The organism is Kosakonia sp. YIM B13571 (genome assembly GCF_042788095.1).
GTDB lineage: Bacteria > Pseudomonadota > Gammaproteobacteria > Enterobacterales > Enterobacteriaceae > Kosakonia > Kosakonia quasisacchari.
The window spans coordinates 1-57,671 of sequence record NZ_JBHZPL010000009.1; the positions used below are offsets into that span (position 1 = coordinate 1).

Here is a 57,671-nt window from a genome sequence, read left to right on the forward strand (position 1 = left end):
CTGGTGTAAGCTCCCGGGGATGCGCTCAGTTGCCGCCTTGCTGCAACGCGAAATGCTTTGGTAAGGATTACCTTCGCCTTTCACGCCGCAGCGGCGTTGGCTGCCTTCACTTACCCCGGTCACTTACTGGTGTAAGCTCCCGGGGATGCGCTCAGTTGCCGCCTTGCTGCAACGCAAAATGCTTTGGTAAGGATTACCTTCGCTTTCACGCCGCAGCGGCGTTGGCTGCCTTCACTTACCCCGGTCACTTACTGGTGTAAGCTCCCGGAGATGCGCTCAGTTGCCGCCTTGCTGCAACGCGAAATGCTTTGGTAAGAGTTACCTTCGCCTTGCACGCCGCAGCGGCGTTGGCTGCCTTCACTTACCCCGGTCACTGACTTGTATAAGCTCCCGGAGATGCGTTCAGTTGCCGCCTTGCTGCAACGCAAAATGCTTTGGTAATACAAACCCGCGCATGCGCGGGTAGTGTGTTTATAAATAAAGGGTTAGCGGGCATGCTGTCAACGCCGGGATTATGCGGATTTTTCATGCTGCTTTCGCTGTCAGTAAAATGACTTATGTTGTGCTCAAATTCGGCGAATTTTGGTCGTTATCCGCCCGCGTGTACGGCGAGACGGCAGAAAAACCATCACAATTTTCCACGGCAGGCGCTACAATCGACGGCAGTCTCAATTCTCAAATCAGAAGAGTATTGCTATGAAAAACATCAATCCAACGCAGACATCTGCCTGGCAGGCATTACAAAAACACTACGCTGACATGAAGGACGTCACCATCGCGGATCTGTTCGCGAAAGAGGGCGACCGCTTTAGCAAATTCTCCGCAACGTTTGACGACCTGATGCTGGTGGATTTCTCCAAAAACCGCATCACGCAAGAGACGCTGGACAAGCTGCTGGCGCTGGCCAAAGAGACCGATCTGGCGGGTGCGATCAAATCCATGTTCTCCGGTGAGAAAATCAACCGCACCGAAGATCGCGCCGTGCTGCATGTTGCGCTGCGTAACCGTAGCAATACCCCGATTGTGGTGGATGGCAAAGATGTGATGCCGGAAGTCAACGCGGTGCTGGAGAAGATGAAAGCCTTCTCTGAAGCGATCATTTCAGGTAGCTGGAAAGGGTACACCGGCAAACCGATCACCGACGTGGTGAACATCGGTATCGGCGGTTCCGACCTCGGCCCGTTCATGGTGACCGAAGCGCTGCGCCCGTATAAAAACCACCTGAACATGCATTTCGTCTCTAACGTCGATGGTACGCACATCGCCGAAGTGCTGAAAAAAGTGAATCCGGAAACCACGTTGTTCCTCGTGGCGTCCAAAACCTTCACCACCCAGGAAACCATGACCAACGCCCACAGCGCGCGCGACTGGTTCCTGAAAACCGCTGGTGACAACAAACACGTGGCGAAACACTTCGCGGCGCTCTCCACCAACGCGAAAGCGGTTGGCGAGTTCGGCATCGACACCGCTAACATGTTTGAATTCTGGGATTGGGTTGGTGGCCGCTACTCTCTGTGGTCGGCGATTGGCCTGTCTATCATCCTCTCCGTGGGTTACGACAACTTCGTTGAGCTGCTCTCCGGCGCGCACGCGATGGACAAGCACTTCTCCACCACTGAGCTTGATAAAAACCTGCCGGTGCTGCTGGCGTTGATCGGCATCTGGTACAACAACTTCTTTGGCGCTGAAACCGAAGCGATTCTGCCGTACGACCAGTACATGCACCGTTTCGCCGCTTACTTCCAGCAAGGCAACATGGAATCCAACGGTAAATACGTTGACCGTAACGGCAACGCGGTGGATTACCAGACGGGTCCAATCATTTGGGGTGAGCCGGGCACTAATGGTCAGCATGCGTTCTATCAGCTGATTCACCAGGGCACCAAAATGGTTCCGTGTGATTTCATCGCGCCGGCTATCACCCATAACGCGCTTTCCGATCACCACCAGAAACTGCTGTCGAACTTCTTTGCCCAGACCGAAGCGTTGGCGTTCGGTAAATCCCGCGACGTGGTCGAGCAGGAATATCGCGATCAGGGTAAAGACCCGGCAACGCTTAACCACGTTGTGCCGTTCAAAGTGTTTGAAGGTAACCGCCCGACTAACTCTATTTTACTGCGCGAAATCACCCCGTTTAGCCTGGGCGCGCTGATTGCGCTGTACGAGCACAAAATCTTCACCCAGGGCGCAATCCTTAACATCTTCACTTTTGACCAGTGGGGCGTAGAGCTGGGTAAACAGCTGGCGAACCGCATTCTGCCGGAACTGGGCGATGACAAATCCATCTCCAGCCACGACAGCTCAACCAATGGGCTGATCAACCGCTATAAATCCTGGCGCGGTTAAGTCCCATAAGCGTCGCTTCGGCGGCGCTTTTTTTTACCGATTATATTTATTCCTGCATGGTTATATTGCGAGTGGATTTCGCCGGATATATATAAGCAATTCCGATATCGATATTTTAAAGCTAAATTATGGGGATTATTCCTGGTTCGCTGTTTCTATATCTATCATCAGGTTTATCTGAAAAATACTCCAGACGGATAAGCGGTTGCTATAAATTTTAGGACTAGCCTTATTGTGTCAATATTTTGTCATTATTTAATCCTTTGAAACATATCACATTTTTTAGTTTGAACTTCTTTTTTTAAATGCCTGATACCAATTTTCCGAAAACGTTCCCCGCTATTTCCCGATGCGTAAACCCTCTGCTTTAGTTGTGTATACTCGATATCGCCTGAATTCTTTCTGGCAAATCTCCATTCATTCAATGAAGGGAAATTGATATGAAAAAAGTCCTGTATGGCATTTTTGCCATATCCGCGCTTGCGGCGACTTCTGCTTTTGCGGCACCGGTGCAAATCGGTGAAGCGGCAGGGTCGGCAGCGACCTCTGTTTCTGCGGGTAGCTCCGCAGCAACGAGTGTTAGCACCGTAGGGTCCGCGGTGGGTGTCGCGCTGGCGGCAACCGGTGGCGGTGATGGCTCCAACACGGGAACCACGACCACCACGACCACAAGTACCCAGTAATAGCGGGTACATTAACTATAACCACACTTCGGTGTGGTTATTCCGCCCCTTTCGGAGAAGAGTCGTGAAGCGACCTGGTATCATTTTGATTTGCCTGCTCCTTCAGGCATGTTCAGGCCACATCAAAGGCCTCGGGAATTCACTCTGGGAAAGCGTATTCGGCGTGCCGGGCGTTCAGCTAACGGACGAAGAGATGCTCAATATGCCCTATGCCAGCCAGTACATGCAGCTCAACAACGGCCCACAACTGTTTGTGGTGCTCGCTTTCGCCGAAAACGGGCAGCAGAAATGGGTGACGCAGGATCAGGCCACCATCGTGACGCAAAACTACCGCATCGTGAAAACGCACCTCCCGGGAGACAACCTGCTGGATGTTAATAACCTGGCGGCAGATCCGCTGGCGAAACCGAACCAGATTGTAGATGGCGCCACCTGGACACGCTTAATGGGCTGGACAGAACACAAGCAGGTGCGCTACGCCACCGCCCATTCCGTCTTCCACTGGAACGGCACCGACACGGTGAAATTGGCGAGTGACGAAACCGCAGTACGCATTCTCGATGAAGAGGTCACCACCGATCAGAAACGCTGGCGCAACCGCTATTGGGTGGATGAACAAGGGGTTATCCGGCAATCGGAACAGTATCTTGGCGCGGACTGGTTCCCGGTGAAAACCACCCTCATTAAGGCGGCGAAATAATGAAAGAACGCGCTCTTCTTTTGCTGTTAGCGAGCCTCGCTTCACCGCTGGCTTTCGCCGTTGGCACTGTCGATGTCTACACCGAGGGCGATAGCAAACCGAAAATCTTAACCAACGCCGGACATCTGGTGGATTTGGTCGGGCAGCCCCGTCTGGCGAACAGCTGGTGGCCTGGTGCTGTGGTCAGCGAACGTCAGGCGACGGTTGCCGAGCAGGCACGCCATCAGGCGCTTCTGGCGCGGCTTGGCGCGCTTGCTGCTGATGAGAGCGGCAACAGCGCTGCGGCGATCAACGCGCTGCGTCAACAGTTGCAGGCGATGAAGATCACAGGCCGACAAATCGTTGAGCTGGACCCGGATTACCTGCGTACACACCGCCTCGCCAACCGGCCTTTAGAAGGGCAATACACCTTATGGGTTGGCTCACAGCCGACCACCATCACCGTAGTTGGGCTTATCAGCAGCCCGGGCAAAAAAGTGTTCACGCCAGGACGCGATGTGGTGAGCTACCTAGATGAGATGAGCCTGTTGAGCGGCGCGGAACGCAGCTATGCCTGGGTGATTTACCCCAACGGCACAACGCAAAAGGTACCGGTGGGCTACTGGAACCGACGCCACGTCGAGCCGATGCCCGGCAGCGTGATTTTTGTTGGTTTCGCACCGGGTTTGTGGAGCAACGAGTATGACGAGCTGAATGCCGACATTCTTCAGTCCCTGACGCATCGGATACCGGAATAATAATGAAAAAATCGTTTGTCATTAGCCTGTTGGCGCTGGGGATTAGCGCCGCCTGTCACGCAGAATCGTACCCGGAACCGATCGGCCCATCGCAGTCGGACTTCGGCGGCGTCGGCCTGCTGCAAACGCCCACCGCGCGAATGTCGCGTGAGGGTGAACTGAGTTTCAACTACCGCGATAACAATCAGTACCGCTACTACTCCGGTTCGGTGCAGCTTTTCCCATGGCTGGAAACGACGCTGCGCTACACCGATGTGCGGACGCGGAAATACAGTTCGGTAGAAGCCTTCTCTGGCAATCAGTCCTACAAAGATAAAGCCTTCGATTTGAAACTGCGCCTGTGGCAAGAAGGTTATTGGCTGCCGGAAGTTTCCGTGGGTGCGCGCGATATCGGCGGTACCGGGCTGTTTGACGGCGAATATCTGGTGGCGAACAAAGCCTGGGGGCCGTTCGATTTCTCACTGGGTATCGGTTGGGGCTACCTTGGTACCAGTGGCAACATCAAAAACCCGCTCTGCTCCTACGACGTGAAATACTGTACGCGCGACACACGCTACAAAGCCGCAGGCTCTACAGATACCAGCCAGATGTTCCGTGGGCCGACCGCGCTGTTTGGCGGGGTGGAGTACCAAACGCCGTGGAACCCGCTGCGCCTGAAACTTGAGTATGAAGGGAACAACTATCAGCAGGACTTCGCCGGTAAACTGCCGCAGCGCAGCAAGGTCAACGTCGGCGCGATTTACCGCGTCACCGACTGGGCGGACATCAACCTGAGCTACGAGCGCGGGAATACCTGGATGTTCGGCTTTACCCTGCGTAACAACTTCAACGACTTGCGCCCGTCGTATAACGACAACGCGCGGCCAAAATATCAGCCACAGCCGCAAGATGCGATCCTCCAGCATTCGGTGGTGGCGAATCAGTTGACCTTACTGAAATACAACGCCGGGCTTACCGATCCGCAAATTCAGGTGAAAGGTGACACGCTGTATGTCACCGGCGAGCAGGTGAAATACCGTAATACCCAGGAAGGGGTTGAGCGCGCGAACCGTATTGTGATGAATGACTTGCCGGATGGCATTCGCACTATCCGCGTGACGGAAAACCGTCTCAATATGCCGGTGGTCACCACCGAGACGGATGTTGCCAGCCTGAAGCGTCACCTCGAAGGTGAACCGCTGGGGCAGGACACAGAACTGGTGCAGAAACGTGAAACGCCCATCGTGCCGGACAAACCGGAGCAGGGCTGGTATATCGATAAGTCGTCGTTCGATTTCCACATCGATCCGGTGCTTAACCAGTCGCTCGGCGGGCCGGAAGGTTTCTATATGTACCAGATTGGCGTGATGGCAACTGCCGACTGGTGGCTAACGGATCACCTGCTGACCACCGGTAGCCTGTTTGGCAACCTGGCTAACAATTACGACAAATTTAACTACACCAACCCGCCGAAAGACTCCGCCTTGCCGCGTGTGCGTACCCGCGTGCGTGAATATGTGCAAAACGACATTTACGTCAACAACATGCAGGCGAACTACTTCCAGTACCTGGGCAATAACTTCTATGGCCAGGTATATGCCGGGTATCTGGAAACGATGTACGGCGGTGCCGGTGCCGAGCTGTTGTGGCGGCCGGTTGATAGCCACTGGGCGTTTGGTATTAACGGCAACTATGTCAAACAGCGTGACTGGCGCAGTGCGCAGGACATGATGAAATTCACCGATTACAGCGTGAAAACGGGTCATTTCACCGCTTACTGGACGCCGTGGTTCGCCGACAACGTGCTGGTGAAAGCTAGCTTCGGTCAATATCTGGCGGGCGATAAAGGTGTCACGGTGGACGTGTCTAAGCACTTTGACAGCGGGATTGTGGTCGGCGCGTATGCCACCAAAACTAACGTTTCGGCAGCGCAGTACGGGGAAGGGGACTTCACCAAAGGGGTCTACATTTCGGTTCCGCTGGATCTGTTCAGCACCGGCCCGACGCGCAGCCGCGCAGGTATTGGCTGGACGCCGCTGACGCGTGATGGTGGTCAGATGCTGGGACGTAAGTTCGAGCTTTACAACATGACCAACGATAAGACGGTCAACTTCCAGTAAGCCTTTTCTCTCCCCGTTCGGGGAGAGAACTGCCGCAAGGTCTGTCTTTCTCCATCATCAACCACACTTCTCTCCCTGTATGGGAAGATAAAAGTGCATTCACAACCGGCGCAGCAGCCGCGCCGGATTTCCCGCATACACCCCTTTCTCGCTGATCGATTTGGTCACCACGCTCCCCGCGCCTATCACACAGCCATCGGCAATGGTCACTGCCAGAATCGTAGCGCCGCTACCAATCGACACGTCATTGCCAATGACGATGCGCCCCCAGTTATGACTGTCGGGGTCCGGTTTGCCGCTGCGAAACATATCGTTGGCAAACATGACGCCGTGGCCGATAAAGCAGCGTTCGCCGATGGTGACATATTCGCAAATAAAGCTGTGCGACTGGATTTTCGAACCTTTACCGACCTGCGTATGCCCCTGAATTTCCACAAACGGGCCGACAAACACATCATCCGCCAGCGTGCAGTTGTACAAATTGGCGGGTTCATAAATCACCACGTTTTCGCCGCAGACCACATTGCGTACGGCGGCCTGGCGCAAAGAGGCGAGTGTCATCATCCCTCCTTAAAGCGGTTTGCCCAGAATATGCAGCGTACTTTGCTGCGATGCGGTACAGAATTGGGTGTCTTTGAGATGCGTGAATCCCTGGCGGAGATAAAAGCGCTTCGCGTTTGGGTTGGCGTCCAGCACTTCCAGCCAGATAAACGTCTCACCACTCTGTTGCACGAGGCGTTCTATTTCTGCCAGCAGTTGCTCGCCGTAGCCTTTACGCGTTTCGCCCGGTAGCAGATAGAGTTTATGCAGCAGCGTACCCGACGGGCCATGCTCGTCGACCGCGCTGTGCCAGGTGACTTTGGCGAAACCGACAGGCGCGACATCCAGCGCGATAAACCAGCCGTCTGCTTCGCCCTGCAGGCTTTGCTGTATGGCCGATGAAGCGTACTGCTGGCGGAGAAACGCCTCCAGTTCGGCCGGTTCACGCCACAGATGGGCAAAATGATGGCGATAACTGGCGTAGCCCATTTCACTCAATAGCGCGGCGTCCGTAATTTCTGCCTTACGTATTGTAAGCATGATCTTTTTCGTCTCCTGCGTGGACATGTCCGGGCAACATGTCATCACGCGGTGTCACAAAATATAAGTAAATAATGTAGATCCAGATCACATTTCTGCGATATACCAAGTGTTGTTCACAAAGAATGAGGTGCCGTTATGACATCGCTAACTCGTCCACGCGTTGAGTTTATTTCGACCATATTGCAGACCGTGCTGAACCTTGGTCTGTTGAGCCTTGGTCTGATCCTGATTGTCTTTCTGGGCAAAGAAACGCTGCATCTGGCTGATGTGCTGTTCGCGCCGGTGCAAACCAGCAAATATGAGCTGGTGGAAGGACTGGTGGTTTACTTTCTCTATTTCGAATTTATCGCCCTGATTGTGAAGTACTTTCAGTCCGGGTTTCACTTCCCGCTGCGCTATTTTATTTACATCGGCATTACCGCGATTGTGCGGTTGATCATCGTCGATCACCAGTCGCCGATGGATGTGTTGATCTACTCGGCGGCGATCCTGTTGCTGGTTATCACGCTGTGGTTGTGTAACTCGCAACGGCTGAGGCGCGAATAAAAAAAGGGCGATCCGAGGATCGCCAACGACTTCACAAGTTACTCGTCATTCTTCAGTCTGCAGGGGCGTTGGCTACGTTCGTCCACCCCAGTCACTTACTTATGTAAGCTCCTGGGGATTCGCTCACTTGCCGCCTTCCTGCAACCTGAATTATTTAGAGTTTCGGGTGATACAAGTTGAGGGTGCAGTGGCAACGCCGGTCATCTTTCAGGTGATCGCTGCGTTGGCTTCCTTTACTCACCCCGGTCACTGACTTCAGTCAGCTCCCGGGGATTCATGCAGTTGCCGCCGTGCTCTCACCCGAAATATTTAGGGCGTAATAACAACAATGAAAATTAACCTTTCACACCGCCTGCGGTCAGGCCGTTAACCAGCCAACGCTGCGCAAGCAGGAAAACAACCGTAATGGGGATCGCGGACAGCACCGCCGCCGCGGCAAAATCGCCCCACAGGTAGTTTTGTGGGTTGAGATATTGCTGCATCCCGACCGCCAGCGTGTAGCTGTTGACATCGCGCAGCAGCAGCGAGGCAACCGGCACTTCGGTAATGGCGGCGATAAACGACAGAATAAACACCACCGCCAGAATTGGCACCGACAGCGGCAGCAACACTAAACGGAACGCCTGCCACGGTGTTGCGCCATCCAGCGAAGCGGCTTCTTCCAGCGAACCATCGATCGTTTCGAAATAACCCTTGATCGTCCAGACATGCAGTGCGATCCCGCCCATATAAGCGAAGATCACCCCGCCGTGGGTATTCAGGCCGATAAACGGCACGTACTGGCCGAGCCTGTCGAACAACGCGTACAGTGCCACCAGCGACAGCACCGCCGGGAACATCTGGAAAATCAGCATCCCTTTCAGCAATGTCGCTTTGCCGCGAAAGCGCATGCGGGCAAAGGCGTACGCAGAAGTAGTGGAGAGCGCCACAATGCCGACGGCGGTGATCACGGCGATTTTCACCGAGTTCCACAGCCACAACAGCACCGGGAACGGCGGCGGCGTGACGCGACCATCGGCGTGTTCGACGCTAAAGCCCAGCGCAAGACGCCAGTGCTCCCACGAAATATTTTCCGGAATCAAGCTGCCGGTGGCGAAGTTGCCTTCACGCAGCGAAATGGCAACCACCATCAGCAGCGGGAACATAATGGCGGCAATAAACACCAGCAATAACAAATGGGTGGTAAACAGCCTTAGCTTTTGCGATTTCGCCTGCACCATAGCCATAATTTTCGTCCTCCTTAATCGAATTTCATGCGTGTGGCTTTCAGGTTGACGATTGCCAACGCACCCACCAGCAGGAAAATCAGCGTGGCGATAGCGGCAGCGAGCCCAAAGTCCTGACCACCGCCGCCTTCAAAGGCGATGCGATAGGTGTAGCTCACCAGCAAGTCGGTGTAACCGGCCGGCGTGGTGGTGCCGATGCGATCCGGGCCGCCGTTGGTCAGCAGTTGGATCAGCACGAAGTTGTTAAAGTTGAACGCGAAGCTGGCAATCATCAGCGGCGTCAGCGGCTTGATCAGCAGCGGGAAAGTGATACGGAAAAAGTTTTGCAGCGGCCCTGCACCGTCCATGGCCGAGGCTTCATACAGATCGTCAGGGATCGCTTTCAACAGCCCCATGCACAAGATCATCATGTACGGATAACCGAGCCAGGTGTTGACGATCACGATCATCGAGCGAGCAGTTGCGGGATCGCTAAACCACGCCGGTTTAATGCCGAACAGCGCGCTCAGCATCATATTGATCTCACCGAAGCTCTGGTTGAACAGCCCTTTGAAGATCAAAATCGAGATAAACGACGGTACGGCATACGGCAGAATTAACAGCACGCGATAAATCGCTTTGCCTTTCAGCGACTCCCATTGCACCACGCAGGCCAGCACCATACCTACAGCCACGGTCAGTACCACGGTCAGTACCGAGAACACCACCGTCCAGATAAAGATCTCAATAAACGGTTTTTGAATGCCTTCATCGGTAAAGACGCGGGTGAAGTTATCCCAGCCAATGGTCACGGTATAACCGGGGCTGAGCTTTTCGCTGCCCCAACTGCCATCAGCGTTGATTGCCTGGAAGTAGCCAATGTCGTTGTTCGCCCGGTATTTCACGCCGCTCTGGTTGTTGAGCAGTGTGCCGTCCTGTTCAAGCTGATACAGCGGGCGCGTACCGGAGAACTGGCGCAGCGAACTCATCGCCACTTTGCTCTCATCCGGCAGGAGGGCGGTCAGTTGGTTCAGCGCCTGACGGTTTTGCGTGATGATACGCAGATTGGCGCGCTCGCCAGCGGGCAGGGCGTCAGCCTCTTTTAACGTCAGTTGTTGCTCGCCGCCGGGTTTGAACGCATCGGAAACGTAATTTTTACCGCTGTCGCCATCGGTCAGCGCCAGTCGCCACTCATCACCCGCCGGGTAAAGCCCAAAGTTATAGGCTTTACCTGCCTGGTAGGAACGATCGAGCAGTACCTGCTGGGCGCGCTCCTGAGTGAGTTGGTTAGTGCTGCTGTAGTTAGTGAACGCGATGGCGATGGTGCAAATCAGTGGGAACAGGACAAACAGCCCCATGCCCGCCACACCGGGGTAAACATAGCGCCAGGCATAGGCTTTACGATTGGCGAAAATATAGAGGCCCGCCGAGCTAAGGACGAGCGTGGTAATGGCGAAAAGGTATTCCCCCTGGGCATACATCATAACGACAAGGTAAGCCACCAACAGTCCAACAACGGTGATGGCCGCCCATGCAAGCTGCGGGCTTTGCCACCAGTGGCGTTTTCTTCTTACATCCATGGGGATTTCCTCTCTACTCGACACCCTTCGCGCTGCCGCTTTGCTGGCTAGGTTTGTGCGCGCGGTTGCTTACTTTTGTAAGCTGCCCTGAATACACAACGTTGCCGCTGCGATAGCGCGCGAATGATGCCGCGTATACAACATGTCCAATTCGCCTTATCCCCGAACGGGGATAAGGCATTCACATTTTTACTTGGTAATACGGCCCTGGGCGTCTTTCAGGGCGGCGTCGACGGTCTGACGATCGCTCACGGCGTTGATAACTGCGGTGCGCGTGGCGTACCAGAAGGCGGCCATTTGCGGGATGTTCGGCATGATTTCACCGGTTTTCGCGTTATCCATCGTGGCGGCGATGCGCGGGTCTTTCGCTAACTGATCCTGATAGGATTTCAGCGCGACCGCACCCAGCGGTTTGTCCTTGTTAACGTCTGCCAGACCTTGATCGGTCAGCAGGTAGTTTTCGAGAAACTCTTTCGCCAGCTCTTTGTTCGGGCTGGCAGCGTTGATGCCTGCACTCAGCACGCCAACGAACGGTTTAGAAGGCTTGCCTTTAAAGGTTGGCAGCAGCGCGACGCCATAGTTGATTTTGCTTTTATCAATGTTGGCCCACGCCCACGGACCATTGATGGTCAGCGCAGTTTCACCTTTGTTGAACGCCGCTTCCGCAATCGAGTAATCGGTGTCGGCATTCATGTGTTTGTCTTTAATCAGCTTGACGAGGAAGCCAAGGCCCGCTTTCGCGCCTGCGTTGTCGACACCGACGTCTTTCACGTCGTATTTGCCGTTTTCAAACTTAAAGGCGTAACCACCGTCTGCCGCAATCAATGGCCAGGTGAAGTACGGTTCTTGCAGGTTGAACATCAACGCGCTCTTACCTTTCGCTTTCAGCTGTTTATCCAGCGCCGGGATCTCTTCCCAGGTTTTTGGCGGGTTCGGCACGAGGTCTTTGTTGTAAATCAGCGATAAGGATTCGACGGCAATCGGGTAGGCAATCAGCTTGCCGTTGTAACGCACCGCGTCCCAGGTAAAGGGGAACAGCTTGTCCTGGAAGGCTTTATCCGGGGTGACTTCCGCCAGCAGACCGGATTGCGCATAACCGCCAAAGCGGTCATGTGCCCAGAAAATAATGTCCGGGCCGTCGCCGGTTGCAGCAACCTGCGGGAATTTCTCTTCCAGTTTATCCGGGTGTTCTACGGTAACTTTAATGCCGGTGTCTTTCTCAAATTTCTTACCCACTTCGGCAAGGCCGTTATAGCCTTTGTCGCCGTTGATCCAAATGACCAGCTTACCTTCTTCGATTTTGGCGAGGGCAGAGGCGGAAAACATCATCGTTGCCACTGCGGACAAAGCGAGGATGCGTGCGCCTGTTTTGATTTTCATATATCCCGTCCTTTAGGTGATGTGCTCGTGGATACGCTCAAGGTCGTTCGACGGGATTAGTCTCCTTTTTTGACAAGCGCTTCTCATCCTCCTTGACCCTACGCCCCTGGGGTGATTTGTGTGATCTCGGTTACAGAGATTTGCATTATGTGTGTTAGCGCACATAAAAAAGCGCCGATTTTTGCAGAGCGCATCACGAAAATGCCCGCCGCCCGCTCATCCAGGGGGCAGAGCCACTGTTCTCATCCTCCCGCCTCCTCCCCCACAAAAAACCAGGGGGGTGGAGGATTCGCCCGCTGAATCGATGCTCCATAGTCAGCCCACGTTGAATGTTTCTGTTGGTGACAGGTTGTAACGAAGGGAGAAGGGCATGGCGAGCGTACAGCTGCGTAATGTAACGAAAGCCTGGGGCGATGTGGTGGTGTCGAAAGACATCAGTCTCGACATCCACGAAGGAGAATTCGTGGTGTTTGTCGGCCCGTCAGGCTGTGGTAAATCGACGCTGCTGCGCATGATTGCCGGGCTGGAAACCATCACCAGCGGGGATTTGCTGATTGGCGATACCCGCATGAATGAGGTTCCTCCCGCCGAACGCGGCGTTGGCATGGTGTTTCAGTCCTACGCGCTCTATCCGCATTTGTCGGTTGCGGAAAATATGTCTTTCGGCCTGAAGTTAGCGGGCGCGAAAAAAGAGATGATCAAATCGCGCGTCACGCAGGTGGCGGAAGTGCTGCAACTGGCGCATTTGCTGGATCGCAAACCGAAAGCGCTCTCTGGCGGTCAGCGTCAGCGCGTGGCAATTGGTCGTACCCTGGTGGCTGAACCCCGCGTTTTCTTGCTTGATGAACCTCTCTCCAACCTTGATGCCGCCCTGCGTGTGCAGATGCGTATTGAAATCTCCCGTCTGCACAAACGTCTTGGCCGCACGATGATTTACGTCACCCACGATCAGGTGGAAGCGATGACGCTGGCCGACAAAATCGTGGTGCTCGATGCCGGGCGCGTGGCGCAAGTGGGTAAACCGCTGGAGCTGTATCACTACCCGGCAGACCGTTTTGTCGCCGGTTTTATCGGCTCGCCGAAGATGAACTTCCTGCCGGTAAAAGTGACCGCCACCGCCATTGAACAGGTGCAGGTTGAGCTACCTAACCGCCAGCGCGTGTGGCTGCCGGTGGACAGCGCCAATGTGCAGGTCGGCGCGAATATGTCTTTGGGCATCCGCCCGGAACATCTGCTGCCCAGCGATATCGCCGATGTCACGCTGGAGGGCGAAGTTCAGGTCGTCGAACAGCTTGGTCACGAAACACAAATTCATATCCAGATCCCTGCAATACGCCAGAACCTGGTCTACCGCCAGACTGACGTGGTGCTGGTAGAAGAGGGTGCCACATTCGCCATCGGCTTACCGCCGGAGCGTTGCCATCTGTTCCGTGAAGATGGCACCGCCTGCCGCCGGTTACATAAAGAGCCGGGCGTTTAAGCGTACCCCACAAAGCGTTTACACAAAGCCATTCGCATTATGTCGAGGCGGCAACGTAATGACTCTCCGGCAGCGTACAAAAGTACCTGACCGGGATTCATGACGGCAGCCAATAAAGAGATAGCGCAAAGGGGGATGTGTAAAAAAAAGAAAAGCAAAGCAAGCTCAGGAGATAGAACGATGATTACTCTGCGCAAACTTCCACTGGCTCTCGCCATCGCGGCAGGCGTACTGTCTGCACAGGCGGGTGCTGTTGATTTCAAAGGTTACGCCCGTTCGGGGATTGGCTGGACCGGCAGCGGCGGCGAGCAGCAATGCTTCCAGGCCACCGGTGCGGATGCTAAATACCGTCTTGGTAACGAGTGCGAAACCTATGCGGAGATTAAATTAGGCCAGGAGGTCTGGAAAGAGGCGGATAAAAGCTTCTATTTTGACTCTAACATCGCCTATAAAACCGCACAGCTGAACGACTGGGAAAACGACAACGTACCAGCGGTTCGCGAATTTAACGTAGTGGGTAAAAACCTGATCGACTCCCTGCCAGGCGCCAACATCTGGGCCGGTAAGCGTTTCTATCAGCGCCATGACGTACATATGATCGACTTCTACTACTGGGATATTTCCGGCCCGGGTGCAGGTATTGAAAATATTGATGTTGGCATCGGTAAACTCTCTCTGGCCGCAACGCGTTCTTCTGAGCTGGGTGGTTCTTCTGCCTTTGGCGATCGCGACTCGACCACCGGTCTGCGCACTTACAACCATGCCGTGCCGAATGATGTCTTCGATGTGCGTTTAGCACAGTTGGCTACCAACCCGAACGGTGTGCTGGAACTGGGCGTTGACTACGGTCACACCAACATTCCTGACGACTATTACCTGGAGCCGGGCGCATCGAAAGATGGCTGGATGTTCACCGCTGAACATACCCAGAGCATGATGAAGGGTTACAACAAGTTCGTGGTGCAGTACGCCACCGACGCGATGATCTCGCAGGGTAAAGGCCAGGCTCGCGGCGGCGCTGTGGATAACGACGGTCACCTGATCCGCGTACTGGATCACGGTGCTATCAACCTCGCTGAGAAGTGGGACCTGATGTATGTCGGTATGTACCAGGATACCGATCGCGATAACAAACGCGGCAACACCTGGTACACCGTGGGCGTACGTCCGATGTACAAATGGACGCCGATCATGAGCACGTTGATGGAAGTAGGCTACGACAACGTCAAATCCCAGCAAACGGGCGATCGCAACAGTCAGTACAAAATCACCCTGGCGCAACAGTGGCAGGCGGGCGACAGCATCTGGTCTCGTCCGGCAATCCGCGTTTTCGCTACCTACGCCAAGTGGGATGAGAAATGGGGTTACGTGAAAACGGACGCCGATGGCAACACCTCTTCCCTGGCTGCGAGCAATGGCGCGACTACACCGTTTGGCTTTGGCACCAATAGTCGTGGTAACGACGATGAGTGGACCTTCGGTGCCCAGATGGAAATCTGGTGGTAATGCTTAAACACCCGCTGTAATGACCAAATGAGGGGCGCAAGCCCCTCAATCTTAGGTGACGCGCGCTATTGCCTGGCCAACGCTCACCGCGCAATCAAGGTGATCATAATGAAAATGAAAAAAAGTCTCGTCGCACTCTGCTTATCCGCAGGGCTGCTGGCTGCGGCTCCCACTATGAGCCTGGCGGCAATTAATATCGTGCCGCAGGATGTCTCTGCAGCACCGTCCATTCCTGCTTCAACGCTTCAACAACTGCACTGGACGCCGGTTTCACCTTCGCAAACGCTGACCAGCGATGTCTCTGCCGCCGGGCAGACGCTGAACGCGGGCGATATTACCGGCCCGGTGATGGCGTACAGCGTTCCGGCGAACATCGGCGAATTGAACATTACACTGACCAGCAAAGTGAACAATGAGAGCGTTTATGCGCCGAACGTGCTGGTACTTGATCAGAATTTCACACCTGCAGCCTTTTTCCCGTCCAGCTTCTTTGCGTACCAGGAGCCGGGCGTGATGTCGGATAACCGTTTAGAAGGGACGATGAAACTGACCCCGGCGTTGGGTCAGCAGAAACTTTATCTGCTGGTATTTACCACGCAAAAAGATCTGCAAAAAACCACGCAGATGGTGGATCCGGCAAAAGCCTATGCCAAAGGTAACGGCAACGCCGTACCGGATATTCCCGATCCGATTGCCCGTCATGGCGTGGCAGGTTCACTGGCGCTGAAAGCCAGCACCTCATCCTCTTCCAGCATTTTAGTCGGCCCGCTGTTTGGTTCTTCTGGCCCGGCTTCCGTTACCGTAGGCAATACCGCCGCACCGGCTTACAACACGCAACCGGCTCCGGCTGCCGCGCCAGTTTCGGCTCCTGCGCCAGCGCCGGTAGCGAAGAGCGAGCCGATGCTGAACGATACAGAGAGCTACTTTAACCAGGCCATCAAACAAGCCGCAAGCAAGGGCGATATTGATAAGGCGCTGAAATTATTGAATGAAGCAGAACGCCTCGGGTCGAAATCCGCCCGTGCCACTTTTATCAGCAGTGTAAAAGGCAAGGGGTAATCTCTCCCCACAATGCTGATATTTGCAGCAACTGGTGCGTCGCCTGACGCACCTTTTTTTCCGGCGCAGATGCGCGCTGTTGCGCATCTGTTGCGCTGATGAAAACTGAAAGAAGTTTCCCCGCCCCGTGCGCCGGTTCTGCGATACAATAACGCTACGTTATGTACCGGAGAGTCAGGCATGTCACACCCTGCGCTTACGCAACTGCGAGCGCTGCGCTATTTAGACGCAATTCCCGCGCTTGAACCGCAACTGCTCGAGTGGCTGTTGCTGGAAGATTCAATGACCAAACGTTTTGAGCAGCAAGGCAAGACGGTCAGCGTTACGCTGATTCGGGAAGGCTTTGTGACGGTGGATGAGATCGCCGAAGAACGCGACAGTCTGCCGAAGGAGGACCGTTACTGGTTGCGGGAAATTATTCTCTGCGCCGACGGGGAGCCCTGGCTCGCCGGACGCACTGTGGTGCCGGAATCTACGCTGAGCGGCCCGGAACTGGCGCTGCAAACCCTGGGTAAAACGCCGCTTGGGCGATATCTCTTTACCTCATCTACGCTTACGCGTGACTTTATTGAAATTGGTCGTCATGAGCAGCTTTGGGGACGCCGTTCCCGCCTGCGTCTGAGCGGGAAACCGCTGATGCTGACCGAACTGTTTTTGCCTGCATCGCCGCTGTACTAAGAGGAAAAAGAAAATGGAGTGGAGTCTCACGCAGAATAAGCTGTTGGCCTTTCACAGGCTTATGCGTACGGACAAACCAATTGGTGCTTTACTGTTGCTGTGGCCAACGTTGTGGGCGCTGTGGGTGGCAACCCCAGGCGTGCCGCCGCTGTGGATTTTGCTGGTTTTTGTCGCGGGCGTCTGGCTGATGCGCGCCGCCGGTTGCGTGGTCAATGACTATGCGGATCGTAAATTTGATGGTCATGTTAAACGCACGGCGAATCGCCCTTTGCCAAGCGGCGCGGTAACGGAAAATGAAGCGCGCGTGCTGTTTGTGGTGCTGGTGCTGCTGGCCTTCGCGCTGGTGCTGACGCTGAATGTGATGACTATTTTGCTCTCCGTCGCGGCGCTGGCGCTGGCGTGGGTTTACCCGTTTATGAAGCGCTATACACACCTGCCACAGGTGGTGCTCGGCGCGGCATTCGGCTGGTCGATTCCAATGGCCTTCGCGGCCGTGAGTGAAACTGTACCGCTGAGCTGCTGGATCATGTTCCTCGCCAATATCTTGTGGGCGGTGGCGTATGACACGCAGTACGCGATGGTTGACCGGGACGACGATGTGAAGATTGGCATTAAGTCGACGGCGATTTTGTTCGGTCGCTTCGACAAGCTGATTATCGGAATTTTGCAGGTGGTCGTGCTGGCGCTGATGGCGTCTGTTGGCTGGCTAAATGGCCTGGGTTGGACGTACTACGGGACGGTGCTCATCGCTGGCGCGCTGTTTGTTTATCAGCAAAAGCTGATTGCGGGTCGTGACCGGGATGCCTGTTTTAAAGCGTTCATGAATAATAACTATGTGGGGCTGGTGCTGTTTTTAGGGCTTGCGTTGAGTTACCTGCATTTGCCTTGAATTTTTTCCCCTCTCCGTGAAGAGAGGGGAAAAGTTACCATCACACTTCTGCTTGCGTCGCGCTCTCAATCGTCAGACGTACATCCGACGTTATCAAGTCCGCCAGCATCTGGTACACGTTTAAGGTACGTGCCGGATCCGCATCACCAGTATCACTGATATAGCCTTCATCGCGCAGCGTCAGCACCAGCGTACTGAACACCGCCTTATCGAAGAACTCCGGCGCGTTGATGCCATGCAGCACCGACAGGCGTTGCGCCAGCGTGCGGCTCTCTTTTTCCAGCGTGCTGCGGTTCATCGCCGGGTTGGCGCTCAGCAGCCAGAAGGTAATGGCGTAACGCTGTAAGGTTTCGCGCGCGCCTGCCGCCAGCAGTTGCAACGTGCGGGAGTGCGTCGGATTGATGCTCAGACGATCGTCTTTCACCGTCAACAAGCCCTGGCGCAACAGCTCTTGCGTCAGGTTCTCCAGCACTGGCGCCAGCTCCGCTTTTTCCCAACGCAGGAACAACTCGGCTTTCAGCATTGGGTAGAGTAACTCGACGTGGCGCAGGATCTCGCTACGTGAAATGGCACGGTGCTGGGTGACAATCGCTGCCAGCAGCGACGGCAGCATCAGCATATGTGCAATATTGTTGCGGTAGTACGTCATCAACACCGCCTGCTCACGCGGCAGAATGATGATATCGCCGATGGTGTCTTTCTCGACTTCGAACTTGTTCATCTGCAGCGCGTGGTCGATAAGCTCGCTGGCGCTGGCCGAAGGCGTGGTCGAATCCGGGGAATAAGGCACGTTGCGCATCAGCTCGAGATAACAGCTTAACTGCTCGGTCAGTTGCTCGCGCGTCAGTGAACGCTGGCGGGAAGCCAACAGCGCGGTACAACACAGGTTCATGGCGTTAGCCGCACCGGCGTTGTTGATACGCACCATCAGGTCAGCGGCAATGGTGTTCACCGTTGGTGTTAACCACGCCGGACGGATGGATTCAATGGGATCAATGGCTTCGCGCCACTCCGGAACATGATGATTTAGGTAGTTCATCAGCGGGATCGGTTCGCCGAAGTTCACATAGCCCTGACCGAGGTTACGCAGCTTGCTTAAGCCCCGTACCATCTGCAACAGGCTCTCTTTCTCTTTCGTCGCGCCACGCAGCTCTTTGGCGTAAGTACCTACTTCCATCACGTGTTCATAACCGATGTAAATCGGCACCAGCGTGATTGGACGCGTGCCGCCGCGCAGCATCGCCTGGATGGTCATCGACAACGTACCGGTTTTCGGATCCAGCAAACGCCCGGTGCGCGAACGTCCACCCTCAACGAAGTACTCCACCGAATAACCACGGCTGAACAACTCGCCCAAGTATTCGCGGAACACGGTGGAATAAAGCTTGTTGCCTTTAAATGTCCGGCGAATAAAGAAAGCACCCAGGCGGCGGAAAATCGGCCCGGCAGGCCAGAAATTCAAGTTGATACCGGCGGCGATATGCGGCGGCACCAGCCCCTGGTGATAGAGCACATAGGAGAGCAGCAGGTAGTCCATATGGCTGCGATGGCAGGGCACATAGACAATTTCGTGACCGTCATGTGCAAGCTGGCGTACGCGCTCAGCGTTATGCACATTAATGCCCTGATAGAGACGGTTCCAGGTAAAACCCAGAATACGGTCAGTCAGGCGGATCATCTCGTAGGAGAAGTTCGCGGCGATCTCTTCCATCAGCGCGATGGCGTTTTGCTGCGCCTTATCATGGGAGATTTTTTTGCTGCGCGCTTCATCTTCAACGGCGCGGGCAATCGCCTTGGACGAGAGCAATTTGTTAAACAAATCCTGACGGGCCGGCAGGCGTGGACCTACTGCGGCCAGACGCTGGCGGGCAAAGTGCATACGCGCCACGCGCGCCAATTTCTGCGCGATAATTTTATCGGTACCGTGTTCGGTCGCCATACGACGCAGCGAAACCGGCGGTGAAAAACGCACAAAGCTGTCGCGGCCAAGCCAGGAAACAGCAAAGAATTTCTGGATGCCGTTCAGCATACGCAGCGGCGGGTTAATTTCGCCTTTTTCACGCCCCGGTGAACGACCAAACATCACCGATACCGGCACCATTTGCACATCCAAATCAGGATGGCTGCGGTGTAAATCCAGGTAGTCGTGGAACAGCTTGATCGACTCTTCTTTTGGCGCGTAATAAGTGAACACGCGCGGGCCGCCGTGGATAAACACGAAACGCGGCAGCAAAGCGCCGTCGATTTCCAGCGGTTCCATGGGATCGGGCAGCTCATGTGCCAGACACTGCGCGCGTAGAGTCAGTAAATCTGCCTTTGAGTTATAAGGCAGCACGTACATGATGGGACGTGACGTATCGAGACCCAGCTCCTGTGCAGGTTCTGCGGGGATCGATTTACTTTTTACCAGTACGCTTAATGGTAAATTCAGTAACTTGTAGTAAATTCGTGGCCAGCCGGACATAAAGGATGTAAAGCCTCTGGTTAATAGTGCCATTGCGCCGCAAGAATATCAGAAAGCACACATAATTTCTGTTGTACCGCTGCGCGCTTGCTGAGACATTGACGCCAATTTAATAAAAAGGTTCTTTTAAATGGCTAATAATACCACCGGTTTCACCCGGATCATTAAAGCCGCTGGATATTCCTGGAAAGGCGTTCGCGCCGCCTGGATCAATGAAGCGGCATTTCGTCAGGAAGCCGTTGCGGTTACCCTGGCAATTATAATCGCTTGCTGGCTCGATATTGACACAATGACGCGCGTACTGCTGATTGGTTCTGTGACGCTGGTGATGATTGTCGAAATTCTGAACAGCGCCATCGAGGCCGTGGTCGATCGTATTGGCTCTGAATTCCATGAACTTTCCGGGCGAGCAAAGGATATGGGCTCAGCGGCGGTGCTGATGTCTATCCTGTTGGCGATGTTTACCTGGATCGCATTACTCTGGTCGCATTTTCGATAACGCTTCCAGAATTCAATAACGTTCTGGTTTTTTGCTTAAATTTGGTTCCAAAATCGCCTTTAGCTGTATATACTCACAGCATAACTGTATATACACCCAGGGGGCGGGATGAAAGCATTAACGGCCAGGCAGCAAGAGGTGTTCGATCTTATTCGCGATCGCATCACTCAAACCGGTATGCCACCAACGCGTGCGGAAATCGCACAGCAATTGGGGTTCCGTTCCCCAAATGCGGCGGAAGAACACCTCAAAGCGCTGGCGCGCAAAGGGGTTATCGAAATCGTATCTGGCGCATCGCGTGGTCTTCGCCTGCTGCTTGAAGAAGAAGAGGACGATATCGGCTTACCGCTGATTGGTCGCGTCGCGGCGGGTGAGCCTCTGCTGGCGCAGCAGCATATCGAAGGCCATTACCAGGTCGATCCGAGCCTCTTTAAACCCCATGCGGATTTCCTGCTGCGCGTGAGCGGCATGTCGATGCGTGACATTGGCATTATGGACGGCGATCTGCTGGCGGTGCACAAAACGCAAGATGTGCGTAACGGCCAGGTCGTTGTTGCGCGTATTGAAGACGAAGTCACGGTCAAACGTTTGAAAAAGCAGGGCAACACCGTTGAACTGCTGCCGGAAAACAGTGAGTTTTCCCCGATCGTCGTCGATCTGCGCGATCAAAACTTTACCATCGAAGGGCTTGCGGTCGGTGTCATTCGTAATGGCGCGTGGTTGTAACGCACATTCGCTCTGCTGCGGAGCTGATTCAGGTTCCGCAGCGATCTCCTCTTTTCCCTCAATAACATTCACATTCATACCATGCCACTGCTAACCACATCCGACAAAGCGCTCTGGCGGCTTGCACTGCCGATGATCTTCTCGAATATCACTGTCCCGTTGCTGGGGCTAGTGGATACGGCGGTAGTGGGGCATCTGGACAGCCCGGTTTACCTGGGCGGTGTGGCGATTGGCGCAACGGCAACCAGTTTCCTCTTTATGTTGCTGCTCTTTTTGCGCATGAGCACCACCGGGCTAACAGCTCAGGCGTTCGGCGCGAAGAATGCGCCCGCGCTGGCGCGTGCGTTAGTCCAGCCTTTGCTGCTGGCGCTGGGCGCTGGTGTACTGATTGCTGTGTTGCGCACGCCGATTATCGGCGTGGCGCTGCATATCACCGGCGGTAGCGAGGCGGTGCTGGAACAGGCGCAGCGGTTCCTGGATATTCGCTGGTTGAGCGCACCCGCTTCGCTGGGCAACCTGGTATTGCTCGGTTGGTTGCTCGGCGTGCAGTATGCGCGCGCACCGGTGATCTTGCTGGTGGTGGGGAACCTGCTCAACATCGTGCTCGATCTGTGGTTGGTCATGGGGCTGCATATGAATGTGCAAGGTGCAGCGCTTGCCACGGTGATAGCGGAATACGTCACTTTCGTCATTGGCTTGTGGATGGTGCGACACGTACTGGTGATGCGCGGTATTCCATTGCTGACGTTGAAAAATGCATGGCGCGGCGGCGTACGGCGTTTGCTGGCGCTGAACCGCGATATCATGTTGCGTTCGTTGCTGCTGCAACTCTGCTTTGGTTCGATAACGGTGTTTGGTGCCCGCCTCGGTGATGAGACGGTGGCAGCAAACGCGGTGCTGATGATGTTTTTAACCTTTACCGCTTATGCGCTGGATGGTTTCGCGTATGCGGTTGAAGCCCACTCCGGGCAGGCTTACGGCGCCAGAGACGGCCGTCAATTGATGCATATCTGGCGGGCTGCTTGCCGGCAGGCCGGTCTGGTGGCGCTGTTCTTTGCCGTTGTGTATGCGCTGGCGGGTCAGCAAATTATCGCGTTGTTAACGTCGCTACCCGCCCTGCAACAGCTTGCCGGGCATTATCTAATTTGGCAGGTTATGTTACCGCTAGTGGGGGTGTGGTGTTATCTGCTGGACGGTATGTTTGTCGGTGCGACGCGCGCGGCCGAAATGCGTAACAGTATGGCAGTGGCGGCGGCGGGGTTTGCCGTTACGCTACTCACCGTGCCTGTTTTGGGTAATCACGGTTTGTGGTTGTCGCTTGCTGTGTTTCTTGCTCTGCGTGGGCTGACGCTGACGCTAGTATGGCGTCGCCACTGGCGTGACAACAGTTGGTTTGCTGCGAGTGATCCTTCCTGATAGCACTTTATCCCTGCTTTAGCGCTCTGCTTTTCTTGTCTCGTTTACGCTGCTTTTATCTTATTAGATGGTTAAAGATTCCGAATAAAATCCATAATGCCGAATCCCTGACTACAATAATCAATACGTTCAGCACGGCGAGAACGTCTATTTTTAACCGAACGATAAGGAGTCCATGATGAATAAAGACGAAGTCGGCGGTAACTGGAAGCAGTTTAAAGGCACTGTGAAAGAGAAATGGGGCAAACTCACCGATGACGATATGACGATCATTGAAGGTAAACGTGATCAGTTGGTGGGTAAAATCCAGGAACGTTACGGTTACGCGAAAGATCAGGCGGAAAAAGAAGTGACGGACTGGGAAACGCGTAATGATTACCGTTGGTAGCCAGCACATCCCCTCATATATGTTAACTCTCTGAAGGCTACCCTGCCCGAAGGTACAAGGATGTACCACCCCCCTTCAAATTTCACATTCATCAGCACGAACGGCCTCCACTCGGCATACAAGCTTCCACACTTTACGCTCTAGGCCACATCTCTCTATCGCGTTTTATCAACGGTTGACCGACGCAGGTTCCCCCGACATTTGCTCGCTTGCCGCCTTTAGAATGCGAAATTTTTCGCGAAATGTTGTGTGTAATGAATAGCCAATAAAAGAGGTGATAAGTTAGCGCGGTTTTTTCTTTACCTGGACGCTATGGTCATGCTGGCAGTGATCGTGATGTCGGCAGGCTTCCACTTCCACGCAGGCCGCACATAAGCCATGTGCTTCAATCACATTATGCCGCAGGGCAAAACCCATTTTCGCCGCCAGCGCATGCATAATATCTTCTACCCCTTCGGCCTGTTCTTCTTTCACTGAACCACAGCGATCACAAATAAACATCGCAGAAGTGTGCGTCGGCTGGTCAAAAAGGTGGCACAGCACATAGCTGTTAGTGGACTCAACCTTGTGGACAAAGCCTTGCTCCAGCAGGAAATCAAGCGCGCGATAAACCGTCGGCGGTTTTGCTTGCGGCTCGCTTTCACGCAGCAGATCGAGCAGATCATAAGCACTTATCGCGCTTTGTTGCAGGCTTAGTAATCGCAACACTTCAAGGCGCTGGGGAGTCAGGCGCACATTGCGCTGCGCGCACAGCTTTTCAGCCTGCACTAACATCTCTTGCGAAGTGGTCTTATCCATTGGCGCTCTCTGGTCGATGAGAATAGAAACCCACACTTTACCATGTCCTGCCGGAAACGCCGAGATCGCCGCCCGTAAACTCCTTTCCACACTTTCCTTCCCGAAATGAATATCCTCTTCTATAAATATTGAGAGTTTCCTCAATAACTATAGTGTTCGTATATATCCTGTACGTTCACCTGATTTAGCTTCTTTTTTGGTCGTTGTTCGCAGCAATAGTGAATTCCTGTTTGTTTTAAAATAAACAGGCTTAAAAAACTCATCTGGCTACGAGACACATATTGTGAATAAAAAATGTAAACTTTCAGCGGTCGCTATCGCTGTCTCCTTCTTTGCGGCAAATCAAGCCGGGGCAGCCAATACCTGGGCAGAAGCACGTAACGATGCAATGGGAGGAACGGGTGTTGCATCGGCAAATTATGGTAGTGGAGCACTCATAAACCCGGCGCTGCTGGCGAAAGCCAAGCCGGAAGATAACGTCACAGTTATCCTGCCGAGCATTCAGGCGCAAATTACCGACAAAGATAACCTTCGCGATGAAATTGATAACATCAATGACAAAATTGATGGTTACAAGAACGTGGTCGATAACCTGACCGCCGCGCAGATCATTGCCAACCCGATTGGCACAGTAAATCAGTTCCAGAGTGCGGCAAAAGACCTGGCTGACGAACTGGTGTTTCTGAAAGGCAAAACCGCGCAGGCTAAAGCTGCCGCTGGCCTTGCGGTCAGTATTCCGAACGATGTGCTCTCGCTGGCTTTTGTCACCAAAGCGTATGCGCACGCCCGCGTAAGCTCGAATATTGATCAGCAAGATATCGATTACCTGCGCAGCATCCAGAACAGTACCACGGTGGCTGCCGGTGAAGCGCTGGGAGCGGTGCTCTCGCCAAACGGTAGCGAAGAGATCACCAAAAACCTCAACTCCACCGCAGCGGGCCGTGCGGCAATCGTCTCCGACTTTGGTATCGCTATGGCGCGCCAGTTTGAAGTCGCTGGCGTGCCTCTATCCCTTGGTGTGACGCCGAAACTGCAAAAAACGTGGGTCTACAACTACACTGCCTCTATTTATGACTACAAAAGCAGTGACTTGAGAGACAGCCGTTATCGTACTGATGACACTGGCTTTAACATCGATGTTGGTGCTGCGGCGGACTTTGGTGAAAACATCACTGTTGGCTTAACCGGCACCAACCTTATCTCCCGTGATATCGATACTCAGGATATTCGTATTCGCAATGGTAGAACCGGTGACGTCACCAATTACAAAGACACCTACCAGATTAGCCCGGTGGTGACCGCTGGTGCGGCCTGGCACAACGATCTGGTGACATTAAGCGCCGACGGGGATTTAACTGAAACCAAAGGCTTTAAGAGCGAGAAAAACTCCCAATATGTGGGCGTTGGTGCGGAAGTTCGCCCGCTTAGCTGGCTGGCGGTACGTGCCGGTTACCGCGCGGATGTGAAAGGCGATGATAAAAACGTCTTCACGGGCGGTGTCGGTTTTGCACCGTTTAACCGCGTCCATGTCGATTTGATGGGGCTGGTCGGTGAAGATGAAACCTGGGGTGCTGGCGCGCAGTTGAGCGTCACCTTCTAAGGTTTAGCCGGAGGCGCTGCGCCTCCGGTTTTCCCTGTGCTATAGTAGCGCCCCTTTTTCATTCGATGCTTAAATATTCGCCATGCTGCCACACAATCAGTCCGCTACTTTTCCTGCCCATCGTTTCTCCATTGCGCCGATGCTCGACTGGACGGACAGACATTGCCGCTACTTCTTGCGCCTGCTGTCGCGCCAGACGTTGCTCTACACCGAAATGGTCACCACCGGTGCCATCATTCATGGTAAGGGCGATTACCTGGCGTACAGCGACGAGGAACATCCGGTAGCGTTGCAGCTCGGCGGTAGCGATCCAGCGCAGCTTGCCCATTGTGCGAAGCTGGCTGAAGCGCGTGGTTATGATGAAATTAACCTCAATGTCGGGTGCCCGTCCGATCGTGTGCAGAATGGTCGTTTCGGCGCGTGCCTGATGGGCGAAGCGCAACTGGTGGCAGACTGCATCAAAGCGATGCGTGATGTGGTGTCGATTCCAGTCACTGTCAAAACGCGTATTGGCATTGACGATCAGGACAGCTACGAATTTCTCTGCGACTTTATTGGCACCGTGGCCGGAAAAGGCGAGTGCGAAAGCTTTATCATCCATGCGCGCAAAGCGTGGCTTTCGGGGTTAAGCCCGAAAGAGAACCGGGAAATCCCGCCGCTGGACTACCCGCGCGTTTATCAGTTGAAGCGTGATTTTCCGCATCTGACAATGGCGATTAACGGCGGTATCAAATCGCTGGAAGAAGCCAAAGCGCATCTGCAACATATGGATGGCGTGATGGTCGGTCGCGAAGCGTATCAGAACCCTGGTATTTTGGCGTCTGTCGACCGCGAGATCTTTGGTGCAGACGTAGCAGATGCCGATCCGGTCGCCGTGGTGCGCGCCATGTATCCCTACATCGAGCGCGAGCTGAGTCAGGGCGCGTATCTCGGGCATATTACTCGCCATATGCTGGGGCTGTTTCAGGGCATTCCCGGCGCGCGCCAGTGGCGTCGTTATCTGAGTGAAAATGCGCATAAAGCCGGTGCGGATATCGCGGTAGTGGAACACGCGCTCAACCTGGTGGCGTCAAAGCGTTAAAATTTCACCAAAAGGTAGTCAAATTCACTAAGCTCCGCCCTCTGTCACGGAGCTTTTTTATTGATAAATAAGTCAATTTTTCCTGGCATGGTTCTTGTAGGCATGGTTCTTGTAATAGCAACGAGAGTTACCTCTTTGGGAGATCCATCATGCTGGAATTACTGTTTATCGTGGGCTTTTTTATCATGTTGCTGGTGACCGGCGTTTCGCTGCTGGGCATTATCGCTGCGCTGCTGGTGGCAACGGCTGTTATGTTTCTCGGCGGCCTTTTCGCGTTGATGATCAAGCTATTGCCATGGCTGCTGCTGGCTGTCGCCGTTGTCTGGGTTATCCGTGCCGTGAAAGCACCGAAGGTCCCACGTTATCAACGCAATAACCGTTGGCGTTACTAAAGTATTGCGTGGTTCGTCACATACCGAAGACTTTTCCCGGAACATTGCTTAGAACCGAATAGGATTTACTTATTAAATCTGTCACTATCGCGACGTTAACGAATTCATCGTGCTGTACCCTACAATGCAGCCGAACAAAAAAAGAAAGGGCTTCCCACGGGAAGCCCTAATTCTTTCAGGTATTTAGCTTAAGGGATCAACAGGCTTGAGCCCTGCGTCGCCCGGCTTTCCAGCGCTTCATGCGCCTGTTGCGCATCTTTCAGCGCGAACTTCTGGCTGTCGGCCACATCCACTTTGATAACCCCGCTGGCAATCAGCGAAAACAGCTCATTACTGGCTTCCTGCAGCTCTTCCCGGTTGGTGACATAGCCATTGAGGGAAGGGCGCGTGGCGTAGAGCGAGCCTTTCTGGTTAAGAATACCCAGATTAACGCCTGTCACCGGGCCGGAAGAGTTGCCAAAGCTTACCATCAGCCCGCGACGGCGCAGGCAATCAAGCGAGGTTTCCCAGGTGTCTTTCCCCACTGAGTCGTATACCACCGCGACCTTTTTGCCGCCGGTTAACTCTTTGACACGTTCCACCACATTCTCTTCGCTGTAGTTGATCACCTGCCAGGCGCCGGCCTGTAATGCGCGCTGCGCTTTTTGCGCGGAACCCACGGTACCAATCAGCTTCGCACCGAGCGCTTTTGCCCACTGGCAGGCAATCAGCCCGACGCCACCGGCGGCAGCGTGGAACAGGAACATTTCATCGGGCTTGATTTCATACGTTTTGCGCAGCAGATAAAACACCGTCAACCCTTTCAGGAATGACGCCGCGGCTTGTTCAAAGGAGATAGCGTTCGGCAGCACTGCGACTTTATCCGCTAAAACGTTATGCACCGAGCTGTACGCACCCAGCCCCGATTGTGCATACACCACGCGATCGCCCACTTTTACCTGCGTAACGCCGCTGCCCACTTTGCTTACCACGCCAGCCGCTTCGGTGCCCAGCCCACTGGGTAACGCTGGCGGTGGATATAACCCGCTACGGATATAGGTATCGATATAGTTGATACCAATGGCTTTATTTTCTACCTGCACTTCGTTTTCCGCTGGCGCTGCGGGGGTGAACTCAACCGCTTTAAGCACCTCAGGCCCACCATGCTTTTGAAATTCTATTCTCGTCGCCATGCTTCCTCCTGATGTGATAATCTCTCAACCCATTCATAACCCGGATAGCTCCATTCACTATGGCAGGAAATAAACCCTTCAACAAACAGACTGAACCCCGCGATGTGCAGCTCGAGGGGATGAAAGTGCCTCCGCATTCTATTGAAGCGGAGCAGTCGGTGTTGGGCGGTTTAATGCTGGATAACGAGCGTTGGGATGATGTCGCCGAACGCGTCGTGGCGGATGATTTTTATACGCGCCCGCACCGCCATATTTTTACCGAGATGCACCGCTTGCAGGAGATGGGCAAACCCATCGATCTGATAACGCTCGCGGAATCGCTGGAGCTACAGGGGCAACTGGACATCGTTGGCGGCTTCGCTTACCTGGCGGAGCTTTCCAAAAATACGCCAAGTGCGGCGAACATCAGTGCTTATGCCGATATCGTGCGCGAACGTGCGGTAGTGCGCGAAATGATTTCGGTGGCGAATGAAATCGCCAACGCCGGTTTCGATCCGCAGGGGCGTAGCAGTGAAGATCTGCTCGACCTTGCCGAATCCCGCGTTTTCAAAATTGCCGAAAGCCGTGCGAATAAAGACGAAGGTCCGAAAAACATCGCCGATGTGCTTGAAGCGACCGTTTCGCGCATTGAGCAGCTTTTCCAGCAGCCACACGACGGTGTAACCGGTGTTAACACGGGCTATGACGATCTCAATAAGAAGACGGCAGGTTTACAGCCGTCGGATTTGATCATTGTTGCGGCGCGTCCGTCGATGGGTAAAACGACATTTGCGATGAACCTCGTCGAAAACGCGGCAATGTTGCAGGATAAACCGGTATTAATCTTCAGTCTTGAGATGCCCTCCGAACAGATCATGATGCGTTCACTGGCCTCCCTTTCGCGTGTCGATCAGACGCGTATTCGTACCGGCCAACTGGACGACGAAGATTGGGCGCGCATCTCCGGCACCATGGGCATCCTGCTGGAAAAACGCAATATCTATATTGATGACTCTTCCGGCCTGACGCCGACGGAAGTCCGCTCCCGTGCGCGGCGTATCGCCCGCGAGCATGGTGGCATTGGGCTTATCATGATCGACTACCTGCAACTGATGCGTGTGCCGTCGTTGTCGGATAACCGTACGCTGGAAATCGCTGAAATCTCCCGCTCGCTAAAAGCGCTGGCGAAAGAGTTACAAGTGCCGGTGGTGGCGCTGTCGCAGCTTAACCGCTCACTGGAACAGCGCGCCGACAAACGCCCGGTAAACTCCGACTTGCGTGAATCCGGCTCCATCGAGCAGGACGCCGACTTGATCATGTTTATTTATCGTGACGAGGTTTATCACGAAAACAGTGACTTAAAAGGCATTGCAGAAATCATTATTGGTAAGCAGCGTAACGGGCCGATCGGTACCGTGCGTCTGACATTTAACGGGCAGTGGTCGCGCTTTGATAATTATGCTGGGCCACAATACGACGACGAATAAATCCTCTTCATCCTTCGCATTGCTGGGGCGTTGACTGCGCTCGTTCATCCCGGTTGCCTGGTTTACAAAACCGCCGGAATTCACGGGCTTGTCGTGTTCCTGCAGGCGAGTGACGTTGACGATTGCTTGATAGGGTAATGTAAATGCAAGCGGCAACCGTAGTAGTTAACCGCCGCGCTCTGCGACACAATCTGCAACGCCTGCGTGAACTGGCTCCCGCCAGCCGCGTGGTTGCGGTCGTGAAAGCGAACGCCTATGGACACGGTCTTCTCGAGACCGCGCGAACGCTCCCCGATGCCGATGCTTTCGGCGTCTCCCGTCTTGAAGAAGCCCTGCAATTGCGCGCGGGCGGCATCACGCAACCGATTTTGCTGCTGGAAGGTTTCTTCGCCGCCAGCGACTTACCGTTGGTCGCTGAACACCAGCTTCATACCGTTATTCACAGTGTTGAACAGCTGGAAGCGCTGGAAAGGGCGACGCTGACAGTGCCGGTAACTGTGTGGATGAAGCTCGATACCGGTATGCACCGACTTGGCGTACATCCGCACGAAGCCGAGGCGTTTTATGCGCGTTTGTCACAGTGCAAAAATGTGCGCCAGCCGGTCAACGTTGCCAGCCATTTTGCCCGCGCTGACGAGCCGGAATGCGGCGCAACAGAGCGCCAGCTCGATATTTTCACCTCGTTTACCAACGGCAAACCCGGCCTGCGTTCCATAGCCGCTTCCGGCGGTACGTTGCTGTGGCCGCAATCGCACTTCGACTGGGTTCGCCCTGGCATTATTTTGTACGGTGTTTCGCCGCTCGAGAGTAAGCCCTGGGGCAAGGATTTCGGTTTTCAGCCCGTAATGACCCTGACTTCGCAACTGATTGCGGTACGCGAACATAATGCGGGCGATGCGGTGGGCTATGGCGGCACATGGGAAAGTACGCGTGACACACGTTTAGGCGTAGTGGCCATGGGTTACGGCGATGGCTATCCGCGCGCTGCGCCTTCGGGTACGCCAGTGCTGATCAACGGTCGTGAAGTGCCGATTGTCGGGCGTGTGGCGATGGATATGATTTGCGTTGATCTCGGTCCGGATGCGCAAGACAAAGCTGGTGATGAAGTGGTGCTGTGGGGTGAAGGTTTGCCCGTTGAACGCATTGCTGAAGCAACAAAAGTGAGTGCTTACGAACTTATCACGCGCCTGACTTCGCGGGCGACATTAAAATACATCGACTAAAAGGATTGCGCCTTGTCGCCAATGGAAATCGCCGCCTGCCTGGCCTATGCCCTCTCGGTATGGCTTGCCGCGCGCAATAACATGCACACCTGGTGGACGGGGATTATCGGCTGTGTGCTGTATGGCTGGGTGTTCTACTCCGTACAGCTCTACGCTGATGTCACTTTGCAACTGTTCTTTATTGCCAGCAGTGTTGCCGGGTGGATCAACTGGCTGAAAGGCAACCACGGTAGCGAGTTGGCGGTGCGCAAAACACCGCTTAACCATTTGTTGCTGATGTTAGCGGGCGCGCTGGTTGTCGCCGGGTGTTACGCCTGGCTGTTGCATCGGTTTACCAATGCGTGGTCGCCGTGGCTGGACTCCGCCATTATGGTTTTCAGCGTGCTCGCGCAATTTATGCTGATGGGGCGCAGGCTCGAGAGCTGGTATTTCTGGTTGCTGGTCAACACCATTGCTGTGCCGCTGTACGCCGCGCGCGATCTCTGGCTCACCGCAGGGTTGTATCTTGTCTTCTGGTGTAATGCCTGGCACGGTCTGTATCAGTGGCGCAAAGCGATGGCCGCGCGATGAATCGCTTTGCCAGCGGGCTGATTGTCGGAAAATTTGCGCCGCTGCACTGCGGCCACGAACGCTTGATCAACGCCGCGCTGGATCAGTGTGAGCGTCTCTGGATCGTCAGTTATTCCCAGCCGGAATTACCCGGCTGCGAGCCTGAAAAGCGCGAGCGCTGGCTGCGTGCGCGTTTCCCACAATGCGACATTCTGGTGTTAACACCGCAGCGCCTTGCTGACGCCGGGTTGCGCGCGCCGCCGCATAACGACGCCGACGGCGATCTGCATCGTCACTATATGGCCGATATTTGTTTGCAGATTCTGCACTGCCAGCCGCAGGCGGTGTTTACCGCTGAGGATTACGGCGACGGCTTTGCCCGTGTGCTCACTGAGCGCTTTTCCAGCCCCGTTACACATGTGCGTTTGCAGCGTGAGCAAGGAGATCAAGCGCCTTCTGGTACGCTGATTCGCAGCGATGTTCACCGCTGGCGGCAGATGTTAGCGCCTGTTGTTTACCGGGATTTCGTACAGCGTATTTGCCTGCTGGGCGGTGAATCGACTGGCAAAAGCACGCTGAGCATCGCACTGGCACAGGCGCTGGAGACGGCGTATGTCGCGGAATATGGCCGCGAGCGCTGGGACGAAAAGGGCGGTGAACTGGTTTATGACGATATGCTGCCGATTGCACAAACGCAGGTGCAGCGCGAAGATGCCGCCGACGCCCGGCAGTGGCTGGTGTGCGACACCTCGCCGCTAACAACGCTGTTTTATACGCTGTCGATGTTTGGCCACGCGCCGGATGCGCTCTATGCGCTGGCACAGCGGCACTATCACCTTGTGGTGCTGTGCGAGGACGATTTTCCATTTGTGCAGGATGGCACCCGCCAGGATGAAACCTTCCGCCAGCGCCAGCAGGCCTGGTACAACGAACAGCTGATGCAACGCGGCATTCCCTTTCTGCGTGTACGCGGTTCGGTAAGCGAGCGCGTGGCGCAAATTCTTGCCGCGCTGCACGGCTAAAGCGCTTATTTTTTAACACCGCTGTTACTGCTCTCGATCTTCCTCTGCTTCCGGTTTATTGTGGTGGTTCTTGCCTACTGTAAACCTGGAGAGTACACGCGTGTTTCAGAAAGTTGACGCCTACGCCGGCGACCCGATTCTGTCGTTAATGGAGCGCTTTAAAGAGGATCCTCGCAGCGACAAGGTCAATCTCAGCATCGGGCTGTATTACAACGAAGACGGCATTATCCCGCGTCTGCAGGCGGTTGCTGAAGCCGAAGCGCGCCTAAATGCGCAGCCTCACGGTGCATCGGTCTATCTGCCGATGGAAGGGCTAAACAGCTATCGCGACGCGATCGCTCCGCTGCTGTTCGGTGCAGAACATCCGGTACTGGCGCAAAAACGTGTTGCTACCATCCAGACATTAGGCGGCTCCGGTGCGCTGAAAGTCGGCGCAGATTTTCTGAAACGTTACTTTCCAGATTCCGGCGTGTGGGTCAGTGATCCAACCTGGGAAAACCATGTTGCGATATTTGAAGGTGCCGGGTTTGTAGTGAGTACTTACCCCTGGTACGACAGCGCCACGAATGGCGTGCGTTTTGATGCATTTCTGGAAAAACTGAACACCCTGGCCGCACAGAGCATTGTGCTGCTGCATCCCTGCTGCCATAACCCAACGGGTGCGGATCTGACGCACGCGCAATGGGACCAGGTGGTTGAGGTGTTGAAAGCGCGCAATCTGATCCCGTTCCTCGACATCGCCTATCAGGGCTTTGGTGCCGGAATGGAAGATGATGCTTATGCCATCCGCGCTGTTGCCCGCGCCGGGCTGCCTGCGCTGGTCAGCAACTCATTTTCGAAAATTTTCTCGCTGTATGGCGAGCGCGTTGGCGGGCTTTCCGTGGTGTGTGACGACGCAGACGCCGCTAGCCGCGTACTGGGGCAGCTCAAAGCCACCGTGCGCCGTAACTACTCCAGCCCGCCAAATTTTGGCGCACAACTGGTCGCGACAGTGCTCGGCGACGCAGGCCTGAAAGCCTCCTGGCTGGCAGAAGTGGAAGCCATGCGTACGCGCATTCTGGCGATGCGCCAGGAACTGGTCACCGTGCTGAAAGAGGCAGTACCAGGCGGGAATTTCGATTACCTGCTTAAACAGCGCGGTATGTTCAGTTATACCGGCCTGAGCGCAGCACAGGTCGATCGTCTGCGTGAAGAGTTTGGCGTTTACCTCATCGCCAGCGGTCGGATGTGCGTTGCTGGTCTTAACAGTCGCAACGTGCAGCGTGTGGCGCAAGCATTCGCCGCCGTAATGTAAGCGCCCACTTACTTTTCTTCATCCCCTGCGTTCTGGCAGGGGATTATTTATGCCTCAACATTCGCTTATTCTCTGAATAATCTGCAAAAAATCCTTTTTTTCATCGGCTTCACAGGGTATGGTCTGGTAACATTTTGACCATTCGCACCATTTATAAAATATAACGAACTGATAATTTAGGGATAAATATGCGAAAGTTCATCCGCGCGCTCGGCGCGGTCTGCCTGTGGATAACGTTCAGCAGCACGGTTTACGCTTCGGCACCCACACCGGTATCTGAAGGCACCAATGTTGCCAAACTCGCCGAACAGGCACCTGTTCACTGGGTTTCTGTGGCGCAAATCGAAAATTCTCTGATTGAACGTCCGCCAATGTCGGTCGGGTTTGATATTGACGACACGGTGCTATTTTCCAGCCCTGGTTTCTGGCGCGGTAAAAAAACCTGGTCGCCGGACAGCGAAGCCTATCTCCAAAACCCGGCGTTTTGGGAAAAGATGAACAACGGCTGGGACGAATTCAGCATTCCGAAAGAAGTGGCCCGCCATCTAATTGCGATGCATGTAAAGCGCGGTGACAACATCTTTTTCATCACTGGACGTAGCCCGACAAAAACAGAAACGGTGAGTAAAACGCTCCAGGACGATTTTCTTATTCCTGCGGCCAATATGAACCCGGTGATTTTCGCCGGTGATAAGCCCGGCCAGAACAGCAAAACCCAGTGGCTGAAAGCAAATAAAATCCGCATTTTCTATGGCGATTCAGATAGCGATATTACCGCAGCGCGTGAAAGCGAAGCCCGGCCAATCCGCGTGCTACGTGCCTCAAATTCAACTTATCGCCCTTTACCGCAAGCGGGTGCGCTGGGTGAGGAAGTGATTGTGAATTCCGAGTATTAGCCCCGGCTTTCCTGTTTTGGCAACATGCTGCCACACTGACAAGAGTTCATTTTGCTGACAGGAGATAGGCATGTGGTATCAACAAACTCTTACGCTTGGCGCGAAGTCGCGCGGGTTTCATCTGGTGACGGACGAGGTACTTGGGCAACTTCGCGATATCTCCCGCATTAACGTTGGCTTGCTGCACTTGTTGCTGCAACATACCTCAGCTTCGCTCACCCTGAACGAAAATTGCGATCCCACCGTGCGCCACGATATGGAGCAGCATTTTCTAAAAGCCGTGCCGGACAACGCGCCGTATGAGCACGATTACGAAGGACCGGATGATATGCCGTCGCACATTAAATCCTCCCTGTTAGGCGTTTCTCTGCTGTTACCCGTGCAAAACGGGCGCGTGGTGCTTGGTACATGGCAGGGAATATGGCTTGGCGAACACCGCATTCACGGCGGCTCGCGCAAAATCATCGCCACGCTGCAGGGAGAGTAGCCGCTCCATCAAACCTCCATATACCCCGGTTATAAGCCTGCATAAAGACGTGTGGGTGCGTCTAATAACACGGGGTAGTTATGGTTTTACGGAATGTCTTCGCGTGGCTGTACGGTTGGGAACCGTGCGATTTCGCCACCTACAAAATGGTCTGGCAACAATTTGGCGGTTCTGTCTGTACACATCCGGATGTGTTGCAATTTTTAAGTGCTGAAACGGGGGCGAAGCTGGCTTTTTACGCTATTCGTCGCAAGCAGGTATACGTTGGCGCGTGTTACGCGGTGAAGGGTTCATTATCGCTACAGGACCGACGTTATCCCTTTGTTTTTGATGACATCATGCTGCCGCTGCAAACGAAAAAAGTGAGCTATTTACCGGCTGTTACCAAGCGGTTGTCTCCGCATCATCATGCTGATTTTATGAATGTTTTATTCAGCCGCTACTTAAAGAACAAGATCTGCTATGTCAAAGAGAGCCTCTCGAAAGCGTCGCAGAAAAAACGCAACGGCGAAATGAAAAAGTTTCTTGCCTGTGGCGGTGAAGTTCGGTGGGTTGATGATTTTTCAGAGAGTGAACTGGCCGACATTTATATCGACGTGTTCAAGCTGCGCTGGCAGGGTAAAATTTACTGTTTTGCGCGTGATGACTTAATCAGAACATTTGCCGCATTGCGACATTTACTCTTCGGCGCTGTGTTGTTTATTCATGGTCGCCCCTGCGCGTTTGATATTATTTTTATGGCCGAGTGTGATGGCTATTTTTATTTTGATGATATCAATGGCGGATATTCGCAAGACTACCCTGAGTTTAATTTGGGTAGTATTTTATTGTGGGTAAATGTCTGCAAAGCCAAAGATCTCTGCACCGCAAAAGAGAAAACATTTAAATTTTCTCTGGGTGTCTATAAAGATTACTGGCACTACAAAAAACAGTGGTGTGAAATCCTTTCATTGGGCAGGACGCTTTTTTAATGAATGCTCCTGGCGGTGGTGATCCCCCGCCGGGAGCTTGTTTTGCAACATTAATCTCCCAGCCGATAGCCAAAGCCGCGTACACACTCAGGTACATTAACAATGCCCGCCTGCTGGATCTTCTTTCTTAATTTGCTGACATGGCTATCCACGGTGCGATCGCAGGCATTACCCTCTGGCAAGCAAGAATTCATAATCTCTTCGCGTGTAAAGATGCGCTGCGGGTAGCGAATTAAATGCACCAATATTTTAAACTCTGTTGAGGTTAAATCGGTAGATAAATCCATTTTCTTCGGACCAACGTAAACCTGATGCGTTATTTTATTAATTTCAATATTTCTGGTTTTATAAAGTTTCAGATTTTCACGGGCGTGATATTGCGGGCTTCTTTTTAAAATAACATGCACCCTGGCAACTAATTCCTCCGGGTTGAACGGTTTCATTAGAAAATCATCAGCACCCGTTTTTAACGCCAGGACTTTATCCGCGTCGGTGTCCATCGCGGTCAGCATCATAATGGGGATATCGGTGGTCTGGCGTAGTTCCATCAGGACTTGCCAGCCATCCTTTTTCGGCATTTTGATATCCAGAATAATAAAATCAGGTTGATATTGTTCCGCCATCCTGAGCGCTTTTTCGCCATCAGGGGCATGAATCACTGTGAACTTGTCGTGTTCAAGGTAAGCAATAATAACACCGGCAACATCACTATCATCTTCAGCGACAAGCACGGTTTTCTTCTCGCCATGTAATATGCTCATCAGGCATCTCCGGGAGTTTTCTCTTTTATCCGCAATCAACTGCACATCAATGTGCGTCTTTTATCTCATTGAAAAAATGGGAAAAATAACTACTTCTTTCTATTTGTAACTATTTGTCACTCTAAAACACAAAAGGTTCCGGCGTTTTTTATTCTGTTTAGGTTGTGTTGATCGTCAGGTTTTGTAACGGCCCACGATTTTTTTGTCGATACACTACGCTTAAATGACGTATTTGTGCCGACCGTGACATTCCACCACGACATGACAAGGAGAAGAAAAAGTGACAATTTCCGAGTTACTGCAATATTGCATGGCGAAGCCTGGCGCTGAACAGAGCGTGCACAGCGACTGGAAAGCAACGCAAATCAAAGTTGCGGATGTGCTGTTCGCGATGGTGAAAGAGGTGGAAGGGCGACCGGCAGCGTCGCTGAAAGCGAGTCCCGAACTCGCGGATTTGCTGCGCCAGCAGCATAAAGATGTGCGCCCCAGCCGCCATTTGAATAAAGCGCACTGGAGCACCGTTTACCTTGATGGCTCGTTACCGGATTCGCAGATTTACTACCTGGTGGATGCGTCGTATCAGCAGGCGATTGAGCTGGTGCCGGAACAGGTCCGGCACCAGCTCTCCGTGTGATTATTTCAGCATCGGTTTGAGGAAGCGCGCCGTGTGAGAGGCTTCGCATTCGGCGACCGTTTCCGGCGTGCCAGAGACCAGGATCTCGCCCCCGCCGCTGCCGCCTTCCGGGCCGAGGTCGACAATCCAGTCCGCCGTTTTAATCACGTCCAGGTTGTGCTCAATCACCACAATAGTGTTGCCCTGATCCCGCAACTGATGCAGCACGTCCAGCAACTGCTGGATATCAGCAAAGTGCAGGCCGGTGGTCGGTTCGTCGAGGATATAGAGCGTCTGGCCGGTGCCGCGTTTCGACAGTTCGCGCGCCAGCTTCACGCGCTGGGCTTCGCCGCCGGAAAGGGTGGTGGCAGACTGACCAAGACGGATATAGGTCAGGCCAACATCCATCAGCGTTTGCAGCTTACGCGCTAGCGCCGGAACGGCATCGAAGAACTCGCGTGCTTCTTCGATAGTCATATCCAGCACTTCATGGATGGTCTTGCCTTTGTATTTGATTTCCAGCGTTTCGCGGTTGTAGCGCTTGCCTTTGCACTGGTCACACGGCACGTAAATATCCGGTAGAAAGTGCATCTCAACCTTGATCACGCCATCACCCTGACAGGCTTCGCAGCGACCGCCGCGCACGTTAAAGCTGAAGCGCCCCGGCGTGTAACCGCGCGAGCGGGATTCCGGCACACCGGCAAACAGCTCGCGCACCGGCGTAAAGACGCCGGTATAGGTTGCTGGGTTGGAACGCGGCGTGCGCCCAATTGGGCTCTGATCGATATCAATCACTTTGTCGAAATGCTCCAGCCCCTGCACATCGCGATATGGCGCAGGTTCGGCGATGGTCGCACCGTTCAACTGACGCTGGGCGATAGGGAACAGCGTATCGTTGATCAAGGTCGATTTACCGGAACCGGAAACGCCGGTGATACAGGTGAACAGGCCCACCGGTAGTGTCAGCGTCACGTCTTTCAGGTTGTTACCGCGCGCGCCAGTCAATTTCAGCACTTTTTCCGGATCGGCTTTCACGCGTTGTTTCGGCAGCTCAATTTTACGTTTACCGCTCATGTACTGCCCGGTTAGGGATTCCGGCACCGCCATGATGGCATCCAGCGTCCCTTCCGCCACCACCTGACCGCCGTGTACACCCGCACCAGGGCCGATGTCGATGACATGGTCGGCGGCGCGAATAGCGTCTTCGTCGTGTTCGACGACAATCACCGTGTTACCGAGGTTACGCAGATGGATAAGCGTGCCGAGCAGACGTTCGTTATCGCGCTGATGCAGGCCGATTGACGGCTCATCCAGCACGTACATGACGCCTACCAGACCCGCGCCAATCTGGCTTGCCAGACGAATGCGCTGCGCTTCGCCGCCGGAGAGCGTTTCCGCCGAGCGTGAAAGCGTCAGGTAGTTCAGGCCGACGTTTACCAGGAACTTCAGGCGATCGCCAATCTCTTTCAGCACTTTTTCGGCGATTTTTGCCCGCTGGCCGGAAAGTTTCAGATTGTTGAAGAAGTCCATCGCATGGCCGATGCTCATATCGGAAATGGTCGGCAATGGCGTGTTTTCGACAAAGACGTGGCGCGCTTCGCGACGCAGACGCGTCCCTTCACAAGAAGCGCACGGGCGATTGCTGATAAACTTCGCCAGTTCTTCACGTACCGCGCTGGATTCCGTCTCTTTGTAACGGCGCTCCATGTTATGCAGCACGCCTTCAAACGGATGGCGACGTACGGAAGTATCGCCACGATCGTTCATGTATTTGAACTCAATCGACTCTTTACCGGAACCAAACAGCACCACTTTCTGCACGTTAGCGTTCAGGCTTTCCCATGGCGCTTCCACGTCGAATTTGTAGTGTTCCGCCAGCGATTTCAGCATCTGGAAATAGTAGAAGTTGCGGCGATCCCAGCCGCGGATGGCGCCGCCGGCCAGCGACAGCTCCGGGTTCTGGATCACGCGATCCGGATCGAAATATTGCTGCACGCCCAGACCATCGCACGTTGGACATGCGCCCGCCGGGTTGTTGAACGAGAACAGACGCGGTTCCAGCTCGCGCATGCTGTAGCCGCAAATCGGACAGGCAAAGTTGGCGGAGAACAGCAATTCTTCGGCGGTCGGCTCGTCCATATCGGCAACCACGGCCGTGCCGCCGGAAAGCTCCAGTGCGGTTTCAAATGATTCCGCCAGGCGCTGGGCGAGGTCTTCGCGTACTTTAAAACGGTCAATCACCACTTCAATGGTGTGTTTCTTTTGCAGCTCGAGGCTTGGCGGATCGGAGAGATCGCACACTTCGCCGTCGATACGCGCACGGATATAACCCTGGCTTGCCAGGTTTTCCAGCGTTTTGGTGTGCTCGCCTTTACGCTCTTTGATAACCGGCGCCAGCAGCATCAGGCGCTTGCCTTCCGGCTGCGACAACACGTTATCCACCATCTGGCTCACGGTTTGCGCCGCCAGCGGAACGTCGTGATCCGGGCAGCGCGGCTCGCCGACGCGGGCGAACAGCAGACGCAGATAATCGTGAATTTCCGTAATTGTGCCGACGGTGGAACGCGGGTTGTGGGATGTCGATTTTTGTTCAATAGAAATGGCGGGCGATAAACCTTCAATGTGGTCAACGTCCGGTTTTTCCATCAGCGACAGAAACTGACGCGCATACGCGGAGAGCGATTCAACGTAACGACGCTGCCCTTCGGCATAGAGTGTGTCGAAAGCCAGTGAGGACTTACCAGAACCCGACAGCCCGGTAACGACAATCAGTTTGTCGCGAGGGATGACGAGGTTGATGTTTTTGAGATTATGGGTGCGGGCGCCCCGTACTTCTATCTTATCCAATCCATTCACCTTTTACCCGGAGGAACACTTTTTTGCCTGGTGTGTTTGAAGGACAACCAGCGGTCAGAAACGGCTAATTATGACACAATTTAACCTGAATGAATATACAGTGTTCGCATGCATCTTCGCTTCGGGTATGTCAAACTTGGCGCGCGGCGATTATCTGGAATCCTCCTCGCAGCTATCTAAGTGTGGCTTTGTAATGCTACAATCGCGCGTTTACACTACTAAGAATCAAGCAACGTTTTCAGGAGACACAATATGGCCAGCAGAGGCGTAAACAAGGTGATTCTCGTCGGTAATCTGGGCCAGGACCCGGAAGTACGCTATATGCCGAGTGGTGGCGCAGTTGCCAACATTACGCTGGCTACTTCCGAATCCTGGCGTGACAAGCAGACCGGCGAAACCAAAGAGCAGACCGAATGGCACCGCGTTGTGCTGTTTGGCAAACTGGCGGAAGTGGCCGGTGAGTACCTGCGTAAAGGCTCTCAGGTTTATATCGAAGGTCAACTGCGTACCCGCAAATGGACTGACCAGTCCGGTCAGGAAAAATACACCACTGAAGTGGTGGTTAACGTTGGCGGCACCATGCAGATGCTGGGTGGACGTCAGGGTGGCGGCGCACCGGCAGGCGGCGGTCAGCAGCAGGGCGGTTGGGGTCAGCCTCAGCAGCCGCAGCAGGGTGGCAATCAGTTCAGTGGCGGCGCGCAGTCTCGCCCGCAGCAACAGTCTGCACCGGCACCGTCTAACGAACCGCCGATGGATTTTGACGACGACATTCCGTTCTGATTCGCGTTACTACGCAAATTTAAAAACCCCGCTTGTCGGGGTTTTTTTATGTGCTGTACTCGCGGTGCTGGCGCAGCAATATCGCCGAAATGGTGGCCGCCGCACCGCCTGTGGCAAGCATCCAATACGCTGCGTACCCGCTTTGCGTGGTGTCGAACACCAGTCCAAACGAAACGAATGTCAGTGTGGCCCGGCGCCAGCGGCATAAAAAACCCCGCGTTGCGGGGTTTTACCATTCAGCGACTCCGTATTACTTCGACACATCCGCGCCGAAGTATTTCTGCGAGATGCGTTGATAAGTGCCGTCGGCTTTGATCTCTTCCAGGGCTTTATCAATGGCGGCTTTCAGTTGCGGGTTGCCTTTACGGAACAACACGCCGGATTTCTCTGCGTCAGTCTGCGTGGCGACAATTTTCACCGGCGCGTCTGGTTTATGTTTTTTGAAGTCGAGGAATGACAGGTTGTCGTTGATGGTCGCATCGGCGCGGCCCTGCACCACCAAATCGACAGACTGGTTGAAGCCGTCGGTGGCAACGATCTCCGCGCCATATTTGCGGGCGATCTGCGCATAGTTGCTGGTCAGCGTATGGGCGGATTTTTTGCCTTTTAAATCCTCGAAACGGGTGATTGCCGTGTTTTTGCTGTTAACGATCAGCACCGCTTTAGAGGCGATATACGGCTCGGAGAAGTCATATTTTTTCTGGCGTTCCGGTGTAATACCCACCTGGTTTATCACCGCATCGTAGCGGTTGGCGTCGATACCGGCGATCAGACCATCCCATTTGCCTTCAACAAACTGGGCATTTACTTTCAGGCGCTTAGCGATCTCCTGACCAATTTCGACATCAAACCCTTCCAGCTTGCCGGCGGCGTTATGAAAAGTGAACGGCGGATAAGTCCCTTCGGTGCCAATTTTTAACACCCCGGCGGATTGAATTTTTGCCAGCTCATCCTGCGCCTGTGCCGCGTGAGCAAAGCCCAGTTGCAAAACCCCTGCGACCACCAGTGTTGCGAATGCCTTCATCTGCGTTACCCCGTAAATATTGTTATTGATGCGCTTCGATATCCGAAAACGCTGTGCTTAAAGAGGCGATGAATTCCGTGGTTCGCGGTTTCTTCGCCTGTGAAAAAAGGGTTCTGGCGCTGCCCGTTTCGACAATCTCTCCGGCTTCGAGAAATACCACCTGGCTTGCGATATGGGCCGCTAAGCGCAGATCGTGGGTGGCCATAATCATCGTGGTGCCCTCGTTCGCCAGTTGGCGCAGAACGGCGACCACCTCGCCGGAAAGTTCCGGGTCGAGCGCCGAGGTCGGCTCATCGCATAGCAACACCGCAGGCGAAGGTGCCAGCGCGCGGGCAATCGCCACGCGTTGTTGCTGACCGCCGGAAAGCGTATTCGGCAGCGCGTTACGTTTATGCAGCATGCCGACTTTCTCCAGCAGCGCCTCGCCGCGTTTGTGGGCCCGCTCGCGGTCCCATTTATGCACCGTAATAAGCCCCTCGGTAATGTTGTCGAGGGCGGTCATATGCGGAAATAGCGCAAAGTTTTGAAAAACCATTCCGGTCTGGCGGCTCATCCGGCGAATATCCTGGCCTTTAATGCGCGCGCCTCGCGTAAATACCACTTCTTCTTTGCCGATGGTTAATTCCCCGGACTGGGGAATTTCCAGCAAATTAATACAGCGCAATAACGTACTTTTCCCGCTGCCGGAGGGGCCAATTAAAGCGGTGACAGTGCCTTCTGCCACCGTTAAATGAATATTTTGCAGCACCCGATGATTATCAAAACTTTTTTCAATGTTGCAGAGCGTTATCATTTTCTCGCTCCTTAACAGTGGTGCCGGCTAATTTCCGTTCCAGCTTCTCTTGTAAATGCGATAAGACAGAACTGAATAAGAGATAAATCACCGCGGCCTCGCTATATAAAATTAACGGTTCGTAAGTCACGGCGGCAATTTGCTGCGCGGCGAGAAACATCTCCGGTACGGTGATTACCGAGGCCAGCGAGGTGTCTTTTACCAGCGAGATAAAGGTATTCGATAACGGTGGCACGGCGATGCGCGCGGCCTGTGGCAGAATAATGCGCCGTAGCGACTGCGCCCAGGTCATGCTGATGGCATGCGCGGCTTCCCACTGGTTTTTAGGCACGGCGAGCAGCGTGGCGCGGATCACTTCCGAGGTATAAGCACCAATATTTACCGTAAAACCAATCACCGCTGCTGGAAACGCATCGATAGTTATTCCTGCGCTGGGTAACGCGTAAAAAATTAAAAAAAGCTGTACTAATAGTGGCGTGCCGCGAATTAACCAGACGTAAAATCTGACTATTGGTTTTAAAAATTCAGGACCATATAAACGCAATAACGCCACAATAAAGCCGAGCGCCAAACCAAGAATAAATGCGCTTAACGTTAAGGGAATGGTAAATTTCAACCCGGCGGAAAGCATTGGCCAGAATGAGTCGATCGCTAAGGGTAACCATGTCGGCACTACACACCTTCCGCACATTGCTGATTGCCAGAAAAAGCTGGCAGAATGCTATGTTAATATTTCATTTATTCATTCTGCTACCGTATTAAAGCGGATTATATTCGTTGCACCTGCGGCGAAAACCAATATATCCGGATAAGAATATGCGCAAATGTGCTAAAGGTCTCTGGCTGCCCGACAGCGGGCAGACGAGGGGACGCGTGCTGGTGTGAAACCGTAAATCGGCGGCGGTGGATGGCAGGGCGTACGCCGGGGTTAAAACAGGAGGATAAATGCACGCATATTTTAATTAAAAAACGCCAATTTCACTTAGGATGATAATGCGAAAAATAAAAGGATATATGATGCGTGATTATTTATTGTTAGCTGAATCGAATAACCTTAATTCCATTATTTTGTTGTGGCAATTTACATTGGTTTGATTTTAAATGACTTATTATTTTCATTGCAAAATAAGACAATTCTTATCTGTATTTGACTGTCGATTTTATGAACTCCAGATAATATTAATCGTAATCATGGGTTGTTAGTAAATAATACGCGCGCGTATAAGTTTCTTTTGAATGATTTCTCGCAAATCGTTTTCTCCCGAAATATCCGCCGCCGCTACCAAGGAATACGTATGGTTAACCGGATAACCGTCCTGTCATCCATTGGCAGTGATTCACTCCTGTTCTGGAAATTGAAAGGGGAAGAGAACCTTTCTGCCCCTTTTCGTTTTCAGGTCGACCTGCTGAGCAAAGACTTCACCCTTGATCGGCAAAAATTGCTCGGGCAGGAGATGACAGTGGTGATCCCGTGCCAGGTGCCGGGCAGCGAACGCTATCTTTCCGGGAAAGTGACCGCCGTTTCGGTGCGTACCGAAGAGCTGGACGGCACGCATTATGCGGCGTATCAGGCGACGCTGGAACCTGATTTCTGGCCGATGATGCGCGATCGTAACTTCCGCATTTTTCAGCAGCAGCGCGTGCCGGATATCGCCAAAACGCTGTTTTCCGAATACAACGTCGAGGTTGAAGACAAACTGACGCGCAGCTACCGCCAGTGGGATTACAGCGTGCAGTATGGTGAAAGCAGCTTTCACTTCATCAGCCGTTTGCTGGAGCTTGAAGGCATCAGCTACCTGTTTCGCCACAGCAAAGAGGGGCACACGCTGGTGCTGATGGACGACTATTCGCAGGCGGAGGCTTTTCCCGGTTACGGCACCATCCCCTGGCACGCGCAGGCTGGCGGCGGCGCAGTCAATGAAGAGGGCGTTAGCCAGTTACTGGCGCGCCATGTTGTTACGCCGGGTCTGTACAGCACCGATGATTACGATTTTCGCAAACCGCATGCCTGGATGCTGCAAACCCTGCAAAACCCCGTTTCGCCAAGCCCAGGGAAAATTGATGTTTATGACTGGCCTGGCCGCTTTGTTGAGCACGGCGACGGTGAATCGTACGCGCGTATTCGCCAGCAGGCCTGGCAAGCGGAGCAACAGCAAATGCAAGGTTCCGGCACCGCGACCGGCATCGCACCCGGCCATCTCTTTCGGCTTACCAATGCGCCCAACTTCGCCGATAACGCCCAGTGGCTGGTGATTGGCGCACAGTATGCGTTTGAAGAAAATCAGTACGCCTCCGGCGGGCCATTCAGCTCACAGCACAACATCGCCTTTACCGTCATTCCGGCGACAACGCCTTTTCGCCCGGCATCGGTCACCGACTGGCCGCGCACCTATGGCCCGCAAACGGCGCGCGTGGTCGGGCCGCAAGGCGAGTCGATCTGGACCGATAAATATGGCCGCGTGAAGGTGAAGTTCCACTGGGATCGGCAAAGCCAGGGTGATGAAAATAGCTCGTGCTGGGTGCGCGTCTCCAGCGCGTGGGCAGGCCAGGGCTACGGCGGCGTGCAGATCCCGCGGGTGGGCGACGAAGTGGTGGTCGATTTTATTAACGGTGAGCCGGACAGGCCGATAATCATTGGCCGCGTCTATAACGAAGCCAGCATGCCGCCGTGGGCGCTGCCGGCGGCGGCCACGCAGATGGGCTTTATGAGCCGCTCGAAAGATGGCTCGCCGGATAACGCCAACGCCCTGCGCTTTGAAGATAAAGCCGGGGAAGAACAACTCTGGCTGCACGCCGAGCGCAACATGGATACCGAAGTTGAAAACGACGAAACCCATGATGTTGGCAGCAACCGCACCAAAACCGTGGGCAAAGACGAAACCAGCCATATCAAACAGAACCGCACCCGCACGGTGGACGGCAATGAAACTGTCACCATCGGCCAGGATCGCAGCAAAACCATCAACGGTAACGAAACCACCACCGTGCAGCAGAACCGCACGGAAAGCGTGAAAGGCAATGAAACCCTCAGTGTCGATCAAAATCGCGATGAAACCATTACCGGCAACCACATCACCACGGTGAAGAGCAACAACACTGGCACCGTGCAAGGCAACCAGACGCTGACCGTGGTGCAGGACAGAACCCGCACCGTGCAGGGCAACGAAAAAGTGAGTGTGCAGCAAAACCGCACCGTGCAGGTGACCGGTAACCAGACGCTGGAAGTGACCGGCAACCGCAATGTCACCGTCAGCAGCAGTGAAGTGCGCACGGTGGTGCAAAAGCAAGAGGTGAATATCGGTGCCGGACGCACGCTGAGCATTACCGGCGGCGACACCCGTTTTACGCAGGGCAGCGTGGCAGACAGCGCAACAGATACCTTCCAGATCAACGTCGGCGAAAGCGGCATTCTGATTGGCAACGGCAGTGTGGAGATCACGGCGGGCGGCTCGACCATCACCATTAACGCGGCGGGCGTGATGGTCAATGGCAAGAAAATCGAGCTTAACGCCTGATAAGGACACGGAATGAGCGCGGCAAAGAACCCCACAGAGAAAATGATGAGCGAGCTGGAGCTAAGCTGGCTGGACGCCAGCGAGAACGCCGCACGCACCCGTCTGTTTATCTGGCGCGTTCCGGCAGGCGGCGAATCGCTGCTGGATGCCTTTATCGCCCTGCAACAGCATCCCGAAGGTCGCACACTGCCGGATCTGTTTCTTGGGTTAAATACTCCTTTCGAAACTGGTTATGGCTACAGCGACGCGCTGGGACGCGAGTTTGTTGAACAGTACGAAGCCACCGAAAATGCCGCAGCATGGAACGCGGAACCCTATCTGCCCTGTTACTCCCCGGCGCAACTGAACACGTTGTTGCAGAGCTTCGCGCAGGCTTTCGCCGAGGATCTCCGTTACCTGGTGCTGGCACTTAAACCCTCCGGCGTCAGCGATGAAAGCGCGCTAACGCGCTGGCTGCAAGGCTGGCTGGAACAGGTCGCGGACGCCCCGCGTTTGCTGCTGATTGATACGCTGGAGCAACCGATTTGGCAGCCGTTATATGAGGCGCATCCGCGCGAGGTGCGGCTGATTGTTGACGAAGTGGATGGCATGCGGGTGATGCACCAAACCGCGCAGCAGCAGACGGACAGCGATGCCGACCGGTTGCTGTTTCGCCGCTATCTGGCGGATGCGATGCTGCTGCTGGAAAAAGGCAGTGCCGCACAAGTCGCCGCGCGCGGCGAACTGGCGCTGGGCATTGCGCAGCGGCGCGGCTGGGCGGATCAACAAGCGATGATGCACAACCTGATAGCCGGTGGCTGGCTAAAAGGCGGCGACCATGTGCAGGCCGTCACCCACTACCGGCAGGCGCAAAACCTCTCTGGTGAGATCCCTGATCCGGCGCTGAAAGGGCAGTTGCGTACGCAAAGCACCTTCGGTGAAGCAGGCGCGTGGTTCGCGAAGAAAGACCATCTGCAAGCGGCGAAAGGGTATCGCCAGGCGGCGCTGGAAGCGCAGGCTATTCCCCATCCGGTATTTGAAATGGAAGGCTGGCGGATGTCCGGTTTTTGCCTTTGGCTCGCTGGACATCGACCGACGGCGATGGAGGAGTACGCGCGCGCCGTGCAGGCGGCGGAAAGCGTGCCGCTGCCCGAACGCAGCCAGACCACGCTGCCGCTGGTGTTTCAGGATTTATTGCGTATGCACGATAAGCGTCGCACCGAGGCGCTCGAAGCCTGCGCCGCACGCTGGCAACGTGAAAAACAGCGGCTGATCCAACTGGCGGAAGCGGGGCTCGCCGCTGAGCCGACCGTTGCGCAGGTTAAGCAGGCTGAAAGCCGCTTGCAGTTACAACTCGAGGCCATGTTTACCGTGATCCGCGAGGAGCGGGAAAACCTGATTCGTCGCGGCGATGACAGTTTTCGCCGCGTTATCCGGCTGGCGCGGGAGAAATTGCACCCGCACTGGAATGGCCTGCCGGAGATCGCTCACCCCTTTGATGCGCCCCCTGGCGAGTGGCAAAAGCTGCCCGACTGGGGCAACCATGACGCATCGTTATCTGACACTGCAGGAAGCAACCCGCTATGAAAAATCGCATCATTATTATTGTTGTCGTCACGCTGCTCGCGCTGCTGTTTTTAAGTCTTTCTGATAGCGAGCTGGCGACAGAGGTTCGAACGTTCTTGCGCGCGTTACTGCGCGCCATGTTCTGAGGCCAGACTTATGCACTCCGGCGCGCACTTCGACCCGCAGCTCGGGCTGGATATTCATACCTACCCGTGGCCGCTGCCAACGCCGCATATCGGCATTGTTTTTGACGTGTTCGATTACCTGCCGCTGATTGGCACCACGGTGCACGTCAACAGCATCAAGCGCGCGAGTGCAGGAACCGGCGGCATCGCGGTGCATATTCCGGTCGGTGGTGTGTGGGTGCCGCCGCTGCGCGCACCGGGCGGCCCTCAGATTGAAGACGAGCTGTTTATGGGCAGCAAAACCGTCTCGGTGGATGGCGAGCCGTTCTCGCGCATCGGCATGCCGGTGTTGAGCTGCAACATTATTGGCCTCGTGCCGCCGTTTCGCCTCAAGCGCGCCACCAAGCCAAAACCGCTCTCTCTGACGCTACCGCTCACCTTTAACCTCGCCATTCCCAATAACGTGGTGGTTGGCGGCCCGCCGACCATCAACCTGATGGCGCTGCTAATGCGCGCCGGGTTAAGCGGGCTGGGTAAGGGCTTCAAAAAACTGAAGAAAACGCCGAAGTGGCGGCTGTTTATGCGTCGCTTTCGCAAGCTGCGCCAGAAACTGTTTCGTAATATGGATTCCGGCTTCCTCAAATGCCGCGTGCTGCGCGCTGAACCGGTGGACATCCGCGATGGCAGCGTCAGCCTGGAACAACAGGATTTCCTGTTAGCGGGCCGTCTGCCGCTGGCGTGGGCGCGGAGCTATTCCTCGGCTGATATTGAGGTCGAAGGGCTGTGCGGTTTTGGCTGGTCAACCCCGGCAGATATCCGCCTCGATGTGCTGGCGGAAGAGGGCGTCGCGATGCTGACGCAGCCGGAAGGGATGACGCTGTTTGCCGCGCTACCGCAGAACGACGGGCGCGAACATGCCATTAACGGTTTGCCTGAGGGCAGCCGCTTGTGGCGGGAAACTCGTGCTGGCGAGGTGCTGTGGGTAGTGGATCAGGAAAGTGGCTCGCTGTTGCACTTTAGCGGTAAGCAAGGCGCGCTGCCGATTCGCGAGATTGTCGATCGGAGCGGTAACGGTTGGCGATTTGAGCGGGAAGAGGGCGAGCTTCGGCAAATTCGCGAGTTCACCCATGCCGGGATGACCGGGCGCGACATCCTCGTCACGCAAGAGCGAAACCGTCTGCATATTCTGCGTCTGCATAATGCGCTGGATGGCGAGATCTCGCCATTGACCCGTTACGAGTATGATCACGACAACCAGTTGAGCGCGGAGATCGATGCGCTGTCGCATCCGCGTCGTTTTGCGTATCAACAGCGCCGTATGGTCAGCCATGTTGATCGCAACGGACAAGGGTTTCACTACCAGTACAACGAGGCCTGGCAGGTTATCCACGCCTGGGGTGATGGCGGAGTTTGGGATTATCACTTTGCGTACCATGCGCTGCTCAACGAAGTGGAGGTCACCGACTCGCTTGGCGCTGTTTCGCGTATTACCTTTGACGAAAATGGCCTGCCAGTCTCGGAAATCGATCCGCTGGGTGGTAACACCGTATTCCGCTATGACGATGTTGGCCGCACGGTTGAAGTGACAGAGCCGGATGGCGCGACTCATCGCTGGGAGTATGACGAACAGGGGCGCATGACCGCCGAACAGATGCCCGATGGTTGCGTGATTCAGGCGGTTTATGACAATGACGGGCAATTACTGGCGCTTACCGATGAGAAAGGTGCGGTCTGGCGCTCGGAATACAGCGAGGTCGGTAATCTTACCCGCGAAATCGATCCCACCGGTGTCGCCACGAGTTATCAGTACGACGCATTTGGGCAGCTTTGCGCGGCGGATGTGCCCGGTGTTTCGCCCACGCGCTACCAGTATGATCGTTATGGCTTTCCGCAACGGATTGAACAGGCTGGCGCGGGCGCGCTCCAGCTTCGCCACTCGGTACGTGGAACGCTGTTGGAGCGTATTGACGCAAGCGGGGGGGTAACCCGTTTTCACTGGGACAGCAAAGACCGGCTGGTGGCGACAACCGATCCGGCAGGCGGGGAAATACGCGTTGTCTACGATCGAGAAGATGACCCGGTAAGCTACACCGATGAGCAGGGGCGAACTACGCAGCTTCGCTATAACGGCAGCGGCATGCTGACGGCCTGCGAAACCCCGGACGGCGCGACGTTGAGCTTCCTCTATGATGCGGAAGATCGTCTGGTGACGGTGGCCAATCAAAATGGCCAACGTTGGCAACTGACGCGCGATGCGCTCGGGCGGGTAACGGAAGAGCATGATTATTGGGGGCAAGTGACGCGTTACGGCTGGGATAAGGCCAGCCGGTTGATAAGTCGTGAGGATCCGCTGGGTCGCGAAGTGCGCTACGGCTATGACAAAAGGGGACGGCTGACGGAGCGGCGCAGCGGCGACACATTACAGGTTAAATACCACTACGATCCCTGCGGGCGGATGGTGCTGTGTGAAAACCCGTGGCGGCGGTTGAGCTGGCGCTATGACGATGCCGGACGTGTTCTGCTTGAAGAGCAGGATGGTTTTCAACTGCGCTACGGTTACAACGCACGTGGTGTGCTGATCAAACGCGAAAGCGACAGTGGTCACCAGGTGCGTTACCACCTCGATGCGCATGAGCGGCTAAGTCAGATACAGCTTAACGACGATGCGCCCATTCTGTTCACCTACGACGAGGCCGGGCGATGTGTGAGCGAGCAGCTCTCCGCCGATGTCCTGCGTACCTTTAGTTTCGACAGACTGGGGCGGCTAAGTACCCAGCAGGTGTTGCAACAGGATTTGCCGCTCTTCGCTAGCGGGTTTGCTTACGATCGCGCCGGGAATCTGACGTTACGGGAAGATAGCCTGTGGGGCAGCGATCGCTACAGTTACGATCCGGTGGGGCGGTTGACGGCGCACACGGCACCCGATGGCGCATTGCGACAATTTGTGCAGGATGCCGCCGGTAATCAATTGCAGACGCAAACGCATGAGGTGAATGACAGCGCGGGCGGTTGGTTTCGCGAAGGCATTCACCACGGCGTGCGCTATGTGTTTGACCGTGCTGGCGAGTTACGTCAACGCCGGGATAGCCAGAGTGAAGGCGAAAAAGAGGATTTTGTCTGGGATGACAACCGCCAGTTGATCGCCGTGCGTAAAGGCGACAGTCTGGTGCGCTATGGCTATGACGGCCTGGGTCGACGGGTATTCAAGCAGACGGCGAGCGAAACCCACTGGTTTTACTGGCAGGATGATGCGTTGGCTGGCGAAACGGTCACCAGGCTGCAGGAGCCGCTGGCCGCGCTCAGTCTTTTCGATACCGGCGGCAGGTTAAAGCGGCAGAAAGCGCAGGCCAAACTCTTTAATGAGATGCGGGAATATATCTACTACCCGGACAGCTTCTGGCCGCTGGCGCTACTGACGCTAGAAAGGGGAGAAAAGCAGAGCTGGCACTATCACTGCGATCCCAACGGTGCGCCGGTCAGATTGACCTCGCCACAAGGGGAGATTGTCTGGTCGGAGAAAAGCGGCATTTGGGGCGAGAAAGGAGAGGTTTACGCCAGCCGCATTGACAACCCGCTGCGTTTTCAGGGGCAGTATTACGACGCGGAAACCGGGCTGCACTACAACCGCTACCGCTATTACGACCCGAATATTGCGGCTTATATCAGCCAGGATCCCGTGGGTATGGTGGCGGGGGTTAGCGTGTATCAATATGCGCCAAATCCGCTGGCATGGAGCGATCCGCTCGGCTTGCAGCGCTGCTTAGGTCTGCCGTCGACGCGCGCGCCAGGTGGCTCGAAGAAGAAATACAACCGTGCCAAAGGGCAAGGGTTATATATTCTGCACGAGAATGGCAAAATCCGTTACGTTGGGCGCGGTGATGCGCCAACCCGTTTAAACACCCATGCAAAAACGCCGGGTAAATCGCATCTGGAACAGCTGATCATTTTTGACAACAACTTAACCAAAGCTGAAGCTAAATATCTGGAAGAAAAACTTATTGGTATGCATGGTGGCGCTAAATCGATGAATCCATTAACAAATTTATTGAATGATATCCGGTCTTACCGCCCCGGAAATAAAAACGCACCCACCTATAAAATCGCTGGCGATAGCTCAGCATGGGGTAAAGAAATCTTACAAGACGCGCTGTCTGTCATAAGGGGTAGCATATGAGTCAAAAATACCAGGAAGGTGATATCTTTCTGATCCCAACTGCCGATGGTCGGTTTGCCGTGTGTCAGATCGTCTGTGCGTTGAAAGGACGTTTTAAAAAAGCGTTCGCATTTGGCGTGCTGAGCATTCAGGCTGATAAAAGCATTCCGCAACACGATGAGTTTCTGAAGTTTAAAAACTCAAGAGGCATGACCAATGTGATCTTTGCGGCGGTTGATAGCCTCAAAAGTGGTGAGTGGGAAATTATCGGCAATATCCCGCTGACGGACTGGAAAAACGAGCTGAAAATATTCCACAGTGCCGGGCATTTGTACAATGGTGATGAGTACGTCCGAGTGCTTGATAAGAGCGAATACAAGCAATTCAATGTGATGGGCGTTGCCGGTAACGAACTGGTACAGCAATATCTGGCGCAACATTGATCCCTAAAGAAGTGAAGATTTTGTTCTTCACTTCTTTTTAATACACTTATCTCATTTGGCGTGGCTTATACATTAACCTCTGCGGCTCGTTGCTAAAGATAATGTATGAAAGATATTATCTATAACGAAAATACTCATGAACTGGACGTTCCTTTTCCTTTACTCGCTAAAGAGATTTCGTACGCTGAAAGCAAACAGTTTGATCAAATAAAATTAATCAACCCTGCGAAAGCGAGCGCAGCAAAGCCGGATTTATCGCCATTGATCAATAATGATACGATTGTCTCATTCTATATTATTAATCTACTAATGATGTGGAATTAAAAGGTGTCGATCTATCGCCCCTTTATAGTATGGACAACTTCAAAAAACTGACTATGCCCTATTTAAAAGCCAGTATTGGTTTTAATGAATTTAATAAGCTGAAAACGTTGCGGATCAGCAGAACGAAAGTAACCAGCCTGGCGGGAATTATCGCCGCTCCGGCGCTATCGTCGTTAAGTCTGATTTATCGCCATAATTTAAAAGCTATTTTGGGAACCAATAAGCTGGATAATCTTTCCATGCTCTATTGCTCTATATAGAAAAATGCAAAGCGTTGCGGGAGTTCGCTGTCCTTGAGAAGAGCCACAGTATCGAAGAGTTGTTCCTTGCTGACGTAAATTCCGTTGAGTTCGTGCCGGGCATAGCTGCGCTAAAAATCATAAAATTCTGTAACTTAGTCGATGGCAACATGGAGCCGCCGTTGACTTCTAAGACGTTGCACCTGGTGGAATTCTACCCGATGAAAAAGAGTTGCTTGCACAGCAAAGATGAGACCAATCAGCACCTCGCTAAATAACCTTTTTCAGTGAGGAAGATATATTCTTTCTCAATGTTTTTTTGTTCGTAAAATATATTTTCGCACTAAAAGATCATGAACAATCCTGGCCGTTTTTTATTTTCTGTGAATTGTCTTATTTGTTTTTTAATGTTTTCATGAAAAATCCTAGATATTTATATGGCTTTAAAATTCACATCCGGTTTATGGCTGTTTTTTTATTTAAAAAAGGCAGGATAAAACTCTAAAGGGCCATCTATCTTTTATTGTTTCGTGTTTTCATCCTCTTGAAATGCTCTCGTTTATCACTTTTTTTCCGTATTTTGACTCGTGCGCATCGTCACTGGAGTGATGCGAAAGGATATCCTACGCTGTATTTCATCTTTCTCTAGCGGGGCATTTCTCTATCCGCTTTGTTTCGAGGCTATTTAACGGTAATTCATTGTAAGCGTATTCGAAGCGCCTTAAAGCATATCCCGGTAAGCTGAAAACAGCGTGTCTTTCTCTGGGGTTATATCCGCCAGCATTAATTAATGATGGTGTGGCTGCTCGCAACGTAAATTTTCATCTATATCAAACCAATCTTCCCTATTTAAAAAGTTGAGGGATACCTTATGTACGATTCTTATTACGATACCGAAACGATATTAAGTAAAATCAACACCTCCCGTTCCAGTTCGGTGGATGAAAATTCCCTGCTCGCCTCGCTGATGCCCAGCTCATTTGCTGAGATCTGGGCCAGCTACCAGGATGTTTTATCGTGGGGCGAAGCCCGGTTTCTTGACAAGGTGGTCCGCGACACGCAGAAAAAAAATAAAGAAACCGAAGCGCGAATTCTGAGCCGTGCCAACCCGCAACTGACCCGTGCCATCCGGTTGGGCATTTCTGAGGCTCAGACCCAAACCCAGAGCCAGAACCTGCGGGATTATGACTCGCAGTTCGGTAACCGGGCGCAACAGTATGTTGCACCCGGCTCGGTGGCCTCGATGTTCTCGCCTGCCGGTTATCTGACCGAACTGTACCGTGAGGCCAGGGATCTGCACACTACCGACAACGTGCGTCACCTGGATAATCGCCGCCCGGACCTGAGCCGGCTGGCGCTGAGCCAGGACAACATGGACGCGGAGGTGAGCACGCTGTCGATCGCCAATGACATTGTGCTCGACACGATTGTCAGCCGGGAAGGCACGGACAGCGACGCGGTGATGGAAAAACTGTCCACCTGGCGGCTGTCCGGTAATACGCCGTACCACTTGCCATATGAAGGCGCACGGCAGGCCATCCTGTTGCAGGATCCGACGCTGGCGGCGCTGGAGTTGAACCCAGATGTGGCTCAGCAAGTTGATTTACCTTCGCTGTTGGCGATCATGGCGGATGTTTCACCAGATTTGTATGCGATTTTGCTTGAAACAATCACTGATAACAGTGCTCCGTCGTTATACACGAAAAACTTTGGTACGCGGAGCACGGGAAGTCTGTTGAATGCCTACCAGCTTGCCGGATATTACGATATTCCCGCTGAGGATATATTCTTACTGACCAGTCTGCTGGGGCACCGTGATTATTCTGAGCCGATTCAGTATTACCGTGGTAGTACACTGAATACGCTGGTTTCGACCGATGGTAGTTCCGTGGGGCAGGTTGTTGAGATTGCTCGCTTCGGGGTAACCGATCAGCTTAATTATCTGGAGCTGCTGCCGCAGGGCGGTGACAGCTATTTGGTGAATTTTAATTTCAAGTCCGTATGGGCTCCGGGAGAGAAGCTCTATATCGGCACACAAAGCGGGGGTTCTTCCGACCTTTATAGTGGGATCCTCACCCCGCGGTCGAATGAGCATATTAGTATTCCTGTGACTATTCCGTCGGCGAAAGTACAAGAAAGAGTCACTATTGGTATTTCAAGGGTCAGGCCTGATACGGGATCCTATTATTATGCTCAAGCTGAGTTCCGACAGTTCAATCTTTCCTCGGAGCAATACCTGCTGTACCTGAATAAAATCCTCCGTCTGTATAAAGCCACGCGCCTGACACCGGAACAGATGTACCTGCTGATGTATAACGACCCCTATGGGTTTTTATTTGACACAAGCATATTGCAGCTGACTTTTCTCAGCCTTTTTTACCAACAGCACTACAGCCTGCGCTTCGAGGATGCGCTGGTGCTGGCAGGCGGGCATATCAGCAATATCAGTGTCGAAGGGCAGGTCACATATTTTACCACGCTGTTTAATACCCCACTGCTCAATCACCGCGAATTCGCTGCCGACGGGGCCACAGTAAACTGGAACGCCACCGATGCGGACAGCGTGTTCCGCACCAGTGTCATCAAGCGCGGTTGCCGCGTGAACCGTTCAGGGCTGGAGACGCTGTGGCAACTGGCGGCGGGCGGTGCCGCATTCACCGCCACTCAGGCGAATCTGGCGCTGCTGTACCGCACGCAACTGCTGGCGGAGATACATCAGCTCACGGCCAGTGAACTGCGCATGCTGCTCTCCGTCTCGGCCTGGAGCCAGGCGCCGCTGGGTTCTCTGAATGGCGGCGATTTTGCCACGCTGGTGACCTGGCTGCACGGCATGATCCGCTGGCTGAAGACACTGGGCTGGACGGTGGGGGAGCTGTACCTGATGGTGACGTCAAACTACAGCAGAGTGCTGACACCGGAGATTGAGAACCTGGTGACCACCCTGCGGGGGACTGTCAGCACGGACAACCTTGATTCTGCCACGCTGATGGCCCGGATGGCGCCGGCCATCGCAGCGGCCTGCCAGCTGGGTTACGCCGGGCAGGCGCAGAGTGTCCTGAGCTGGCTTGACCAGCTGAAACCGGCCGGCACAGATGTGAAAGGGTTTGTCGCGCTGGTGCTGAAGGATGACCGGACCGCCGCCGAAACGGCAAGTCTGGTGACGTTCTGCCAGATACTGGGGCAGCTGACGCTGCTGGTACGTAAGACGGGGATCAGCGATTACCTGCTGTCGGCGCTGGTGGCGAACCCGGCGCTGGTGGCCGGCAGGGAGACGGTCACGGCGCTGAGTCTGGATACGGTACAGCGGCTGAGCCGGGTGAACCGGCGAATTATGCAGACCGGCGACTACGCGCAGCAGATACTGACGGCGCTGGTTGGCGGCGGGCTGGCTCCGGATCTGCTGGTACAAGCACTGGCGGAAAACACCCAGTCGGTAAGCCAGGCGATGACCCTGTCGGGGGCCGGGGATGAGATCACCTCGCTAAAAACGCTGGATGTCACGCTGCAGTGGCTGGATTTTTCTGCGGCGCTGAACTGTTCCCCGCAGACGGTGGCGTCGTTGATCGCGATGAGATATACCGATATTGCAGCAGGCAAGACGCAAGCCTATGCGGACTGGGTGGCCGTGAGCAATCAACTGCAGGCGGGGCTGAGTTCGGCGCAGATCTCGGCACTGCAGCAGCAACTGGAAGAGCGAACCAGCGCGGCGCTGAGCAGCTACTACATCCAGACTGCGGGCAATGAGGACGTGACAAACCGCGAGCAGCTGTACGTCTGGCTGCTGGTGGACGGTCAGGTGTCATCGCAGGTGATGACCACGCGGGTGGCAGAAGCGATAGCGAGTCTCCAGCTGTACATAAACCGCTGCCAGAACAGCCTGGAGGCGGAGATACAGCGGACAGTCCTGACACGGCAGTTCTTCACGGACTGGGACCGTTACAACAAACGCTACAGCACGTGGGCGGGGGTGTCACAGCTGGCCTATTACCCGGAAAATTATATCGACCCGACGGTGCGCACCGGGCAAACCAGCATGATGGACAACATGCTGAATACCATCGGGCAGAGTGCACTGAGTTCCGACA

The 57,671-nt window shown here is 54.2% G+C and carries 49 protein-coding genes (1 of these 49 running past the window's edge); 36 read left to right on the forward strand and 13 right to left on the reverse strand.

The genetic code is table 11. The features are described 5' to 3' along the window. The first annotated feature begins 696 nt into the window (after positions 1 to 696). The 5 genes from pgi to ACFX4O_RS18280 all read left to right on the forward strand — a co-directional run bounded on the left by pgi (position 697) and on the right by ACFX4O_RS18280 (position 6,565). Positions 697 to 2,346 carry a glucose-6-phosphate isomerase gene (gene pgi / locus ACFX4O_RS18260; RefSeq protein WP_131406981.1) on the forward strand — a complete coding sequence of 550 codons (1,650 nt, stop codon included), beginning with the start codon at positions 697 to 699 and terminating at the stop codon, positions 2,344 to 2,346. Between the two features lie 440 nt (positions 2,347 to 2,786). Continuing rightward, positions 2,787 to 3,029 carry an exopolysaccharide production protein YjbE gene (gene yjbE, locus ACFX4O_RS18265; protein ID WP_007372406.1) on the forward strand — a complete coding sequence of 81 codons (243 nt, stop codon included), beginning with the start codon at positions 2,787 to 2,789 and terminating at the stop codon, positions 3,027 to 3,029. A gap of 64 nt (positions 3,030 to 3,093) precedes the next feature. Next, positions 3,094 to 3,729 (forward strand): YjbF family lipoprotein, encoded by a 636-nt coding sequence (locus tag ACFX4O_RS18270; protein WP_380210082.1) that lies wholly within the window; start codon positions 3,094 to 3,096, stop codon positions 3,727 to 3,729. Then, positions 3,729 to 4,466, forward strand: a complete 738-nt coding sequence (locus tag ACFX4O_RS18275; RefSeq protein WP_380210084.1) for a capsule biosynthesis GfcC D2 domain-containing protein — start codon at positions 3,729 to 3,731, stop codon at positions 4,464 to 4,466. The genes ACFX4O_RS18270 and ACFX4O_RS18275 overlap by 1 nt, the downstream gene beginning before the upstream one ends. A gap of 2 nt (positions 4,467 to 4,468) precedes the next feature. Further along, positions 4,469 to 6,565, forward strand: coding sequence for a YjbH domain-containing protein (locus tag ACFX4O_RS18280; protein ID WP_380210086.1), 2,097 nt, complete (start codon positions 4,469 to 4,471; stop codon positions 6,563 to 6,565). Between the two features lie 99 nt (positions 6,566 to 6,664). Here the strand turns inward: ACFX4O_RS18280 and ACFX4O_RS18285 are convergent, their stop codons facing one another. Next, positions 6,665 to 7,126 carry an acyltransferase gene (locus ACFX4O_RS18285; RefSeq protein WP_380210240.1) on the reverse strand — a complete coding sequence of 154 codons (462 nt, stop codon included), beginning with the start codon at positions 7,124 to 7,126 and terminating at the stop codon, positions 6,665 to 6,667. Between the two features lie 9 nt (positions 7,127 to 7,135). Continuing rightward, a complete protein-coding gene (locus tag ACFX4O_RS18290; RefSeq protein ID WP_380210088.1) occupies positions 7,136 to 7,645 on the reverse strand; it encodes a GNAT family N-acetyltransferase in 510 nt (169 codons plus the stop codon). Positions 7,646 to 7,783: 138 nt separating this feature from the next. Here ACFX4O_RS18290 and psiE point away from each other — a divergent pair, with 138 nt between their 5' ends. Next, complete coding sequence (gene psiE / locus ACFX4O_RS18295; RefSeq protein ID WP_017459426.1) at positions 7,784 to 8,194, forward strand: phosphate-starvation-inducible protein PsiE; 411 nt, start codon at positions 7,784 to 7,786, stop codon at positions 8,192 to 8,194. A 335-nt stretch (positions 8,195 to 8,529) separates the two neighbouring features. On the opposite strand, the gene malG is transcribed toward psiE, so the two are convergent. The 3 genes from malG to malE all read right to left on the reverse strand — a co-directional run bounded on the left by malG (position 8,530) and on the right by malE (position 12,359). Further along, on the reverse strand, positions 8,530 to 9,420 hold the full coding sequence (malG, locus tag ACFX4O_RS18300) for a maltose ABC transporter permease MalG (protein WP_131406991.1): 891 nt from the start codon (positions 9,418 to 9,420) through the stop codon (positions 8,530 to 8,532). 14 nt (positions 9,421 to 9,434) lie between these two features. Continuing rightward, positions 9,435 to 10,979, reverse strand: a complete 1,545-nt coding sequence (gene malF / locus ACFX4O_RS18305) for a maltose ABC transporter permease MalF (RefSeq protein ID WP_380210090.1) — start codon at positions 10,977 to 10,979, stop codon at positions 9,435 to 9,437. Between the two features lie 189 nt (positions 10,980 to 11,168). Next, positions 11,169 to 12,359 (reverse strand): maltose/maltodextrin ABC transporter substrate-binding protein MalE, encoded by a 1,191-nt coding sequence (gene malE, locus ACFX4O_RS18310; RefSeq protein WP_131406995.1) that lies wholly within the window; start codon positions 12,357 to 12,359, stop codon positions 11,169 to 11,171. 370 nt (positions 12,360 to 12,729) lie between these two features. Here malE and malK point away from each other — a divergent pair, with 370 nt between their 5' ends. From malK to ubiA, 5 genes are all read left to right on the forward strand, one after another. Next, positions 12,730 to 13,839: a maltose/maltodextrin ABC transporter ATP-binding protein MalK gene (gene malK, locus ACFX4O_RS18315; protein WP_017459430.1), complete on the forward strand. Its 1,110-nt coding sequence runs from the start codon at positions 12,730 to 12,732 to the stop codon at positions 13,837 to 13,839. A 180-nt stretch (positions 13,840 to 14,019) separates the two neighbouring features. Continuing rightward, positions 14,020 to 15,345: a maltoporin gene (locus ACFX4O_RS18320; RefSeq protein ID WP_017459431.1), complete on the forward strand. Its 1,326-nt coding sequence runs from the start codon at positions 14,020 to 14,022 to the stop codon at positions 15,343 to 15,345. A 108-nt stretch (positions 15,346 to 15,453) separates the two neighbouring features. Further along, positions 15,454 to 16,404, forward strand: coding sequence for a maltose operon protein MalM (gene malM, locus ACFX4O_RS18325; RefSeq protein ID WP_380210093.1), 951 nt, complete (start codon positions 15,454 to 15,456; stop codon positions 16,402 to 16,404). A gap of 180 nt (positions 16,405 to 16,584) precedes the next feature. Continuing rightward, on the forward strand, positions 16,585 to 17,082 hold the full coding sequence (gene ubiC / locus ACFX4O_RS18330; protein ID WP_131407001.1) for a chorismate lyase: 498 nt from the start codon (positions 16,585 to 16,587) through the stop codon (positions 17,080 to 17,082). A gap of 13 nt (positions 17,083 to 17,095) precedes the next feature. Beyond that, complete coding sequence (gene ubiA / locus ACFX4O_RS18335) at positions 17,096 to 17,971, forward strand: 4-hydroxybenzoate octaprenyltransferase (protein WP_380210096.1); 876 nt, start codon at positions 17,096 to 17,098, stop codon at positions 17,969 to 17,971. Positions 17,972 to 18,011: 40 nt separating this feature from the next. Here the strand turns inward: ubiA and plsB are convergent, their stop codons facing one another. Beyond that, a complete protein-coding gene (gene plsB, locus ACFX4O_RS18340) occupies positions 18,012 to 20,435 on the reverse strand; it encodes a glycerol-3-phosphate 1-O-acyltransferase PlsB (protein ID WP_380210098.1) in 2,424 nt (807 codons plus the stop codon). A gap of 130 nt (positions 20,436 to 20,565) precedes the next feature. Between plsB and ACFX4O_RS18345 the strand changes: the two genes are divergently transcribed. The 4 genes from ACFX4O_RS18345 to ACFX4O_RS18360 all read left to right on the forward strand — a co-directional run bounded on the left by ACFX4O_RS18345 (position 20,566) and on the right by ACFX4O_RS18360 (position 23,464). Further along, positions 20,566 to 20,934, forward strand: a complete 369-nt coding sequence (locus ACFX4O_RS18345) for a diacylglycerol kinase (protein ID WP_131407007.1) — start codon at positions 20,566 to 20,568, stop codon at positions 20,932 to 20,934. Positions 20,935 to 21,042: 108 nt separating this feature from the next. Continuing rightward, the gene (gene lexA / locus ACFX4O_RS18350; protein ID WP_017459437.1) at positions 21,043 to 21,660 is read left to right on the forward strand and encodes a transcriptional repressor LexA; all 618 of its coding nucleotides are present in this window, start codon (positions 21,043 to 21,045) and stop codon (positions 21,658 to 21,660) included. An 81-nt stretch (positions 21,661 to 21,741) separates the two neighbouring features. Next, a complete protein-coding gene (dinF, locus tag ACFX4O_RS18355) occupies positions 21,742 to 23,076 on the forward strand; it encodes an MATE family efflux transporter DinF (RefSeq protein ID WP_380210101.1) in 1,335 nt (444 codons plus the stop codon). A gap of 178 nt (positions 23,077 to 23,254) precedes the next feature. Beyond that, positions 23,255 to 23,464: a CsbD family protein gene (locus ACFX4O_RS18360; RefSeq protein WP_007372427.1), complete on the forward strand. Its 210-nt coding sequence runs from the start codon at positions 23,255 to 23,257 to the stop codon at positions 23,462 to 23,464. A 282-nt stretch (positions 23,465 to 23,746) separates the two neighbouring features. Here ACFX4O_RS18360 and zur read toward each other — a convergent pair whose 3' ends face one another. Next, positions 23,747 to 24,262 (reverse strand): zinc uptake transcriptional repressor Zur, encoded by a 516-nt coding sequence (gene zur / locus ACFX4O_RS18365; RefSeq protein WP_380210242.1) that lies wholly within the window; start codon positions 24,260 to 24,262, stop codon positions 23,747 to 23,749. A 283-nt stretch (positions 24,263 to 24,545) separates the two neighbouring features. On the opposite strand from zur, the gene traF reads away from it, so the two are divergent. The 3 genes from traF (at position 24,546) to pspG (ending at position 27,335) form a co-directional block, all read left to right on the forward strand. Then, positions 24,546 to 25,862, forward strand: a complete 1,317-nt coding sequence (gene traF, locus ACFX4O_RS18370; protein ID WP_380210103.1) for a conjugal transfer protein TraF — start codon at positions 24,546 to 24,548, stop codon at positions 25,860 to 25,862. A gap of 82 nt (positions 25,863 to 25,944) precedes the next feature. Continuing rightward, on the forward strand, positions 25,945 to 26,943 hold the full coding sequence (gene dusA / locus ACFX4O_RS18375; RefSeq protein ID WP_380210105.1) for a tRNA dihydrouridine(20/20a) synthase DusA: 999 nt from the start codon (positions 25,945 to 25,947) through the stop codon (positions 26,941 to 26,943). A gap of 149 nt (positions 26,944 to 27,092) precedes the next feature. Further along, entirely contained in the window at positions 27,093 to 27,335 is a 243-nt protein-coding gene (pspG, locus tag ACFX4O_RS18380) for an envelope stress response protein PspG (protein WP_131407015.1), read from the forward strand. Between the two features lie 188 nt (positions 27,336 to 27,523). Here the strand turns inward: pspG and ACFX4O_RS18385 are convergent, their stop codons facing one another. Then, positions 27,524 to 28,507: a quinone oxidoreductase gene (locus ACFX4O_RS18385; protein ID WP_380210108.1), complete on the reverse strand. Its 984-nt coding sequence runs from the start codon at positions 28,505 to 28,507 to the stop codon at positions 27,524 to 27,526. 59 nt (positions 28,508 to 28,566) lie between these two features. Between ACFX4O_RS18385 and dnaB the strand changes: the two genes are divergently transcribed. The 8 genes from dnaB (at position 28,567) to ACFX4O_RS18425 (ending at position 36,415) form a co-directional block, all read left to right on the forward strand. Further along, a complete protein-coding gene (dnaB, locus tag ACFX4O_RS18390; protein ID WP_131407019.1) occupies positions 28,567 to 29,973 on the forward strand; it encodes a replicative DNA helicase in 1,407 nt (468 codons plus the stop codon). Positions 29,974 to 30,116: 143 nt separating this feature from the next. Beyond that, positions 30,117 to 31,196, forward strand: a complete 1,080-nt coding sequence (gene alr / locus ACFX4O_RS18395; RefSeq protein WP_380210110.1) for an alanine racemase — start codon at positions 30,117 to 30,119, stop codon at positions 31,194 to 31,196. 12 nt (positions 31,197 to 31,208) lie between these two features. Beyond that, entirely contained in the window at positions 31,209 to 31,766 is a 558-nt protein-coding gene (gene pnuC / locus ACFX4O_RS18400) for a nicotinamide riboside transporter PnuC (protein ID WP_380210112.1), read from the forward strand. After that, on the forward strand, positions 31,763 to 32,767 hold the full coding sequence (locus ACFX4O_RS18405) for an AAA family ATPase (RefSeq protein WP_380210244.1): 1,005 nt from the start codon (positions 31,763 to 31,765) through the stop codon (positions 32,765 to 32,767). Before pnuC ends, ACFX4O_RS18405 begins: the two co-directional genes overlap by 4 nt. A gap of 100 nt (positions 32,768 to 32,867) precedes the next feature. Continuing rightward, entirely contained in the window at positions 32,868 to 34,061 is a 1,194-nt protein-coding gene (gene tyrB, locus ACFX4O_RS18410) for an aromatic amino acid transaminase (protein ID WP_131407023.1), read from the forward strand. Positions 34,062 to 34,249: 188 nt separating this feature from the next. Continuing rightward, entirely contained in the window at positions 34,250 to 34,957 is a 708-nt protein-coding gene (gene aphA, locus ACFX4O_RS18415; RefSeq protein ID WP_380210114.1) for an acid phosphatase AphA, read from the forward strand. A gap of 70 nt (positions 34,958 to 35,027) precedes the next feature. After that, positions 35,028 to 35,444 carry a secondary thiamine-phosphate synthase enzyme YjbQ gene (locus ACFX4O_RS18420; RefSeq protein ID WP_131407027.1) on the forward strand — a complete coding sequence of 139 codons (417 nt, stop codon included), beginning with the start codon at positions 35,028 to 35,030 and terminating at the stop codon, positions 35,442 to 35,444. A 146-nt stretch (positions 35,445 to 35,590) separates the two neighbouring features. After that, the gene (locus tag ACFX4O_RS18425; protein ID WP_380210246.1) at positions 35,591 to 36,415 is read left to right on the forward strand and encodes a transcriptional regulator; all 825 of its coding nucleotides are present in this window, start codon (positions 35,591 to 35,593) and stop codon (positions 36,413 to 36,415) included. 50 nt (positions 36,416 to 36,465) lie between these two features. Here ACFX4O_RS18425 and ACFX4O_RS18430 read toward each other — a convergent pair whose 3' ends face one another. Further along, complete coding sequence (locus ACFX4O_RS18430) at positions 36,466 to 37,176, reverse strand: response regulator (RefSeq protein ID WP_380210116.1); 711 nt, start codon at positions 37,174 to 37,176, stop codon at positions 36,466 to 36,468. A 280-nt stretch (positions 37,177 to 37,456) separates the two neighbouring features. Here ACFX4O_RS18430 and ACFX4O_RS18435 point away from each other — a divergent pair, with 280 nt between their 5' ends. Continuing rightward, the gene (locus ACFX4O_RS18435; protein ID WP_131407033.1) at positions 37,457 to 37,810 is read left to right on the forward strand and encodes an MmcQ/YjbR family DNA-binding protein; all 354 of its coding nucleotides are present in this window, start codon (positions 37,457 to 37,459) and stop codon (positions 37,808 to 37,810) included. Here ACFX4O_RS18435 and uvrA read toward each other — a convergent pair whose 3' ends face one another. Beyond that, positions 37,811 to 40,636, reverse strand: a complete 2,826-nt coding sequence (gene uvrA, locus ACFX4O_RS18440; protein WP_131407035.1) for an excinuclease ABC subunit UvrA — start codon at positions 40,634 to 40,636, stop codon at positions 37,811 to 37,813. A 261-nt stretch (positions 40,637 to 40,897) separates the two neighbouring features. Between uvrA and ssb1 the strand changes: the two genes are divergently transcribed. After that, a complete protein-coding gene (gene ssb1, locus ACFX4O_RS18445; RefSeq protein ID WP_131407037.1) occupies positions 40,898 to 41,425 on the forward strand; it encodes a single-stranded DNA-binding protein SSB1 in 528 nt (175 codons plus the stop codon). Positions 41,426 to 41,675: 250 nt separating this feature from the next. Here the strand turns inward: ssb1 and ACFX4O_RS18450 are convergent, their stop codons facing one another. From ACFX4O_RS18450 to ACFX4O_RS18460, 3 genes are read right to left on the reverse strand one after another with little or no spacing between them, the layout of a single operon-like run. After that, a complete protein-coding gene (locus ACFX4O_RS18450) occupies positions 41,676 to 42,449 on the reverse strand; it encodes an amino acid ABC transporter substrate-binding protein (RefSeq protein ID WP_131407039.1) in 774 nt (257 codons plus the stop codon). A gap of 22 nt (positions 42,450 to 42,471) precedes the next feature. Next, positions 42,472 to 43,242, reverse strand: a complete 771-nt coding sequence (locus ACFX4O_RS18455; RefSeq protein WP_380210120.1) for an amino acid ABC transporter ATP-binding protein — start codon at positions 43,240 to 43,242, stop codon at positions 42,472 to 42,474. Then, positions 43,220 to 43,915, reverse strand: a complete 696-nt coding sequence (locus ACFX4O_RS18460) for an amino acid ABC transporter permease (RefSeq protein WP_380210122.1) — start codon at positions 43,913 to 43,915, stop codon at positions 43,220 to 43,222. The genes ACFX4O_RS18455 and ACFX4O_RS18460 overlap by 23 nt, the downstream gene beginning before the upstream one ends. 622 nt (positions 43,916 to 44,537) lie before the next feature. Between ACFX4O_RS18460 and ACFX4O_RS18465 the strand changes: the two genes are divergently transcribed. The 8 genes from ACFX4O_RS18465 to ACFX4O_RS18500 form a co-directional block, all read left to right on the forward strand. Next, positions 44,538 to 46,757, forward strand: coding sequence for a type VI secretion system Vgr family protein (locus ACFX4O_RS18465; RefSeq protein WP_380210124.1), 2,220 nt, complete (start codon positions 44,538 to 44,540; stop codon positions 46,755 to 46,757). Between the two features lie 12 nt (positions 46,758 to 46,769). Then, positions 46,770 to 48,323 carry a hypothetical protein gene (locus ACFX4O_RS18470; RefSeq protein ID WP_380210126.1) on the forward strand — a complete coding sequence of 518 codons (1,554 nt, stop codon included), beginning with the start codon at positions 46,770 to 46,772 and terminating at the stop codon, positions 48,321 to 48,323. Then, entirely contained in the window at positions 48,320 to 48,448 is a 129-nt protein-coding gene (locus tag ACFX4O_RS18475; protein WP_020456137.1) for a hypothetical protein, read from the forward strand. The genes ACFX4O_RS18470 and ACFX4O_RS18475 overlap by 4 nt, the downstream gene beginning before the upstream one ends. Positions 48,449 to 48,458: 10 nt before the next feature. Continuing rightward, a complete protein-coding gene (locus ACFX4O_RS18480; RefSeq protein ID WP_380210128.1) occupies positions 48,459 to 52,601 on the forward strand; it encodes an RHS repeat-associated core domain-containing protein in 4,143 nt (1,380 codons plus the stop codon). Continuing rightward, on the forward strand, positions 52,598 to 53,023 hold the full coding sequence (locus tag ACFX4O_RS18485; RefSeq protein WP_131407051.1) for an immunity 26/phosphotriesterase HocA family protein: 426 nt from the start codon (positions 52,598 to 52,600) through the stop codon (positions 53,021 to 53,023). The genes ACFX4O_RS18480 and ACFX4O_RS18485 overlap by 4 nt, the downstream gene beginning before the upstream one ends. 105 nt (positions 53,024 to 53,128) lie before the next feature. Beyond that, the gene (locus ACFX4O_RS18490) at positions 53,129 to 53,347 is read left to right on the forward strand and encodes a hypothetical protein (RefSeq protein WP_380210131.1); all 219 of its coding nucleotides are present in this window, start codon (positions 53,129 to 53,131) and stop codon (positions 53,345 to 53,347) included. Then, positions 53,338 to 53,607 (forward strand): hypothetical protein, encoded by a 270-nt coding sequence (locus ACFX4O_RS18495; RefSeq protein WP_380210133.1) that lies wholly within the window; start codon positions 53,338 to 53,340, stop codon positions 53,605 to 53,607. The genes ACFX4O_RS18490 and ACFX4O_RS18495 overlap by 10 nt, the downstream gene beginning before the upstream one ends. 850 nt (positions 53,608 to 54,457) lie before the next feature. Beyond that, positions 54,458 to 57,671 carry the start of a neuraminidase-like domain-containing protein gene (locus ACFX4O_RS18500; RefSeq protein ID WP_380210135.1) on the forward strand. The gene runs 4,316 nt beyond the window's last position, so the window shows 3,214 of its 7,530 coding nt (coding positions 1-3,214); it begins with the start codon at positions 54,458 to 54,460; its stop codon lies beyond the right edge, outside the window.

What these genes read in the sequence shown, in the direction of transcription:
- ACFX4O_RS18425 (WP_380210246.1), top strand. Translation starts at nt 35,591, where the DNA reads ATGGTCTGGCAACAATTTGGCGGTTCTGTCTGTACACATCCGGATGTG.
- ACFX4O_RS18455 (WP_380210120.1), bottom strand. Translation starts at nt 43,242, where the DNA reads ATGATAACGCTCTGCAACATTGAAAAAAGTTTTGATAATCATCGGGTG.
- ACFX4O_RS18450 (WP_131407039.1), bottom strand. Translation starts at nt 42,449, where the DNA reads ATGAAGGCATTCGCAACACTGGTGGTCGCAGGGGTTTTGCAACTGGGC.
- ACFX4O_RS18485 (WP_131407051.1), top strand. Translation starts at nt 52,598, where the DNA reads ATGAGTCAAAAATACCAGGAAGGTGATATCTTTCTGATCCCAACTGCC.
- ACFX4O_RS18465 (WP_380210124.1), top strand. Translation starts at nt 44,538, where the DNA reads ATGGTTAACCGGATAACCGTCCTGTCATCCATTGGCAGTGATTCACTC.
- ACFX4O_RS18405 (WP_380210244.1), top strand. Translation starts at nt 31,763, where the DNA reads ATGAATCGCTTTGCCAGCGGGCTGATTGTCGGAAAATTTGCGCCGCTG.
- ACFX4O_RS18385 (WP_380210108.1), bottom strand. Translation starts at nt 28,507, where the DNA reads ATGGCGACGAGAATAGAATTTCAAAAGCATGGTGGGCCTGAGGTGCTT.
- ubiA (WP_380210096.1), top strand. Translation starts at nt 17,096, where the DNA reads ATGGAGTGGAGTCTCACGCAGAATAAGCTGTTGGCCTTTCACAGGCTT.
- ACFX4O_RS18430 (WP_380210116.1), bottom strand. Translation starts at nt 37,176, where the DNA reads ATGAGCATATTACATGGCGAGAAGAAAACCGTGCTTGTCGCTGAAGAT.
- malM (WP_380210093.1), top strand. Translation starts at nt 15,454, where the DNA reads ATGAAAATGAAAAAAAGTCTCGTCGCACTCTGCTTATCCGCAGGGCTG.
- ACFX4O_RS18280 (WP_380210086.1), top strand. Translation starts at nt 4,469, where the DNA reads ATGAAAAAATCGTTTGTCATTAGCCTGTTGGCGCTGGGGATTAGCGCC.
- ACFX4O_RS18420 (WP_131407027.1), top strand. Translation starts at nt 35,028, where the DNA reads ATGTGGTATCAACAAACTCTTACGCTTGGCGCGAAGTCGCGCGGGTTT.
- ACFX4O_RS18470 (WP_380210126.1), top strand. Translation starts at nt 46,770, where the DNA reads ATGAGCGCGGCAAAGAACCCCACAGAGAAAATGATGAGCGAGCTGGAG.
- plsB (WP_380210098.1), bottom strand. Translation starts at nt 20,435, where the DNA reads ATGTCCGGCTGGCCACGAATTTACTACAAGTTACTGAATTTACCATTA.
- malK (WP_017459430.1), top strand. Translation starts at nt 12,730, where the DNA reads ATGGCGAGCGTACAGCTGCGTAATGTAACGAAAGCCTGGGGCGATGTG.
- ACFX4O_RS18345 (WP_131407007.1), top strand. Translation starts at nt 20,566, where the DNA reads ATGGCTAATAATACCACCGGTTTCACCCGGATCATTAAAGCCGCTGGA.
- yjbE (WP_007372406.1), top strand. Translation starts at nt 2,787, where the DNA reads ATGAAAAAAGTCCTGTATGGCATTTTTGCCATATCCGCGCTTGCGGCG.
- ACFX4O_RS18290 (WP_380210088.1), bottom strand. Translation starts at nt 7,645, where the DNA reads ATGCTTACAATACGTAAGGCAGAAATTACGGACGCCGCGCTATTGAGT.
- pspG (WP_131407015.1), top strand. Translation starts at nt 27,093, where the DNA reads ATGCTGGAATTACTGTTTATCGTGGGCTTTTTTATCATGTTGCTGGTG.
- ACFX4O_RS18475 (WP_020456137.1), top strand. Translation starts at nt 48,320, where the DNA reads ATGAAAAATCGCATCATTATTATTGTTGTCGTCACGCTGCTCGCGCTG.
- malF (WP_380210090.1), bottom strand. Translation starts at nt 10,979, where the DNA reads ATGGATGTAAGAAGAAAACGCCACTGGTGGCAAAGCCCGCAGCTTGCA.
- malG (WP_131406991.1), bottom strand. Translation starts at nt 9,420, where the DNA reads ATGGCTATGGTGCAGGCGAAATCGCAAAAGCTAAGGCTGTTTACCACC.
- ACFX4O_RS18275 (WP_380210084.1), top strand. Translation starts at nt 3,729, where the DNA reads ATGAAAGAACGCGCTCTTCTTTTGCTGTTAGCGAGCCTCGCTTCACCG.
- dinF (WP_380210101.1), top strand. Translation starts at nt 21,742, where the DNA reads ATGCCACTGCTAACCACATCCGACAAAGCGCTCTGGCGGCTTGCACTG.
- psiE (WP_017459426.1), top strand. Translation starts at nt 7,784, where the DNA reads ATGACATCGCTAACTCGTCCACGCGTTGAGTTTATTTCGACCATATTG.
- ACFX4O_RS18360 (WP_007372427.1), top strand. Translation starts at nt 23,255, where the DNA reads ATGAATAAAGACGAAGTCGGCGGTAACTGGAAGCAGTTTAAAGGCACT.
- dnaB (WP_131407019.1), top strand. Translation starts at nt 28,567, where the DNA reads ATGGCAGGAAATAAACCCTTCAACAAACAGACTGAACCCCGCGATGTG.
- zur (WP_380210242.1), bottom strand. Translation starts at nt 24,262, where the DNA reads ATGGATAAGACCACTTCGCAAGAGATGTTAGTGCAGGCTGAAAAGCTG.
- ACFX4O_RS18285 (WP_380210240.1), bottom strand. Translation starts at nt 7,126, where the DNA reads ATGACACTCGCCTCTTTGCGCCAGGCCGCCGTACGCAATGTGGTCTGC.
- ACFX4O_RS18320 (WP_017459431.1), top strand. Translation starts at nt 14,020, where the DNA reads ATGATTACTCTGCGCAAACTTCCACTGGCTCTCGCCATCGCGGCAGGC.
- ssb1 (WP_131407037.1), top strand. Translation starts at nt 40,898, where the DNA reads ATGGCCAGCAGAGGCGTAAACAAGGTGATTCTCGTCGGTAATCTGGGC.
- aphA (WP_380210114.1), top strand. Translation starts at nt 34,250, where the DNA reads ATGCGAAAGTTCATCCGCGCGCTCGGCGCGGTCTGCCTGTGGATAACG.
- malE (WP_131406995.1), bottom strand. Translation starts at nt 12,359, where the DNA reads ATGAAAATCAAAACAGGCGCACGCATCCTCGCTTTGTCCGCAGTGGCA.
- ubiC (WP_131407001.1), top strand. Translation starts at nt 16,585, where the DNA reads ATGTCACACCCTGCGCTTACGCAACTGCGAGCGCTGCGCTATTTAGAC.
- ACFX4O_RS18480 (WP_380210128.1), top strand. Translation starts at nt 48,459, where the DNA reads ATGCACTCCGGCGCGCACTTCGACCCGCAGCTCGGGCTGGATATTCAT.
- pgi (WP_131406981.1), top strand. Translation starts at nt 697, where the DNA reads ATGAAAAACATCAATCCAACGCAGACATCTGCCTGGCAGGCATTACAA.
- lexA (WP_017459437.1), top strand. Translation starts at nt 21,043, where the DNA reads ATGAAAGCATTAACGGCCAGGCAGCAAGAGGTGTTCGATCTTATTCGC.
- dusA (WP_380210105.1), top strand. Translation starts at nt 25,945, where the DNA reads ATGCTGCCACACAATCAGTCCGCTACTTTTCCTGCCCATCGTTTCTCC.
- ACFX4O_RS18490 (WP_380210131.1), top strand. Translation starts at nt 53,129, where the DNA reads ATGAAAGATATTATCTATAACGAAAATACTCATGAACTGGACGTTCCT.
- alr (WP_380210110.1), top strand. Translation starts at nt 30,117, where the DNA reads ATGCAAGCGGCAACCGTAGTAGTTAACCGCCGCGCTCTGCGACACAAT.